This is a genomic window from Clostridium lundense DSM 17049 (genome assembly GCF_000619945.1).
Classification (GTDB): domain Bacteria; phylum Bacillota; class Clostridia; order Clostridiales; family Clostridiaceae; genus Clostridium_AO; species Clostridium_AO lundense.
In genome coordinates this window covers 173,014-230,684 of sequence record NZ_JHVC01000008.1, presented here as the reverse complement: position 1 = coordinate 230,684, position 57,671 = coordinate 173,014, and the positions used below count along the sequence as shown (strand labels likewise).

The 57,671-nt window shown below is 27.5% G+C and carries 56 protein-coding genes, 1 pseudogene and 1 riboswitch (1 of these 58 running past the window's edge); of the genes and pseudogenes, 54 read left to right on the top strand and 3 right to left on the bottom strand.

Annotated features, from left to right (window positions below):
- The first annotated feature begins 60 nt into the window (after window positions 1-60).
- From T514_RS0111355 to T514_RS0111165, 38 genes and pseudogenes are all read left to right on the top strand, one after another.
- The gene (locus T514_RS0111355; RefSeq protein WP_027624884.1) at window positions 61-1,131 is read left to right on the top strand and encodes a nucleotidyltransferase family protein; all 1,071 of its coding nucleotides are present in this window, start codon (window positions 61-63) and stop codon (window positions 1,129-1,131) included.
- 1 nt (window position 1,132) lies between these two features.
- Entirely contained in the window at window positions 1,133-1,819 is a 687-nt protein-coding gene (locus tag T514_RS0111350; protein WP_027624883.1) for an acylneuraminate cytidylyltransferase family protein, read from the top strand.
- A 28-nt stretch (window positions 1,820-1,847) separates the two neighbouring features.
- Window positions 1,848-2,534, top strand: coding sequence for a class I SAM-dependent methyltransferase (locus T514_RS0111345; protein ID WP_051542012.1), 687 nt, complete (start codon window positions 1,848-1,850; stop codon window positions 2,532-2,534).
- A 20-nt stretch (window positions 2,535-2,554) separates the two neighbouring features.
- Window positions 2,555-3,259, top strand: coding sequence for a class I SAM-dependent methyltransferase (locus T514_RS25760; RefSeq protein ID WP_051542011.1), 705 nt, complete (start codon window positions 2,555-2,557; stop codon window positions 3,257-3,259).
- Window positions 3,260-3,285: 26 nt separating this feature from the next.
- Window positions 3,286-4,293, top strand: a complete 1,008-nt coding sequence (neuB, locus tag T514_RS0111335) for an N-acetylneuraminate synthase (protein ID WP_156939888.1) — start codon at window positions 3,286-3,288, stop codon at window positions 4,291-4,293.
- Window positions 4,294-4,301: 8 nt separating this feature from the next.
- Window positions 4,302-5,453: a UDP-N-acetylglucosamine 2-epimerase gene (gene neuC / locus T514_RS0111330; protein WP_027624880.1), complete on the top strand. Its 1,152-nt coding sequence runs from the start codon at window positions 4,302-4,304 to the stop codon at window positions 5,451-5,453.
- Window positions 5,454-5,465: 12 nt separating this feature from the next.
- Window positions 5,466-6,386 carry a methionyl-tRNA formyltransferase gene (locus tag T514_RS0111325; RefSeq protein ID WP_027624879.1) on the top strand — a complete coding sequence of 307 codons (921 nt, stop codon included), beginning with the start codon at window positions 5,466-5,468 and terminating at the stop codon, window positions 6,384-6,386.
- Window positions 6,387-6,398: 12 nt separating this feature from the next.
- On the top strand, window positions 6,399-7,064 hold the full coding sequence (locus T514_RS0111320; RefSeq protein WP_027624878.1) for a PIG-L deacetylase family protein: 666 nt from the start codon (window positions 6,399-6,401) through the stop codon (window positions 7,062-7,064).
- Between the two features lie 17 nt (window positions 7,065-7,081).
- Complete coding sequence (locus T514_RS0111315) at window positions 7,082-7,720, top strand: acetyltransferase (RefSeq protein WP_027624877.1); 639 nt, start codon at window positions 7,082-7,084, stop codon at window positions 7,718-7,720.
- 15 nt (window positions 7,721-7,735) lie between these two features.
- Window positions 7,736-8,911, top strand: a complete 1,176-nt coding sequence (locus T514_RS24455; RefSeq protein WP_084284507.1) for an N-acetyl sugar amidotransferase — start codon at window positions 7,736-7,738, stop codon at window positions 8,909-8,911.
- Window positions 8,912-8,926: 15 nt separating this feature from the next.
- Window positions 8,927-9,919, top strand: a complete 993-nt coding sequence (locus T514_RS0111305) for an NAD-dependent 4,6-dehydratase LegB (protein ID WP_027624876.1) — start codon at window positions 8,927-8,929, stop codon at window positions 9,917-9,919.
- A 109-nt stretch (window positions 9,920-10,028) separates the two neighbouring features.
- Window positions 10,029-11,123 (top strand): LegC family aminotransferase, encoded by a 1,095-nt coding sequence (locus T514_RS0111300; protein ID WP_027624875.1) that lies wholly within the window; start codon window positions 10,029-10,031, stop codon window positions 11,121-11,123.
- Between the two features lie 66 nt (window positions 11,124-11,189).
- Window positions 11,190-12,311 carry a DUF2920 family protein gene (locus tag T514_RS0111295; protein ID WP_027624874.1) on the top strand — a complete coding sequence of 374 codons (1,122 nt, stop codon included), beginning with the start codon at window positions 11,190-11,192 and terminating at the stop codon, window positions 12,309-12,311.
- A gap of 255 nt (window positions 12,312-12,566) precedes the next feature.
- Window positions 12,567-15,821 carry a methyltransferase domain-containing protein gene (locus T514_RS0111290; protein ID WP_242850593.1) on the top strand — a complete coding sequence of 1,085 codons (3,255 nt, stop codon included), beginning with the start codon at window positions 12,567-12,569 and terminating at the stop codon, window positions 15,819-15,821.
- 538 nt (window positions 15,822-16,359) lie between these two features.
- A complete protein-coding gene (locus T514_RS0111285) occupies window positions 16,360-16,530 on the top strand; it encodes a carbon storage regulator (RefSeq protein WP_027624872.1) in 171 nt (56 codons plus the stop codon).
- A 311-nt stretch (window positions 16,531-16,841) separates the two neighbouring features.
- Window positions 16,842-17,210, top strand: coding sequence for a four helix bundle protein (locus T514_RS0111275; protein ID WP_027624871.1), 369 nt, complete (start codon window positions 16,842-16,844; stop codon window positions 17,208-17,210).
- Between the two features lie 273 nt (window positions 17,211-17,483).
- Complete coding sequence (locus T514_RS0111270; RefSeq protein WP_027624870.1) at window positions 17,484-18,716, top strand: flagellin N-terminal helical domain-containing protein; 1,233 nt, start codon at window positions 17,484-17,486, stop codon at window positions 18,714-18,716.
- Window positions 18,717-19,259: 543 nt separating this feature from the next.
- Window positions 19,260-21,305, top strand: a complete 2,046-nt coding sequence (locus T514_RS0111265) for a sulfatase-like hydrolase/transferase (protein WP_027624869.1) — start codon at window positions 19,260-19,262, stop codon at window positions 21,303-21,305.
- A 202-nt stretch (window positions 21,306-21,507) separates the two neighbouring features.
- On the top strand, window positions 21,508-22,452 hold the full coding sequence (locus T514_RS0111260; protein WP_084284503.1) for an NTP transferase domain-containing protein: 945 nt from the start codon (window positions 21,508-21,510) through the stop codon (window positions 22,450-22,452).
- Window positions 22,453-22,465: 13 nt separating this feature from the next.
- Entirely contained in the window at window positions 22,466-23,488 is a 1,023-nt protein-coding gene (locus T514_RS0111255) for a putative 2-aminoethylphosphonate ABC transporter substrate-binding protein (RefSeq protein WP_027624867.1), read from the top strand.
- Between the two features lie 24 nt (window positions 23,489-23,512).
- Complete coding sequence (locus T514_RS0111250; RefSeq protein WP_027624866.1) at window positions 23,513-24,496, top strand: ATP-binding cassette domain-containing protein; 984 nt, start codon at window positions 23,513-23,515, stop codon at window positions 24,494-24,496.
- 26 nt (window positions 24,497-24,522) lie between these two features.
- Window positions 24,523-26,202, top strand: a complete 1,680-nt coding sequence (locus T514_RS0111245; protein ID WP_027624865.1) for a putative 2-aminoethylphosphonate ABC transporter permease subunit — start codon at window positions 24,523-24,525, stop codon at window positions 26,200-26,202.
- 18 nt (window positions 26,203-26,220) lie between these two features.
- On the top strand, window positions 26,221-26,733 hold the full coding sequence (locus tag T514_RS0111240; protein ID WP_027624864.1) for a DUF8042 domain-containing protein: 513 nt from the start codon (window positions 26,221-26,223) through the stop codon (window positions 26,731-26,733).
- 192 nt (window positions 26,734-26,925) lie between these two features.
- Entirely contained in the window at window positions 26,926-29,007 is a 2,082-nt protein-coding gene (locus tag T514_RS0111235; protein WP_027624863.1) for a methyl-accepting chemotaxis protein, read from the top strand.
- Window positions 29,008-29,363: 356 nt separating this feature from the next.
- A complete protein-coding gene (locus T514_RS0111230) occupies window positions 29,364-29,804 on the top strand; it encodes a MaoC family dehydratase (protein ID WP_027624862.1) in 441 nt (146 codons plus the stop codon).
- A 15-nt stretch (window positions 29,805-29,819) separates the two neighbouring features.
- Window positions 29,820-30,887: a poly(R)-hydroxyalkanoic acid synthase subunit PhaE gene (locus tag T514_RS0111225; RefSeq protein WP_027624861.1), complete on the top strand. Its 1,068-nt coding sequence runs from the start codon at window positions 29,820-29,822 to the stop codon at window positions 30,885-30,887.
- Between the two features lie 54 nt (window positions 30,888-30,941).
- Window positions 30,942-32,015, top strand: a complete 1,074-nt coding sequence (gene phaC, locus T514_RS0111220; protein WP_027624860.1) for a class III poly(R)-hydroxyalkanoic acid synthase subunit PhaC — start codon at window positions 30,942-30,944, stop codon at window positions 32,013-32,015.
- Between the two features lie 151 nt (window positions 32,016-32,166).
- Window positions 32,167-32,934, top strand: a complete 768-nt coding sequence (locus T514_RS0111215; RefSeq protein WP_027624859.1) for a response regulator — start codon at window positions 32,167-32,169, stop codon at window positions 32,932-32,934.
- 27 nt (window positions 32,935-32,961) lie between these two features.
- Complete coding sequence (locus T514_RS0111210) at window positions 32,962-33,747, top strand: response regulator (protein WP_027624858.1); 786 nt, start codon at window positions 32,962-32,964, stop codon at window positions 33,745-33,747.
- Between the two features lie 259 nt (window positions 33,748-34,006).
- Window positions 34,007-35,707, top strand: coding sequence for a methyl-accepting chemotaxis protein (locus T514_RS0111205; RefSeq protein WP_027624857.1), 1,701 nt, complete (start codon window positions 34,007-34,009; stop codon window positions 35,705-35,707).
- A gap of 52 nt (window positions 35,708-35,759) precedes the next feature.
- Window positions 35,760-35,936 (top strand): YjfB family protein, encoded by a 177-nt coding sequence (locus tag T514_RS26140; protein ID WP_084284495.1) that lies wholly within the window; start codon window positions 35,760-35,762, stop codon window positions 35,934-35,936.
- A gap of 220 nt (window positions 35,937-36,156) precedes the next feature.
- Window positions 36,157-37,398, top strand: a complete 1,242-nt coding sequence (locus T514_RS0111195; RefSeq protein ID WP_027624856.1) for an Nramp family divalent metal transporter — start codon at window positions 36,157-36,159, stop codon at window positions 37,396-37,398.
- 164 nt (window positions 37,399-37,562) lie between these two features.
- Window positions 37,563-39,608, top strand: coding sequence for a putative bifunctional diguanylate cyclase/phosphodiesterase (locus T514_RS24450; RefSeq protein ID WP_051542009.1), 2,046 nt, complete (start codon window positions 37,563-37,565; stop codon window positions 39,606-39,608).
- Window positions 39,609-39,635: 27 nt separating this feature from the next.
- Complete coding sequence (locus T514_RS0111185) at window positions 39,636-40,598, top strand: response regulator (RefSeq protein WP_027624855.1); 963 nt, start codon at window positions 39,636-39,638, stop codon at window positions 40,596-40,598.
- 299 nt (window positions 40,599-40,897) lie between these two features.
- Window positions 40,898-41,917 carry a LacI family DNA-binding transcriptional regulator gene (locus tag T514_RS0111180; RefSeq protein ID WP_027624854.1) on the top strand — a complete coding sequence of 340 codons (1,020 nt, stop codon included), beginning with the start codon at window positions 40,898-40,900 and terminating at the stop codon, window positions 41,915-41,917.
- A gap of 104 nt (window positions 41,918-42,021) precedes the next feature.
- Window positions 42,022-43,248: pseudogene (locus T514_RS24445) on the top strand (NupC/NupG family nucleoside CNT transporter).
- Between the two features lie 91 nt (window positions 43,249-43,339).
- Window positions 43,340-43,528, top strand: coding sequence for a DUF896 domain-containing protein (locus tag T514_RS0111170; protein WP_027624853.1), 189 nt, complete (start codon window positions 43,340-43,342; stop codon window positions 43,526-43,528).
- Window positions 43,529-43,707: 179 nt separating this feature from the next.
- Window positions 43,708-44,040: a hypothetical protein gene (locus tag T514_RS0111165; RefSeq protein ID WP_027624852.1), complete on the top strand. Its 333-nt coding sequence runs from the start codon at window positions 43,708-43,710 to the stop codon at window positions 44,038-44,040.
- Window positions 44,041-44,108: 68 nt separating this feature from the next.
- On the opposite strand, the gene greA is transcribed toward T514_RS0111165, so the two are convergent.
- A complete protein-coding gene (gene greA / locus T514_RS0111160; protein ID WP_027624851.1) occupies window positions 44,109-44,573 on the bottom strand; it encodes a transcription elongation factor GreA in 465 nt (154 codons plus the stop codon).
- 426 nt (window positions 44,574-44,999) lie between these two features.
- Window positions 45,000-45,111: riboswitch (THF riboswitch) on the top strand.
- 61 nt (window positions 45,112-45,172) lie between these two features.
- On the opposite strand from greA, the gene T514_RS0111155 reads away from it, so the two are divergent.
- From T514_RS0111155 to T514_RS27555, 9 genes are all read left to right on the top strand, one after another.
- A complete protein-coding gene (locus T514_RS0111155) occupies window positions 45,173-45,688 on the top strand; it encodes a folate family ECF transporter S component (RefSeq protein WP_027624850.1) in 516 nt (171 codons plus the stop codon).
- Between the two features lie 133 nt (window positions 45,689-45,821).
- Window positions 45,822-46,493 (top strand): hypothetical protein, encoded by a 672-nt coding sequence (locus tag T514_RS0111150; protein WP_027624849.1) that lies wholly within the window; start codon window positions 45,822-45,824, stop codon window positions 46,491-46,493.
- 51 nt (window positions 46,494-46,544) lie between these two features.
- Window positions 46,545-47,336, top strand: coding sequence for a TraX family protein (locus T514_RS0111145; RefSeq protein ID WP_027624848.1), 792 nt, complete (start codon window positions 46,545-46,547; stop codon window positions 47,334-47,336).
- 69 nt (window positions 47,337-47,405) lie between these two features.
- A complete protein-coding gene (locus T514_RS0111140) occupies window positions 47,406-48,110 on the top strand; it encodes a hypothetical protein (protein ID WP_027624847.1) in 705 nt (234 codons plus the stop codon).
- An 89-nt stretch (window positions 48,111-48,199) separates the two neighbouring features.
- Window positions 48,200-48,577, top strand: coding sequence for a GntR family transcriptional regulator (locus T514_RS0111135; RefSeq protein ID WP_027624846.1), 378 nt, complete (start codon window positions 48,200-48,202; stop codon window positions 48,575-48,577).
- Window positions 48,570-49,157 carry a hypothetical protein gene (locus T514_RS0111130; RefSeq protein ID WP_027624845.1) on the top strand — a complete coding sequence of 196 codons (588 nt, stop codon included), beginning with the start codon at window positions 48,570-48,572 and terminating at the stop codon, window positions 49,155-49,157. Before T514_RS0111135 ends, T514_RS0111130 begins: the two co-directional genes overlap by 8 nt.
- Before the next feature lie 17 nt (window positions 49,158-49,174).
- Entirely contained in the window at window positions 49,175-50,041 is an 867-nt protein-coding gene (locus T514_RS0111125; RefSeq protein WP_027624844.1) for an ABC transporter ATP-binding protein, read from the top strand.
- A gap of 36 nt (window positions 50,042-50,077) precedes the next feature.
- A complete protein-coding gene (locus T514_RS0111120; RefSeq protein ID WP_027624843.1) occupies window positions 50,078-50,761 on the top strand; it encodes a hypothetical protein in 684 nt (227 codons plus the stop codon).
- Between the two features lie 174 nt (window positions 50,762-50,935).
- Window positions 50,936-51,070: a hypothetical protein gene (locus T514_RS27555; protein ID WP_278246525.1), complete on the top strand. Its 135-nt coding sequence runs from the start codon at window positions 50,936-50,938 to the stop codon at window positions 51,068-51,070.
- A 151-nt stretch (window positions 51,071-51,221) separates the two neighbouring features.
- On the opposite strand, the gene T514_RS0111110 is transcribed toward T514_RS27555, so the two are convergent.
- Window positions 51,222-52,091 carry a formate/nitrite transporter family protein gene (locus tag T514_RS0111110; protein WP_027624842.1) on the bottom strand — a complete coding sequence of 290 codons (870 nt, stop codon included), beginning with the start codon at window positions 52,089-52,091 and terminating at the stop codon, window positions 51,222-51,224.
- 215 nt (window positions 52,092-52,306) lie between these two features.
- On the opposite strand from T514_RS0111110, the gene T514_RS0111105 reads away from it, so the two are divergent.
- Together T514_RS0111105 and T514_RS0111100 are read left to right on the top strand one after the other, a co-directional pair.
- On the top strand, window positions 52,307-52,810 hold the full coding sequence (locus T514_RS0111105; RefSeq protein WP_027624841.1) for a gamma carbonic anhydrase family protein: 504 nt from the start codon (window positions 52,307-52,309) through the stop codon (window positions 52,808-52,810).
- A 68-nt stretch (window positions 52,811-52,878) separates the two neighbouring features.
- Window positions 52,879-53,220: a single-stranded DNA-binding protein gene (locus tag T514_RS0111100; protein WP_027624840.1), complete on the top strand. Its 342-nt coding sequence runs from the start codon at window positions 52,879-52,881 to the stop codon at window positions 53,218-53,220.
- 195 nt (window positions 53,221-53,415) lie between these two features.
- Here the strand turns inward: T514_RS0111100 and T514_RS0111095 are convergent, their stop codons facing one another.
- A complete protein-coding gene (locus T514_RS0111095) occupies window positions 53,416-54,282 on the bottom strand; it encodes a DegV family protein (protein WP_027624839.1) in 867 nt (288 codons plus the stop codon).
- Between the two features lie 259 nt (window positions 54,283-54,541).
- Here T514_RS0111095 and T514_RS0111090 point away from each other — a divergent pair, with 259 nt between their 5' ends.
- The 5 genes from T514_RS0111090 to fliF all read left to right on the top strand — a co-directional run.
- Window positions 54,542-55,417 carry a flagellin N-terminal helical domain-containing protein gene (locus T514_RS0111090; protein ID WP_027624838.1) on the top strand — a complete coding sequence of 292 codons (876 nt, stop codon included), beginning with the start codon at window positions 54,542-54,544 and terminating at the stop codon, window positions 55,415-55,417.
- A 526-nt stretch (window positions 55,418-55,943) separates the two neighbouring features.
- Window positions 55,944-56,345, top strand: a complete 402-nt coding sequence (flgB, locus tag T514_RS0111085) for a flagellar basal body rod protein FlgB (RefSeq protein ID WP_027624837.1) — start codon at window positions 55,944-55,946, stop codon at window positions 56,343-56,345.
- A 37-nt stretch (window positions 56,346-56,382) separates the two neighbouring features.
- Window positions 56,383-56,817, top strand: coding sequence for a flagellar basal body rod protein FlgC (flgC, locus tag T514_RS0111080; protein WP_027624836.1), 435 nt, complete (start codon window positions 56,383-56,385; stop codon window positions 56,815-56,817).
- 12 nt (window positions 56,818-56,829) lie between these two features.
- Entirely contained in the window at window positions 56,830-57,141 is a 312-nt protein-coding gene (fliE, locus tag T514_RS0111075) for a flagellar hook-basal body complex protein FliE (protein WP_027624835.1), read from the top strand.
- Between the two features lie 15 nt (window positions 57,142-57,156).
- Window positions 57,157-57,671: the 5' portion of a flagellar basal-body MS-ring/collar protein FliF gene (fliF, locus tag T514_RS0111070; RefSeq protein WP_027624834.1), read on the top strand. 1,048 nt of this gene lie beyond the right edge of the window; the window shows 515 of its 1,563 coding nt (coding positions 1-515); its start codon is at window positions 57,157-57,159; its stop codon lies beyond the right edge, outside the window.

Sequence of the window (57,671 nt, the reverse complement as noted above, 5' to 3'; positions counted from 1 at the left end):
TTTATATTTTACGATAATAATAATAGTAAATTTTATATTAGTAAGGATAAGGTTGATAATATGTTTAAAGATATAGAAGAATTATTTGTATATAGAAATTATTCCATAAAACAGGTATTGGAGAAAATAGATTTGGGAGCCAAAGGCATAGTAATAGTTGTAGATGAGGTGAAAAAATTAATAGGAACTATAACTGATGGTGATATTAGAAGAGCTATATTAAAAGGATATAATCTTGAAAGTGTTATAGAAAATATAATTAATTATAGCCCTATATATGCTACATTAGATATGACTAAGGAAGAAGTAAAGGACTTGTTTATAAAAAAAGCAGTTAAAGAAATCCCGTTAGTAAATAGTAATGGACAAATAATAGATTTAATAAGTATAAGTGATATTTTACTTCCAGATGGCAAAGAAAATTCAGTAGTTATTATGGCAGGTGGGTTAGGAACCAGACTTGAGCATTTAACTAAAGAAATACCTAAACCAATGCTTAGAGTTGGACAAGATCCTATGCTCCAACATATAATAAGTAATTTTAAGCAATATGGATATAATAATATTTTAATATCCGTAAATTATAAAGCAGAGATAATTGAAAATTATTTTCAAGATGGTTTTGCGTATGGAGTAAAGATAAATTATATAAAAGAAAATAAAAGGTTAGGAACAGCTGGAGGCATAAAATTAGCAGAGGATTATTTGGACAAACCTTTTTTTGTGATCAATGGAGATATATTTACTAACTTAAATGTACAGAATATGATGGAATTTCATAAAAACAGTGAGTTTGATATAACAGTAGGAGTTAGGAAGCATACATTTCACATACCTTATGGAGTAATAGATGCAGAAAATAATCTTATAAATTCAGTAAAGGAAAAGCCTAGTATAGATTATTTAATAAATGCAGGAGTATATTGTATAAATCCTGATTTAATTAAATATATTCCCAAAGATACATATTTTGAAATAACAGATTTAATCAATATTTGTATAAAAAATGGATTTAAGATTGGAAGCTATGAAATAAAAGAATATTGGATGGATATCGGTAAAATAGAAGATTATAACAAGGTTAATGAGGATATATATGATTTAGTATGTTGTGATAAGAAAGGTGAATAAAATGATAAATAATAAAAAAGTATTGGCTATTATCCCAGCTAGGGGAGGATCAAAAGGAGTACCTAGAAAGAACATAAAGGATTTAAATGGCAAACCGCTGATAGCTTATACTATAGAAGAAGGACTAAAGAGTAAATATATAGATAAACTAATTGTATCTACAGAGGATGATGAAATTTCAAAGATTAGTATGAATTATGGAGCTGAAGTACCTTATTTAAGACCTAAGGAACTTTCAAAAGATGAAACTCCAGGTATTGATCCTATAATTCATGGAATAGAGTATTTTGATAAAAACAATAATAACTTTGATTATGTAATTTGTTTACAATGTACTTCACCGTTTAGAAGAGCTTATCAAATAGATGAAGCTATAGAAAAATTAATAGAACAAGATGCAGATTCAGTAGTAAGTGTATGTGAAAGTGAAGTAAGTCCCTATTGGATGAAAAAAATAGTAAATGGGAAAATGACCAACTTTTTAGAAGATAGTACATTTTATGCAAGGAGACAAGAAATTCCTAAAGTATATAGATTAAATGGAGCTATATATATTGCTAAAAAAGATGTTTTGAAAAAATTTAATACTTGGTATACTGAAAATACTATTCCTTATATAATGGATAGAAAAACATCTTTAGATATTGATGATGAATTGGATTTTGAAATGGCAACAATTTTAATTTAAAATAAGAGTATAAGGAGGAAACTAAATTATGGAAAGCATGGAGATTAATAAAGAAGTTTATGAAAAAAAGTATAAAGGTGGATATGGCATAGTTTATCCAGAGGGACATGTTATAAGAATATATGAGCATTATATAAAAAATCTTTTGAATAATGGTAAAAAGAATAAAATGTTAGATTTTGGATGTGGCAATGGTACTCATTCCTTATATTTTAAGGATAAAGGATTTGAAGTTTATGGTGTAGATATATCTCAGGAAGCTATAGATATTTGTAAGAGTAGATTTCATACAGGAAAAGAAAAGTTTTTTGTAATTGACAAGGAAACAGATTTGAATAAATCGTTGAATACAAAATTTGATGTAATATTTGCAAATCAAGTATTATATTATTTATCTGATATTGAGCTTAATAGAAAGTTAAATGAATTTTATGAATTGTTAAATGATAATGGCATAGTGATATTTACAATGATGGCATCTAAAAATTATTATTATAATTTAGCACAGAAATGTGATAATGAAACTGGATTATATAAAGTTGAGTTGAAAGGAAGATTAAATGAGACTTCTTATATTAATTTCGTCAAAGATGAAGAAGATATGAAGAATAAATTTGGTGTTTTTCAAAGCTTATATACAGGGTGTTATGATTTTTCTATGAAGGAAGGTTCATCCTTACATTATTTCTTTATTGGAAGAAAGTCTATAAGTTAACATAGAAGGGAGCAAAAAATATGGAAAAAGTAAGAGATCATGATGAGTTTTATTTGAAGGAAGATAGAAAAAATAATCCGAAGGAATATTTTAAATTTATTTATAATATTTCTAGAAAATATGTAGATTCCCTTGAAAGCTGCAACATACTAGATGTAGGATGTGCAACAGGTGATTTTTTGTATTTTCTAAATTCTGTATTTAAAAATTCAAAGTTTACTGGAATTGACGTAATGGATAAACTTTTAGATAAGGCTAAAGATGAAGTAGAAGATGTTGAGTTTATTAACGCAGATATATATACAGGAAGAAATTTACCTGATGATAAGTATGATGTTATTTATATGAGTGGAGTTCATAGTATATTTGATGAATATGAACCATGGATAGATAATTTAATGAATTTTAAAAAAGATACTGGGAGAATTTATATATTTGGTATTTTTAATCCTGAAGAAATAGATGTTCTTATTAGAAGCAGAAAATCTTCTGACAGTGGACCATGGCAAGTGGGTTGGAATATATTTTCAAAGAAAACGATAGCAAATTATATAAATAAAAAAGGAAATCAATGTAAGTTTTATTCCTTTAATATAGATATAGATATAGACAAAAAAGAAGATGATCCATTAAGATCATGGACATTTAAAATAGAAAATGAACAAAGAGAAGTAATTAATGGATTGCAAATATTACATAAATTTTATTTGTTGGAAATAATATGAAAATATTTAAATAAAGGGGAACTATGATGAATAAAGCTTTTATAATAGCAGAAGCAGGAGTAAATCATAATGGTGATATAAATATAGCTAAACAACTTGTAGATAAAGCGGTTGAAGCGGGAGTAGATGCTATAAAATTTCAGACATTTAAAACCGAAAGTTTAGTAGTTAAAAATGCTCCTAAGGCAGAATATCAAAAAGAAACTACGGGTAGTGGAAATCAATATGATATGTTAAAAAAATTAGAGTTATCTTATGAAAAGCATATTATTTTAAAAAAATATTGTGAAGAAAAGGGATTAATGTTTATATCAACACCATTTGATTTTGAAAGTGTAGATTTACTTGAAAAACTTGATATTCCATTATATAAAATAAGTTCAGGAGATTTAACTAATATTCCGCTTCTTAAATATATATCAAAGCTAAATAAACCTATTATACTATCTACAGGTATGGGCAATTTGGGGGAAGTAGAGATAGCAGTTAATGTTATAAAAGAAAGTGGAAATGAAAATATAACATTATTACATTGTACATCAAATTATCCTACGGATTATGAAGATGTTAATTTAAATGCTATGATTACGCTAAAAAATGCATTTAAACTTCCTATAGGATATTCTGATCATACAGTTGGAATAGAAATACCCATTGCAGCAGTAACTATGGGAGCCAAAGTTATAGAAAAACATTTTACATTAGATAAAAAAATGGAAGGACCTGATCATAGAGCATCTTTAGATCCACAAGAACTCAAACATATGGTGGCAGGTATTAGAAATATTGAAAAAGCATTTGGAGATGGTATTAAAAAATGTAATTCAAATGAAAAAAATACTAGAAAGGTTGCAAGAAAAAGTATAGTAGCATCTAAGTTTATTAAGCTAGGGGACGAGTTATCTTATAACAATATTACTTTTAAAAGGCCAGGAGTCGGATTAAGTCCTATTTATGTTGATGAAATAATAGGTAAAAAAGCATTAAATAATATAGAAGAGGATTCATTTATAACTCTTAATAATGTTAGGTAGGTGGTTGTTTGAGAAAAATTTTAGTTGTTACAGGAACTAGAGCTGAATATGGATTGCTTTATTGGACAATGAAAGCAATAGAAGAAGATAAAGATTTAGAACTTCAATTAATAGCTACAGGAAATCATCTTGTACCAGAGTATGGATTAACTATAGAGCAAATAAAAAAAGATGGTTTTAATATAGATGAAGAAATTGATATGATGATAAGTTCTAATAATAAAAGTGCTGTCTTAAAATCTATGGGGATTGAAATGATACAATTAGCATCAGCTTTTGATAGATTAAAACCAGATATTTTGCTTATATTAGGAGATAGATATGAAACTTTTGTAGCAGCGACATGTGCTATGATGATGAATATACCTATAGCCCATATGAATGGTGGAGAATCTACAGAAGGATTGATAGACGAACAAATTAGACATGCTATAACTAAAATGGCCCACATACATTTAGCTGGGGCAGAATATTATAAAGAGAGAATTATAAAAATGGGCGAAGAAAGTTGGAGAGTACATAATGTAGGACAATCAGGCGTAGAGAGTATAAAAAGGATAAATTTTATGTCAAAAGAAGAATTAGAAAAGCAATTAAATATTAAATTTAATAGGGAGGTTTTTCTAGTAACATATCATCCTGTAACTTTAGATTTAGATAATACTGAATATCAAATAGATCAATTAATAAAAGCATTGAAAAAGTATGATGCACAAATTATATTTACATATCCAAATGCAGATTTTGGAAGCAAGATTATAATAGATAAAATAAAAAAATATGAAAGTTTAAATGAAAATGTTAATATTATATATTCATTAGGTCAATTAAAATATTTAAGTTTATTAAAATATTCAGATATTATCATTGGAAATTCTTCTAGTGGAATAATAGAAGCGCCTGTGTTCAATATTCCAGTAGTGAATATTGGAGACAGACAAAAAGGAAGGATAAGAAATAAAAATATAATAGATTGTGGATATAATGAAAATGATATAATTAAAGCTATTGATATAGCATTGAATGATAATTCTTTTAGGAGTCAGCTAAATTATATTGAAAATGTCTATGGAGACGGTAATACCAGTAAAAGAATAGTGCACATTTTGAAAGATGTATATATAAATAAGAATCTTATTAACAAAAAATTAACTTATTAGAGGGAAAATAAAATGAAAGTAGTTATTATAGGTGGATTAAATAGTGGAAGAAGGATAACTGAGTATTTGAATAATGATAATAATACAGAATTATTAAAAGTATATGTTTTAAAAGATGATATAGGGAATCAATATTCTGATTTTGTTACCTTTGATGATATAGTTAGTCCTGAACAATTAGTTAAAGTAGATAATATTAATAAATATTCAGAGGAAATAAATCAGCTACAACCAGATATAATTTTTGTTGTTGGTTGGTCTCAGCTTATAAATGATAAAATAATAAATTCAGCTAAAATAGGTGTTATAGGATTTCATCCTTCTAAATTGCCTAAAGATAGAGGAAGAAGTGTATTAGCATGGCAAATAGCAGAAGGATATAAAGTTGGCTGTGTTTCAATGTTTTGGATAGATTCAGGAGTAGATTCAGGTAATATTATAGCTCAAAAAGAATTCAAAATTGATTACGAATACACAATAAGAGAAGTATTGGATAAGGTCTATGACATATGTGTTGAACTTGTTAGAATTTATTATCCAGTTATAATGAATGGAAATATTATTTCAATATCTCAAGATACTAAATTAGCTACATATAGAACGAAAAGGGGAAAAAAGGATGGCATTATAAATTGGAAAGACAGTTCTACAAATATATACAATTTAATAAGAGCTATAACCTTCCCATATCCTGGAGCTAGTACTTTTTATAAAGGAAATGAGCTAATTGTTTTGGAAGCTAAAGAAAAAAAATGTCATGATATTTATAAAAACGCTATTCCAGGAACAATATTGTTTATTGAACATAATAAAGGAATAGGTATTAAAACAAAGGATAATATTATATTAATTAAGAAAATTATGTATAAAGAAAATGGAATTATGTTAGAGAAAGTAGAAAATAGTTTAAAAATAGGTGATGTTTTAGAATAAGGAGATTGACATATGAAAGTACTTGTAATATCAGTTCATCCTGATGATGAAACACTAGGATGTGGAGGAACTCTTTTAAAACACAAGAACATTGGCGATGAAATATATTGGGCAATAATAACTAAAGCGGATGAACTTTTGGGATATAGTAGAGAATTTATGTATAAAAGAGAAAAACAAATAGAGGATGTATCAAAAATATATGGATTTAAAAAGGTATATAAATTAGGCTTTACTACAACAAAGTTACATAGTATAGATTTTTCACAAATTATAAGTTCTATATCTGAATTAATAAATGATGTAAAACCAGAAATAGTTTATATGAATAATAGATCCGATATACATACAGATCATCAGATAGCAGCAAGAGCTATATTTAGTTGTACTAAGAGCTTTAGATATCCTTTTATTAATAAAATTCTGATGTATGAGTGTATTTCGGAAACGGAAATAGCACCTGCTTTGTCAGAAAATTTATTTATTCCTAATGTATATTCTGATATAACAGAGTTTATTGATAAAAAATTAGAGATAATGAATATATATGAATCAGAATTACAAAATCCTCCCCTACCAAGAAGTTTAGATAATATGAAAGCCTTAGCAAGGTATAGAGGAGCTTCATGTGGGGTAAATTATGCTGAGGCTTTTATGTTAATACGAGAAAAGTTTTAGTGTTATAGGTGATTTTTATGGAAAAAATAGTTCTTATAGGAGCAGGAGGGCATTGTAAAGTTATTATAGATATAATTAAAAGTACTAATAAATATGAAATTATAGGAATAACAGATAATGAGAAGAAGGGCTATTTGCTAGATATACCTATAATTGGAAATGATGATGTTTTAAGTGATATATATTCAAAGGGAGTAAAAAATGCTTTTATATGTATAGGGGCATTAAACGATATGAAAATTAGAGAGAAGATTTTTAATAATTTAAAAAGTATTGGATTTAAATTACCTATTTTGAAACATAAAAATTCTATAGTTTCGCTATATGCCGAAATAGGAGAAGGAAACTGTATTATGGCTGGAGCAATAATAAATGCAGGTGCACGTATAGAATCTAATTGCATTATAAATACAGCGTCTATAATTGAGCATGATTGTAAAATAGGATTTAATTGTCATATCTCTCCAAATGCGTCTATAGGGGGAAATGTGACAATTGGACATAATTCTCATATTGGTATTGGAAGTATTATAATTCAGAATGTAAATATAGGCAGTAATGTTACAATAGGAGCAGGGTCAGTTGTAATTAACAACATAGATAATGATAAATTAGTTGTAGGAATTCCGGGAAAAGTTAAGAAATATAAAAAGTAGTAAAGGGGACTATATATGAATAAAGTTAGATATTGTAAAAATTGTTTTATGCCAAATACAAAACCAGGACTTATTTTAGATGAGGAAGGAATTTGTCAAGCCTGTAGACACGCTGAAGAAAAGAAAAGTATAGATTACAATAAAAGATTTGAAGAATTAAAGAAATTATGCAATAAATATAGAAGTAATAATGGAAGTTACGATTGTATAATAGCTGTAAGTGGAGGTAAGGATAGCCATTATCAGACTTATGTTATGAAGGAACTAATGGGGATGAACCCTTTGCTAGTTTCAGTTAGTGACCCATTTACTCATACAAAAACTGGTAGACATAATTTTCAAAATATAGCTGATGCCTTTAGTTGTGATATAATAACTCTTAATCAAAATCCAGATTTGGTAAGAAGAATGATGAAAATTGCTTTTGAAGAGTTTGGAAGTCCAACATGGGCTATAGATAGAGCTATATATGTATTTCCTATAAAAATGGCTATAAAGCTTGGGATAAAGTTAGTGGTATATGGGGAAAATGTGAGTTACGAATATGGTGGAGTATTAGAAAATAAGGAAACCTATAGTGCAAAAGATCAAATTAATAATGATGTAGCTAAAAAAATAGATTTTGATTTTTGGCTAAATAAAGGTATAAGGCAAGAAGAAATTAATATGTTGGTATATCCAACAGATAAAGAGATAGAAAAAGCTGAGCTTGAGCCTATTTATCTGGGATATTTTGTAAAATGGGATGGGTATAAAAATTATCAAATAGCTAAAAAATATGGATTTAGATCCCTTGGAAATGAATGGATAAGGGAAGGATTTATAGAAGACTATGATCAAGTTGATTCATATGCATATCTTGTGCACCCATGGCTTAAATATCCTAAGTTTGGATTTGGAAGAGCTACAGATGTAGTAGGTTACTGGATAAGAGGAGGTAAAATAACTAGAAAAGAAGGATTAGAATTATTAAAAAAACATGAAAACTCTTTAGTAGATACTAAAGCATTAGAAGACTTCTTAAATTTTACAGGATATACTGTAAAAGAATTTTGGAATATAGCTGATAAATTTTGGAACACAGATATTTTTGAAAAAACAGATGGGCTATGGTATAAGAAAATAAATAATCCATGGGAAGAAGATTATATAATAAATAGTATAGAAGAAAAAGCTATCACAAATCTATAATTGGGAGAGTTTTAAATGAATTTAAAAGGGAAAAGGATATTAGTTACAGGTTCAGAAGGGTTTATAGGAAGTCATTTAACAGAAAGATTAGTGAATTTAGGAGCAGAAGTTACAGCACTTGTTCAATATAATTCTTTTAATAATTGGGGATGGATAGATACATTTGATAAAAATATTAAGGATAATATTAATGTTATTACAGGTGACATAAGAGAATACGATAATATGAAAAGAGTTGTTAAAGGACAAAATGTTGTATTCCATTTAGCAGCACTTATAGCTATTCCATATTCATATTTATCACCTATGGCATATGTAAGAACAAATGTAGAAGGAACTACTAATGTGCTTGAAGCTTGTAGAGAATATGATGTGCAAAAAATAATACATACATCTACATCAGAAACTTATGGCACAGCATTATATGTACCTATAGATGAAAAACATCCGTTGCAAGGTCAATCTCCATATTCTGCATCTAAAATAGGTGCGGATAAAATAGCAGAAAGCTTTTATAAAAGCTTTAATTTGCCAGTGACTACTATAAGACCATTTAATACTTATGGGCCAAGGCAATCTGCAAGAGCAGTAATACCAACTATAATATCACAAATTCTATCAGGAAAAACTGAAATAAAACTTGGAAGTTTAAAGCCAACAAGAGATTTTAATTATGTAAAAGATACAGCAGAGGCTTTTGTTAAAATTGCGGAAAGTGATAAAACAGTGGGTGAAGTAATAAATGCAGGTTCTAACTATGAAATTTCTATAGGTGATACAGTAAAAAAGATTGCTAATATTATAGGGAAAAATATTAATATACATTGTGATGATGAAAGAATTAGACCAGTAAATAGCGAAGTAAATAGATTATTGGCTGATAATAGAAAGATTAAAGAATTAACTGAATGGAGACCGCAGTATAGTCTAGATGATGGATTAAAAGAAACTATTGGATGGATAAAGAATAATATGAAGTATTATAAAGCAGATATATACAATGTTTAAGATATAAGGACTTGTTATCATTAGCAAGTCTTTTTCTAAATTAATAATATTCATTTTATAATAATGATAACTACATAATTTAAATAAATTATAGAATGGGGTTGAATATATGATACCATTATGCATACCTGAAATTCATGGTAATGAGTGGAAATATGTTAAGGAATGTTTAGATACAAACTGGGTGTCTTCTGTTGGAAGCTATGTGGATAAATTTGAAAAAGATTTTGCAAATTTTTTAAATATTAATAAGTCAGTAGTTACAATGAACGGAACTGCAGCACTTGCATTAGCATTAAGAACTTTAGGTATAGGTGAGGGGGATGAGGTTATAGTGCCATCATTAACTTTTATTTCCCCAGTAAACACTATAAAATATGTAGGAGCAGAACCAGTTTTTATAGATGTATGTAGAGATACTTTTGTTATGGATGCTGAAAAGATAGAAGAACTTATAACAAAAAAAACTAAAGCTATTATGCCAGTACATATATATGGTCACCCTGTAGATATGGATAAGTTAATGGACATAGCTAATAAATATCAGCTTTATGTAATTGAAGACGCTACAGAGGCTTTAGGAAGTTATTATAAGAATAAAGCAGTAGGTACTATAGGTCATATAGGTTGTTTTAGTTTTAATGGTAATAAACTTATAACTACAGGTGCAGGAGGAATGCTTGTAACTGATAGTGAAAAATTAGCTGATAGAGCAAAGTTTTTATCTACTCAAACTAAAGTTGTAACTGAAAATAAAGCCTTTTATCATCCAGAAATAGGATATAATTATAGAATGCCTAATTTACTTGCAGCTATGGGATGTGCCCAGCTTGAAAATATACAAGAATATATAAAGGCTAAAAGAGAAAATGCTGAGTTATATAATAAATTATTATGTAATGTTAAAGGTATAACTTTGTCAGTAGAAAAAGAATGGGTCTCAAATGTTCAATGGCTTTATTCAATAGTAGTTGAAGATGAATACTCTATAACTAGAGATGAATTAATAAAGAGATTAGCTGAAAATGGAATAGAATCAAGACCGTTTTTTATGGCAGTTCATAATATGCCACCGTTCAAGGGCTCAAAGCATGGAAGTATGAAAGTAACAGAAGAATTGGAAGAAAGAGGACTTAATTTGCCAAGTTCTGTTTCATTAAGTAAAGATGATATTATGAAAATATGCACTATAATTAATAAATAAGCCTGTAGTTATTTGAATAACAAATATTTTTTTAGAAAATAAATTTGTTAAGCTGGGGAGAAAATAATGAGCAAAGAATATGAATTTGAAATAGATGCACATCCAAGCATATATTCACATGAAAAATCACCACGAAAGCTTAAAATATATTTTAACGAACCTGAACATGAAATCAATAAAGATACTGGAATATTATTGATGATACCAGGTTTTGGAGGAAATGCAAGCTCAAATGTTTATAAAAAAATGAGGGGTAAATTTTCTGATGAGCATAATTTAGTAACTGTTCAATGTGATTACTTTGGATGGGAATTTATGCAAAAACCTGATAATGTAAATTTTCAATTGAATCAAGATTATATAAAAAGAATAGTTACAGCTGATGAATATAAATGTATATATGATAATGATAAGATAAATGTAAGGGAATTTTTAAAGATAATAAGTAATTATGATGTTCATTTAGATCTAAAAGAGGATTTAAATGAACACATATTTAATTTTAATGATATGGGGATCATGCAGGCTATAGATAATATAACAGCAGTATTAGTAATTAAAGCTATTATAAATGATAATAAATTTAACATTAATGAAGGAAAAATAATGATATATGGGGATTCACATGGAGCGTATCTGGCATATTTATGTAATGCCTTTGCACCAGAGTTATTTAGTTTGATAATAGATAATTCAGCATGGTTATTTCCTCAATATTTAATAAATAATAGGGAAATTTTACAGTGTTATAACAAATTCAGTATTTCTATACAATTTGAATATCTAGCTAAAATATATAAAAAATATGATAGAGAGATATTAGATTTAACGTCCATATATAATAAGTTTGAAAACAAATGTAAAATAATATCATATCATGGAGTAAATGATGGATTGATAACTTGTAATGAAAAGAAGAAATTTTGCCTAGGTATAGATGGATGTATTTTTAATGAAATAAATGAGAATAAAATTGATGGTGAAATATTTAAATCAACAAGCCATGGACTAGATTTAGATTTTATAAAATTTTTTAATTTAATTATGAAAAATGAAATCATATTCAATAATAAAGAAATAAAGTTATCTAATATTAAATATAGTACAAATGCGAATATATATGAATTTGATTATAAACAAGGAATACCTATTTTAAATTTATATAAAAAGTTTAACTCTAAAAATTAAAATTATATAGCACATGTATTTTAAAATTTCTGATACAGAATTAATTTGTAAAAAATATTATATTACAGCATTAATATTAATAAAAATGAAGTTAGTTTTTATGTTTATATATTTAGTTAAAAAGTATGATTAAAAAATGATATAAGATATATAAGGTATATATGTGTAATAAGAAATTGATTAAATATATGGAGGAAATATTAGCCTCTATTAATAAAGGTGAGTGCGATGAGTGACATAACTATCAATAATAGAATGAATAAAATAAAAAAAATGATTGAAAGTTTTATAGATAAGGGTGAGTTAGAGGAAGCCAAAAAAAGTATTAATGAATATGAAAAAGTAGTGAAAGATGATGTTGATATTTATTCTATGAAAGCAGTTATTGCTATTATGGAAAAAGAACAAGCTTATGCTTTAGATATACTCTTATCAGCTATGGAGATTGACGGAAATAACTTTGATATTTTGTACAATTTAGCTTATGTAAATGAAATATTGTGTAATTACAATGAAGCTATAAGGTATTATAAAGAAGCAGAAAAAAATATACAAGATGAAAATTTAAAACAACAAATAAAAGAAGCCATGGATAATATAAAGTTACAGCATAAAGATAAAATAAAAGATAATAGAGAAAAGTTGGTATTTTTTGTTAAAGAAGGTATGGATGCTTTTTTAAAAGATATTATACAAGAATTATCAGAAGAATATTTAGTAAGAAAAATAGTTGTTAATAATTATAGTCAAATAGATAAAGGTATGCAATGGGCAAGTATTTGTTGGTTTGAATGGTGCGATGAACTAATAGCCTATGGAAGTAAATTAGATTTGGCTATAGAGAAAAAAGTAATATGTAGATTACACAGCTATGAGGCATTTACTGATCAACCTTCAAAAGTAAACTGGGATAAAGTAAACAAACTTATTTTTGTGTCTGAACATATAAGGGATTTTGTTATAGATAAATTTAAAATTGATATAGAAAAAACGGAGGTTATTCCTAATGGCATAGATTTATCAAAATATACATTTAAAGAAAGAAATTATGGGTTTAATATAGCTTATGTAGGATATATAAATTACAAAAAAGGACCAATGCTTTTGTTACAAACATTTAAAGCTATATATGATAAAAATTCTAAATATAAGTTATTTATTGCAGGAGAATTTCAGGATAATAGGGATGTTCTATATTTTCAACAAATGATAAAAGAATTTGGAATTGAAAAAAATGTATTTTATCAAGGATGGCAAAATGATTTAAATACATGGTTAGAAGATAAAAATTATATTTTATGTACAAGTATATTGGAATCTCAAAATATCAGTGTAATGCAAGCTATGTCAAAAGGTATAAAGCCTATTATACATAACTTTGTAGGGGCAAAGAATATATATAAGAACGAAAATGTGTGGAATGCTATAGATGAAGCTGTAGAAATGATAACATCTCGAAAATATAATTCAATACAATATAGGCAATTTATTGAGGAAAATTATTCTTTAGATAAACAAATAAAAATGATTAAGGAAAGTGTAAATACTATTACAAAAAATAATAAGCCTGAATTTGATCATGCAAAATATTGGAATGATAGGTTAATTAAAATGTTTGATGTTGTAGGGGTGGGATATACTGGTGTTGCAAAAAATTATAATAAGTATGTTTATGAAAATAGAATTTATATGTTGGACAATATAATAAAAAGTGTATTTAAAAATTTAAAAAATATAAGTATGTTAGAATTAGGTCCAGGCACGGGGGTATTTACTGAGTATTATAAAAATAAAGGAATTAAGAACTATACAGCTATAGACATATCAGAAAAATCAGTTAGTGAATTAAAAAGAACTTTTAAAAATTATACATTTATAAATGGAGATATATCAAATGAAGAATACTATAACAATAAGAAATATGACTTTATATATGCAGCGGACGTACTAGCGCATATAACTAATGAAAGTAAGTATGAATCAACTATTAAGAATATAGCCAATGCTTTGAATAAGAATGGAATTTGTATATTAATAGATTCAGTTAGTGCTATTAATACAAAAAGTGAGTCAGAACATGTTGTTATAAGAGATGAAAATTATGTTAGTAAAATTTTAAATAAAAATAAATTAAGATTGGTAGAAATACTTCCTATAGCGTTTTTTATGAATTATCCTTTTGATAGGGAAGTTTTAGGTGATAATAAGGAATTAGTGCTAAAATTATTTAATGAAATATCTTCTATGTTTTCAAGAGATGACATTTCAGAACAAAATAAAGAACTAATGTGTAAATATTTATTGAATAGTGAAAGACAATTGCTGCTGGAAAATAAGTTTGGGTTATCTGAGAAAATCATAATTATTACAAAAGAAAATAGCAGTGTTAATTTTAAAAAAATAACAATTGATGATTTGTGGGATGAGTATAAATTATTAGATGAAGAAAGTACTATATTAACAGAATTAAGAGCAAATAATATGTTAGATAATAAATATTATTTAATTACTAATAAAATATTAAAACAGTTACATACTCAGAATTTAACATTAGATTATATTAGAAATTCATTTAATAAGTTATTACCTTATGATAAAAACTACTATAATGAATATGATTTTACAACATCACAAATTATGCTTGGAAGAAGGGAAAAAATTAACGATAATTTTGAAATTATTGAATTTGTTATAAAAAATGATTATGATAAAATTTTGCTGATAGGAAATATATGGTACAATATAAAAAATAATAATTTCATTATACCAGATGAAATTTTACAAAGTAATAAATCTAATTATATATATAAATTCTTAAATGAAATAATTCATTATAAGTTGGAGTATAGTAACAATATTGCAGGATTTATCTTTGATGAAAATATAAAAAAAGATGTTGAAATAAATTATTTAACATATAATTGGGAAAGAGCTATACCATGTTCACAGTTCATGCCGGCTTTTGGATATTTAAGAATAGCTGAAAGATATTTATTTGCAAGTTCTTTTATAAAATCTCATTATAAAGTTTTAGAAGCACCTTGTGGATTTGGCTATGGTGCGGCATATTTTTCCAAATTGTGTTTTAAAGTTGAAACATTAGATTTGGCCAATACAAATATCGAATTTGGTAAAAAAACATATAATTACAGTAATATTAATTGGACAAATGGAGATGTAACAATATTACCTTATAAAGATAGCGAATTTGATATTTATGTATCCTATGAAGTATTTGAACATTTACCATTAGAATTAGTGGGAAAATATTTATCAGAGGCTAAAAGAGTTATAAAAAGCAATGGAAAACTAATAATATCAACACCTAATAGGGATATGAGAAAACATATTAATAATCCTTTTCATATTAAAGAGTATACTTTTAATGAATTCAATGATTTACTAAATGAATATTTTGGTAAAATTCAATATTATTCTGTAACCAATTTTAAAGTTGAGAGAGAGATGAAAGAAACTGCTTTAAATATTATTGCTGTTTGTGAAAAATAGCGGTGGATTAAAACTCAGTATTCTTCCTTCCCTAAATAGTAATTTTGGTTTAGAAAAAATTATATATTATCTAACATAAATGTGTCATGCAGTAATTACAGAGAGTTTTAGAAATAAACATCAGTAACTAATAGAAAAGGTGCTGGTGTTTTTTATTCTTTAAATTACTTGAATATATAGAAATTGTTTCATAAAACTTGCGAAATTTTCCGTAAAGTTATATAATAACAAAAGATATAAAAAATAATATTTTTTGAAATAAGTGTAAAGTTAGAAAAAAAGCTATCGATATTATAAATGTAATGATTAAAAACATAATATTCAATATGAAATTGTATATATAAACCCCAAATGTAGAAAATAAAAGATTTAAAAAACTATTAAGTTGTAAACAGGTTTTACGATATTAATAGTGTAAGAATTGAATAAGCTAAATATCATGGACGATTAATAAAACTATCTAACTTTGCAGGAGGCAAATGAGTGATAGGTTTATTAATCGTCCATTTTTTATATTCAGATTCAAGGAGGAAGAGGTATGTTAGTATTAGGCAGGAAGCCGGGAGAATATGTAGTGATTGGAAATGATATTAAGGTTAAGGTGGTAAAAAGTGATGCAGGTGATTTAAGGCTTGCCATAGATGCACCACGCAATGTTAAAATCACTAGAGGTGAGGTTTGGGAAGAACAGTTAGTGTCTATAAAATAGACAAGTTGTTTCAAATATAATTTTATATTTAAAACTCAGGAGGAGTCAATTGTTCTCGTTAATTCAGCAGGAGGCTGGAAAGACGGGGGAATTGGCTCCTTTTTTGTTAAGTAAAATCAAACTTTTAAGCAGGCTAGGAAATTGAGAGTTGAAAGTTGAGAATGGAGAGTTAAGGATGTTTTTCCTCACTCCGTTCAGAAAAACTGATAATTCAATTTTAAATTTAAGCTCTTAATAATTCTCAATTGAATAGATTCATACAAATAAGTCTAAAGTATTAGATGAGTTTATGAATTTAGGAGGTTGAAAAGTTGAAGAAAAGTTTGGTTTACAATAAAGCATTTAAGTTTGCTATTAGAATAGTTAACTTATATAAGAATTTATGTAAAGAAAAAAATGAGTATACTATTTCAAAACAAGTACTAAGATCAGGAACTAGCATAGGTGCAAATATTAAAGAAGCCGTGCAGGCATCTAGTAAGCGAGATTTTCTAATGAAAATGAATATAGCCTTGAAAGAAGCCTCAGAAACTGACTATTGGTTAGAGCTTCTTAAAGCAACTGATTATTTAGATGCTAAGGTATCAGAGTCAATGATAAGTGATTGTACTGAATTAAATAATATGCTTGCATCTATAGTAAAAACAACTAAGGAGAATTTGAAAGTGGTAGGAAAATAAGAAAACTCTCAACTTTCCACTCTCAATTCTCAACTAAAATCGTAGAGGAATGATTAACATATGGATACAGCCTAACGGCTTGCGACATAGTGGCTTATTGAGGAGATATAATTAAAGATTTTCCGTAGCATAGCGGAGGAAAATCAACCTTCATTGTCCTCTGTCCTTTGTCAATTGTCCTCTGAAAAAAGCGTTAGTAAGACACAAAGTCTTAACTATAAATAAATAACAGTGCGCAAGGAAGTGCACTTAAAAATCAAGGAGGAATTTATTATGATAATTAATCACAATATGAATGCAATGAATGCTCACAGACAAATGATAGGTAATACAGCTACGGCTGGAAAGTCAATGGAAAAATTAAGTTCAGGTTTAAGAATCAACAGAGCTGGAGATGATGCTGCAGGATTAGCAATTTCAGAAAAAATGAGAGGACAAATAAGAGGATTAGATCAAGCTTCAAGAAATGCTCAAGATGGTATTTCATTAATTCAAACAGCAGAAGGAGCACTACAAGAAACTCATTCAATTCTTCAAAGAATGAAAGAACTTGCTACTCAATCTTCTACTGGTACTTTAGACGATAATGTTGACAGAAAAGCTATTCAATCAGAAATAGATAAGTTAAATGAAGAAGTAGACAGAATCGCTTCTACAACTAACTTTAATGGAATTAAACTTTTAGATGGGTCAATTGGTGCAGGAAGCACTAAAGCTACTGGATATAATGATGGAACTCTTGATTTAACTACAAATGCTAAAGTAACAACAACCTCTGTAACAGGTGTAGATATTAAAGATGGTGATACTGTTACAGCAACAACTGTAGCAGGTAGTAAAGTAACTTTTGAAGTTAAAGATACTGATGGCAATGCAACTACTAAAGTTCTTGATATAAAAGATTTAATTACAGATAAGAATACAGGTAAAGCATTTGCTGCTGGTGCAGGTAAACAAGGAGTTATAGATCTTACATCTGTTGGATTAGGTAGAATAGAGTTTACAGCTCAAGATGGAACAAGCTCAACAGCTGCTAATTTAGCTACAGACTTACAAGGTCAATTACAAGGAGGACTTAAATTTGCAGCTGGTGCTGGTTCAACTGGTGGGTCATTAGAACTTCAGGTTGGTGACACTACTGAAACAGCACAAAAAGTCTCTGTAGATATATCAAGCATGAGCTCAGCGTCATTAGGAATAGGTGGTCTTGATGTTGGTAGTCAAAGTAATGCTAAAGCAGCTATAGACAAGGTTAAGGATTCTATAAATAAGGTTTCTACTCAAAGAGCTAAATTAGGTGCAACTCAAAATAGATTAGAGCATACAATTAATAACCTAGGAACAACAAGTGAAAATTTAACAGCAGCAGAATCAAGAATTAGAGACGTAGACATGGCTAAAGAAATGATGACATTCTCAAAGAACAATATTCTTAGCCAAGCTGCTCAGGCTATGCTTGCTCAAGCTAACCAACAACCACAAGGAGTTCTTCAGTTATTAAGATAAGTAGCGAACCAATTTTAGTGTTTTTTCTAAAGTTGTGTGAGGCCCTTACCTTTAAAACTATAAGAGTAGGGGTTTCCGTATAAATATAAAATCTATAATAATAGGTTGGGGAGAAATCCCCGACTTTTTATTTTAGTTGACATAGTACAAAGATATGGATAGATTTTTAATATGAAAGTCATATGGTATTTTTTAATTCTCTGCTGATAAATATATTTCAACTGTTATAGAGGGGGAAAATAAAATAAAAGAGTATTTATAAATGAGTTTAATATACATTTAAATGTATATTAAACTCATTTTTGCATTTCAATAATTTTGAATTATATTTTTCTAAATTAGTTCATTTAATGAAATAGTAAAATAAAATGTCAAAAGTTTTTTAAAATTGTACGATAATAATTTTAGAGGTGGTTATTATGAATAGAACTAAAGTTATGTAATGATAAAGATTATTGTAAAGAATGGTAATTATTTTTATATAGAACAATAGGTAAAAAATTAAGTTTTAAAAAATAATGGAAAGAGAAGGAAAAGAAGCATATGACATTAGAGAAATTTGGAATAAAAATATCTGGATTAAAAAAAATAAAATTAGCTATTGAAGAAAGTATTTTAAAAGGTGAATATGATGAAGCAAAAAATACGATAAAAGAATATGAAGAACAGTTCCCATTTGATATGACTATTTCTACTATAAAGGCAGCATTATATGTTTATGAAAATAATTTAGATGAAGGGGAAAGAGTGCTATTAGAAGCATTAAAAGAATTACCTTTTAATTATGAAATTAATTATAATTTAGGAATGATATATGGATTTAAACTAGATTTTATAAAAAGTCTAATTTTTTATTTTAAGGCATTAAAGTATTCAAAAGAGGATGCAGAAAGGGAAATGGTTGTAAATTCTATAGATGAGCTTTCTAAAATTGTTATAAATAATTATCCTAATAAAATAAATGAATTTAAAAATAAAGTTACAGAACTTAATGCATGGGTAAATGAAGTAGATGCAAGATCTTTTCCTGTAAATGGCAAAGGAGAGAGCTTAATAGGAAAATTTCTTAATGAAAAAAATAAGGATAATGGTTACTATGTAAATTTATATAAAGTAGAAAGCCTTGTAGATTTGGTTCCTCAGATTAGAACCTTGTATAAAACTGAAATGCTTCATGGAAAAATTGTAGATAGAACTATAGATGTTGAAGTTAAAGAAGATGTAGTTGTGCCAATATCTACAACAAAGCTATCAGAGTTTATTTTTAAAATAAATGATAAAAAGTTTGTTTTAAATAATTTATTACCTAATTCATTTCATTATATGCCTGTAAGGGAGAGTGGGAAATTAACTATAGAAAGTAATAATGAGTTTTTTCTAGGGAATATTATAAAACTTAAGGATGAAATTAAGGAAAATAAACCTAAGCTTATTATGTATTTATTTATAGATGGATTATCACAGGAAACAATAGCAAGAGATAAATTAAAAAAATTAATGCCAAAAACTTATGAGTTTTTTAATGATGGAATAAGATTTAATAACTGTTATTGTAATGGTGAGTGGACTCTACCGGGATTAGCAACTTTTTTTACTGGAGAGTATACTACAAATCATAAATTATTTCATTCAGAATTTACATATAAACTTGGGAGTAAAGAAAAATTAATGAGCGAAATATTTAAGGAAGATGGGTATTTCACAACACAAATATGCAATGATTGGAGGAAAACTCCATTATATGGATATAATAAAGGATTCGATAGAAGTATATATCAGCCGGCTGTAGATGGAATGGGATGCGAAGAAGTAGTTATGGAAACTATTGAACATTTACAAGCTTTTGATGAAAAAAATAATTTTATGTGGTTGTCTTTTGGTGATTTACATAAGGTTGCGGATAATATAGAACCTAAAATAAGTAGCCAAATAAAAGGAAGCCTTTATTCAAGAACAGTAGAAAATGATAGTAATGAAACAGTATTTAAAGATTATGACGAAAAGAAAATAGAAAGATATGAAATGGAGATCAACAGATTAGACTTCTATTTAGGTATTTTATATGATTATATAAACTCTATATATTCTAAAGAAGAAGTGTTAATATTACTGATTTCAGATCATGGACAGACATTTTTAAAAAAGGATACAGGATTCTTCCATGAAGGAAGAACAAGGGTTCCGCTTCTTATTAAAGGTATAGATCTTCAAAGCAAATCCGTAGATGATATAATTGAGAATGTAGATGTACTGCCTACAGTATTAAAACTTTTAAATATTAATTATAATTTAAATATAGATGGAAAATTACCAGTTTGTTTAGGTGGAGAGAGTAAAAGAGAGTTTGCCTATACGGAATCTATTTTTCCAGGACAAACCTATAAAGCTGTTATAAATGATTATACTCATAGATTTGTTTTTGAATCTGAAAATTTTGTAGAAAATGATGGTAGAGTGGAAGTTGGGAATTTTAAAGTTAACTTAATAAATAAAAAGACAGGGCATGATGAAAAAGACAAATTTAAAGAAATAGTAGAAAGATATTTAGAAGTTGTTTTTAATCATATAAAGAAAAATATTAAAATATAGTAAAGTTAATTTGTGGTTATAAATGGGTTTTAATATATTTAAGGGCAACTTAAAGTATGTATTAAAACTCATTTTTTATAATTTTTTACATTGTTTGATAATTTTCGTTGATTTTTATTAATTTAAATTATATAATTAAATCGTTCAATTTAACAATTTAATTTATAAAATTTGAACAATAATATTTGTGAGGGTAATAATTATGAATTTAAAAGAATTAAAAGTACTAAAAATTTTAAATCTAGAGAATAAGTTAAGCCAGAGGAAAATTGCTGAAAAGGCTGAGGTATCGCTTGGAACAGTTAATAATATAATAAATTTTTTGATTGAAAATGATTATTTAATGGCTAATAAAATAGCTTACAGGAATACAGAATATATATTGACAAGTAAAGGAAGTGAAAAAATTAACGAAACAATTACTAAAACTGCAGTTATACTTGCTGCTGGGATGGGAACAAGGCTTATAAATATTACAAAAGATGAAGTGCCTAAAGGGTGTTTAAAAATAGAGGGTAAGACTTTAGTTGAAAGAAGTATAGAAAAGTTACTGAAAAATGGTATAGAAAAAGTAATAATAGTAACAGGACATTTAAATCAATTTTATGATGAGCTAACATTTAAATATAGAAATATTTATACTATAAAAAATAATAACTATGCTAATACAGGAAGCATGGCATCTCTTGCAGCAGCTAAAGATTTTATAGAGGAAGATTTTATTTTGTTAGAAAGTGATCTTATATATGAAGAAAGGGCATTGCAAGAAATACAAAATACTGATTTAAAAGATTGTGTATTACTTTCAGAGGCAACGTATAGTGGAGATGAAGTGTTTGTAGAAATCAGAAATGACAATATATATAAAATGTCGAAGGACAAGCATGGACTAAATAGTATTTATGGAGAATTAGTAGGAATAAATAAGATATCAAAAAAACTATTTGATAGAATGATGCTAGAATATTCGAAAAATACCAATTCTCAATATCATTATGAATATGCAATAGAAGATTCTGCCAAGGAATATTTAGTTGGATTTAAAAAAATTGAAGATTTAATATGGGCAGAAATTGATGATGATAATCATTTGAAAAGAGTTTTAAATAAGATAGTTCCCAAATTAGAAGAAAAAAATGAAATATAAGGGGTATTTTTATATGAAAAAGTTAATCTCTATAATATTAAGTTCTTTTATGATTGGTTTGATTTTATCTGGTTGTAGTAATAAAGGTAATGATACCGAAATAACAGTATATACAGCAGTGGAAGATAATTTAATTCAAGATTATATTGAAGGTTTTAATAAAAAGTATTCAAATATTAAGGTAAATATAGTAAGGGGTTCTACAGGGGAAGTAACTTCAAAGTTGCTGGCCGAAAAGGATAGACCTGCTGCGGATGTAGTTTGGGGATTAGCGGCTAGTAGCTTAATAGTTTTAGATGAGGAAGGAATATTAAAGCCTTGTAAAGCTGAAGGAATAGATAGAATTAATCCTAAGTTTATAGATAATAAAAATAAGGAACCACACTGGATAGGTTTAAGCTTATGGACAAATGCTATAACTATAAATTTAGAAGAGGCTAAAGAAAGAAATGCTACAACACCTAATTCCTATGAAGAATTATTAAAACCTGAGTACAAAAATCAGATATCTATGCCTAATCCAGCATCATCAGGTACAGGATTTATGTTTGTATCTTGTATAATTCAAAGCTTAGGTGAGAAAAATGGATGGGAGTACTTGGATAAACTAAATGGGAATATTAGAGTATACGAACATTCTGGAATGGGACCAATTAAATCTACAGAGATGGGAGAACAGCTTATAGGTCTAGGAATGGGAGGAGAAAGTCTAGTAGAAGAAAAAAAACATAAGCAGATAAAGACATATTTCCCTAAGGAAGGTTTAGCTTGGGATATAGATGGAATTGCAGTTATAAACAAAGAGTATATAAATGAGGGTGTAAAAAAATTTGTAGAATATATACTTTCAGATGAGACTATGACTATAGAAGCTAAATCTAGAAATAGAATTGTTACATTAAAGCAACCAATTAGTATAGATGGATATCCTAAAAATGTTGCAGATATGTTATTAAAAAATGATTTAAATTGGGCATCAAAAAATAAATCTAGGATTATAGATGAATGGAATAAAAGGTATTCCTCAGGAAAGTAATAATATTTTGGAGAGGATATTGCTATGGGATATTTGGTTATAGACAATATAAATAAAAATATAAATAATAATGGTATATTAAAAGGTATTAATTTTAGCATAAATAAGGGAGAATTTATAAGTATATTAGGGCCAAGCGGGTGTGGAAAAACTACTTTGCTTAGGATAATTAGTGGACTTGAAAATCCTACCTGTGGAGATATATATTTGGATAATAATAAGATAACAGAGATACCACCAGGAAAAAGAGAGTTCGGATTTGTATTTCAAAATTATGTATTATTCCCCAATATGACTGTAGAGAAAAACGTAAGTTATGGTTTATATAATAAACGTCTTAGCAAAGAAGAAATTAAGTGTAAAGTATATAATATGTTGGAACTAATAGGTATAAAAGACATTAAGAATAAATATCCTAGTGAATTAAGTGGAGGTCAGCAGCAAAGGGTAGCATTAGCAAGGGCATTAGTGCTATCACCAAAAGTGCTATTGCTAGATGAACCACTAAGTGCGTTAGATGCTAAAATAAGGGAAAGTTTAAGAGAAGAAATAAAAAGAATACAAAAAAAACTTAATATAACTACTATAATGGTTACTCATGATCAAGAAGAAGCTTTAACTTTAAGTGATAGAATTATAGTTATGAAGAATTGTGAAATTTGTCAAATAGGTATACCAGAAGAAATATATAATAATCCTAAAAATAAATTTGTAGCTGATTTTATAGGTAAGACTAATATATTAAAAGCATCTGATAACTTATTTAGAATTATCAGACCAGAAAATATAAAATACTCAATATGTAAGAAAGAAGGATTTGTTAGCTGCTATATAAAAAATATGGAGTTTAAAGGGGCGTTCTATAGAGTAACATTAGAGTTGGAGAATGACTCTAAATTCCCTAACATATTGTTAGATATTATGTCAAATGAAAAAGAAAAACTGGACTTAGAAGAAAAAATGAATTTATATATTGATATATCTAATAGTATGTTGCTAGATTGTTAACTATTAGAAATGATAGGATGTTGCAGATGAAGAAATGGAATAAAAGAAAAATTTTAAGGAATAGCTTTTTACTAAGTATAATTTTATTTTTAGCTATAAGCATGTTGTTACCGATGCTTGCATTATTTAAAAAATCATTTTATATGAAAAGAAAATTTGTGGGAATTAATAATTTTAAAAGAGTTATTAATGATACTGGATTTTTACAAGCATTAAGTAATAGTTTTAATATATCGTTAGTTGTTGCAATAATAACATTGATTCTTGCTTTTTTGTTTGCTTATGGAATTGCAAGAACTAATATAAAAGGTAAAAAGTTTTTTAAAACAGTTGCTATTTTACCATTATTTGCACCAACCATGGTTTATGGTATAGCTTTAATTTATATATTTGGAAGTAAAGGGATATTGACAACAGGTTTTTTAGGTTTAAGTAGTAATTTGAAAGTTTTTATAAATATATATGGAAGATTAGGAATAGTAACAGCAGAAACATTGTACATTTTTCCATCAGTATATTTAATTATTTTAGCTGGATTTAATAATATAGATTATTCTCTGTATGAGGCTGCTGAGGTTGTAGGTACTAGTGGACTTAGGCAATGGTATACTATAAAATTGCAACAAATGAAAAATTCTATAATAAATGCTTTTTTTACAGCATTTATTATGTGTTTTACTGATTTTGGTATTCCTAAAGTAATAGGTGGAAGTTATGATACGATAGCTTTGAGATTTTATCAGCAAGTGGTAGGGCAGAATCAAATTGGCAAAGGAGCAGTTATAGCTATATTATTTTTAATACCTTCTTGTATATATTTTATAATATATACTTATATAAAAAGGAATACATACAATAATAAACAAATACGTCCATACATAATTAAAAAAAATATATTTAGAGATATGTTTTTTACTATATACAATGTAATTATGTCATTTAATATAATTATAGTATTTATTATATTATTTTTATCATCCATGATAAAAAATTGGCCCTATGATTTATCTATAACTTTTAAATATTATAATATTAAAACTATAGGGACAAGTCTTTTAGATATATATAGAAATACCATATTTGTTTCTTTTATGGTAGCTTTTATTGGAACAGCCATAGTATTTACTACGGCATATATCGTAGAAAGATATAAAGAATTTTCACAAGCAAGAGCTTTTCTACATTTTGTATCCTCGTTACCTCTAGCAATACCAGGAATGGTAATAGGACTATCTTATCTTTTATTTTTTAATAAAAGATGGAATATATTTAATTGTTTATATGGAACATTAGCTATTTTAATAGTAGCTAATATAATACATTTCTTTTCAGTTCCTTTTTTTACAATATCAGATAACTTAAAAAAAATTGATAAGGGATTTGAAGAAGTTTCTGAATGTATGGGAATACCTTGGTATATAACTTTGATTAAAGTTATTTTACCTAATAGTATTTTTTCAATTTTAAAAAGTTTTGAGTATTATTTTATAAATTCTATGGTAACAATATCTGCGGTTAGCTTTTTATATACAAGTAAAACTAAATTGGCATCTATAGAAATATTGAATAAGAGTGATTCAGGAGATATAGCAATTGCATCGGCCATTGCTGTGACCATAGTAATTATTAATTTGGTGCTGAAATTTATTTTTAATAGGATTGAAAGTAAGCTTTATAGTTATTTGCAATTTGAGAATAAATATTAAGTGCTACTGGAGTATAATATGAAGAAACCACAAACAAAACAAAAGATCCTATTTTCCCTAAGTATCATATTTCTTATAACATCGGCATCTATAAGCGTTTATAAAACTGCAGCTAATTTTAAAAGTATATCTTTTAATAAGAATAACAATGATGTTACTGAGGGAATAGATGTTGAAAATTTACAGAATGAAAGAGAAATTAAAAATAAGATATTACCACTTGTAGAGACTTTGGGTGAAGCTGTAGATTATATAAAAAATAACTTGAGTGAGAAAAAGTTAGCTGAAGTTATTATAATTACAGATGATTGTATAAATGCATTATATAGTATAGAAAATGGTATAAATAAGTTAAGCAATAAGGAAGAAATAAATGATTTAATCAAGCAAACTAAGATTTTAAGAAGTTATTTTCATGATTTGAAACTAGCTTTAGAAAAAGGAGATATAGAAAAAAGTTCAAATATAATTTCTTCTATAAAGAAGGAATATATATGTTTGAAAACTCAAATTAATTATAAATCTGAATAGTATTAATTAGTGCGAAAGCTACCATATAATTTGGTAGCTTAATTTTATTATGTCTTAAATTCTATAATACATAATATTATGATATTAAAAAATAATATAAAATGATGTGGGAAAGTGTTGGAAGTTATGATATTATTGGTTATATTAAGCTGTTTTATAAATAATTAAGACTTGAGAAGGGAATGATTTGGTTTGAAACTAAAGATAAATAAAAGTATTAAAAATAAACTTATAGTATCTTTTGTATCTTTAATACTAATATGTTTAATTTTAATGGGAACTGTAATTTATTTAAAAGTATACAAGCAAACAGAAGTAGATTATATACATGCTGTTCAGTCACAAATTGCGGAAGTAGATAATGGGTTTAATAACTATATTGGCGCATTTGAGGAAAATATAAATATGTTTAGTAAAGAATTTAATAATTTAAATAGTCAAATTACATCTTATATAAATAAAAATTCACTTACAGAAGAAATACAAATGACTCCCCTTAAAAATGGACAATATGAAGCTAGTCTTTATAAAATATTTGAAAATTTTAGTAAGACTCATCTAGGTGTGGAAGCTGTATTGATAGCTACAGAAGAAAATGGGGGATATTTGCAATATCCAGCTATAGCTAGGAAAAAGGGATATGATCCAAGAAAAAGAGAATGGTATACTGCTGCTAAAAATAATAAAGATAAAATTAATTTTACTGATGTCTATAAAACAAGTTTGGGAAACATAGCCATGTCTGCTGTAACCGCTGTTAAAGATAACAATTCTAATTTTAAAGGAGTTGTAGGAATTGATGTGAACTTAAGTCAACTTACTAAGTTAGCTCAAAATATAAAGATAGGCAATACAGGATATTTAATTTTAACAGATAGAAAAGGTACTATAATAGCAAATGCCAAAGATGAAAGTTTAATATCCAAAAATATAAAGGAGCTTAAAATAGATAAATTAAATGACTTATCTAAGCTTCAAGAGGAATCTTTTACAACAAAGTTAGAGAATGGTAAGGAGTATTTAGTATCTATTAAAAAATCTTCTAATACTAATTTAGGATGGTATTATATATCCTTTATAGAGAAAAGTGAACTAACTAAAAGTGCAAATAGCATAGGTATGATAATTTTATTATTTACAGTTATTTTTGCATTTATAAGCGTTGCTCTTTCTATATTTATATCTGGAAAGATTTCAAAACCTATTAAATATATCGCAGAGCATTTAAAAAGAATAGGATCAGGAGACTTTACTGAAAATGTATCCCAAAAATATTTAGGTTTTGAAGATGAAATAGGTGAAATTACAAAATCCGTTAAAAATATGCAAGAGGATATAAAAGAAATATTATTACATATGAAGGATAATTCTATAATTATAGAAAATGAAGCTGAAAGACTTTTAGCTTCATCAGAAGAGATGACAAGTTCTTCAGATGAAGTTGCTAATGCAATACATGATGTGGCACAGGGAATATCTAACCAAGCTACAGAGCTAACACAGGTTGCATCTATTGTAGGTAATTTTGGAGAAAAAATTGACTCCACAGTAAGAGAATTAGATAAAGTTAATAAAAATTCTACCCAAATAAATTCTAATGCAAATTTCAGTAATGAAAAAATGCAAGAAATGGATAACTCTATGAATAATATGAAAGAGTTTTTTAATAAGTTTGTTAATATGATTTCAAAACTAGGAGATAATGTTGGAGCCATTAATGAAATGTCTAATCTAATAAATAGTATATCAGAACAAACTAATTTATTAGCTTTAAATGCTGCTATTGAAGCAGCAAGAGCTGGAGAAAGCGGAAAAGGATTTGCTGTAGTAGCAGATGAGATCAGAAAGTTAGCAGAACAAAGTAAATGTTCATCAGAAAGTATAAATAGGCTAATAGAAAATATATCCAAAGATACAGATATTATTAAAGATAATACAGAAAATATGAATAATGATCTAAATAATCAAGTTATTATAATAGAAGATACTATTAATGCATTCAGAAGCATTATAGGCTCTATTGAAGAAATAGTACTTAAAATACAAAGTGTCTCACAAGCCGCTGAGGATATAGATAGAGAAAAGGACAAAGTACTTAGTATGGTAGAAGGAAGTTCAGCTATTTCAGAACAAATCTCTGCTTCATCAGAGGAAATAAGTGCATCAGCACAGGAGATGAACGGTTGTACTAAAGAAGTTTGTCTAACTGCTGAAAAGTTAAGTAATATAACAAAACTGATGAATGAGCAGGTAAATAAATTTAAGTTGGAATAATTAGTAATATGAAGATAGTAAGAGAAAAAGTCATAAAATATGAAATTAAATTTAAATTTTGACTGTATTAAAATTAGCAAAAAAATTGACAAAAAAATAATTATAATGTATTATTTTATCATAATATATAAATATTATAAGCCAATAAGACTAATAGAGAATAACTATTTATTTTGCTATAGGTATGTTGGTGATTTTAACTAATAAAAAAATATATGTTACTGGTAGGATTGATAGAAAATAAGTATTTATTTTGCTAGATATAAGCCAGCATAGTCAGTTTTAACTTATGTTAAAAACTGATTATGCTGGCTTTTGTATTTTTAACATTCTATAAAATATAAGGAGGAGTTAATATGGTTTCTAATTATAAGGCTTTGGACAGATCTTATGAAGAAATCCTAGTTGGTGAGAAGGCATCCTTAAGTAAAGTTATTTCAGAGGAAGACATAGTATGTTTTTCTAAAATATCTGGTGATATAAATCCAATACATTTGGATGAAGATTTTGCAAAGAAGAGTCTTTTCAAGAAAAAGATTGCTCATGGTATTTTAACTAGTTCTCTAATTTCAGCAGTTTTAGGAACAAAACTCCCAGGAATTAATACTTTATATCTATCTCAAACATTAAAATTTTTAGCTCCAGTATTTATTGGAGATGAGTTAACATCAGTAGTTCAGGTAATGAGTAAAAATGATGATAAAAGAATAATACAATTAAAAACTAGTATATTTAACCAAGAAAATGTTGAAGTAGTTACAGGAGAAGCTGTAGTAAAGAAATTAAAGGAAAATTAAGAGGAGGTTTTATACATGAATTTTGATAATAATATGATGAATCAATTCTTTGACATTCAGAAAAATATGATAGGTGCTTGGCAAGAGATATTTTTGCCTAAAACTGATAGTAAAAATGAGACAAAGACTGAAAATAGTAAAAATGAATCTTCTCGCAATCCTATGGATTTTTTAAATAATATGATGGAATTTAACAATAAAATATTTTATTCCTTTAATAGTGGTGATCCTTATGAGGTATTAAAAAAGATCACATCTAGTGCTAATGTGTACTTTAATGTTTATAAATTGTGGGAGGAGTTAAATAATAAATCTTTTAAACCAACTATTGAAGAATATAATAAAATTTATGATAATTGGAAAGATAAATACATGGAATTTTTAAGCAATAGTTTTGCGCCATATTTACCAAAACAAATGCAGTGTTTTGTAAAAGAACCAATGGAGATATTTAATAGTTATACAAATTTAATTAATCAGTCTTTCAAACCTTGGATTGAAACGAGCAATGAACTTAAAGAATATATGGCAGAAGGAATCTTTAAAAGTCCTGCTGATTATTTAAACTTTATTAAACTTTGGAAAGATAATTATGATAAAACTTTTAGTAAGTTTTTAAATAGTCCAGCACTTGGTATAAATAGAGAATTGCTTGAAAAACAATTTGAAGGATTAGACACATTTATTAAATATACAACTATATTAGGGGAATTTTCAGCTACTATATTATCTGTTGCTAAAGAAACTGCAGAGCAGATATTTAAAAATTATATGGAAATGATGAAAAATGGAACTCAACCTAAGACTTTTAAAGAATTTTATGAATATTGGTCCAAAGAAAATGAAAATGCCTATGAGAAGTTGTTTAATACTGATGACTTTAGTAAGCTTATTGCAGAAGTTGTGGATTCATCCATGAAATTTAAAATGAAATGCGATAATCTTATGGAAGAATATATAGGTCTTATGCCTATACCAACTAAAAGTGAAATGAATAGTTTATATAAAACTGTATACGAATTAAAAAGAGAATTGAAAAATGTAAAGAAAGAGTTAAATGAAATAAAAAGTGTGAAAAAATAGATAGGTATAAAAGTTGAAAAATCATTAAATCCAAAGGAAAAAGGAGGATAAATTATGAATTCAATTTATGGAATAGATATGGAAAAGTCTTTTAATGAAATGATTTCAGCACAAAAGAAACTATTAAAGGGTATGGAAGTTATGATGAATGTAAGTGAAGAGGGTTCTGATTGCACTCCTAAAGAACTTATTTATAAAGAAGATAAAATGAAGTTATATCATTATACACCTTTAGTGAAAAGTCCTTGTAAAGTTCCTACTTTAATTGTTTATGCTTTAGTAAATAGACAATATATGATGGATATACAACAGGATAGAAGTGTAATAAAAAATCTATTAGAATTAGGATTAGATGTATATATAATTGACTGGGGATATCCAACTGCTGAAGATAGATATCTTACTATGGAGGATTATATAGAAGGATATATAAATAATGCAGTGGATGTAATATGTAAGAATAATAATGTAGATAAGGTGAACCTTATAGGGGTATGTCAGGGAGGAACTTTTTCAACTATATATTCAGCACTTCATCCAAGTAAAATAAAAAATTTAGTTACTATGGTCACTCCTATAGATTTTAATATAGATGAAGGTCTTTTATTTAAGTGGGGTAAATATCTTAATATAGATAATATGGTAGATGCCTATGGAGTTGTTCCAGGTAGTGTAATGAATTCAGGATTTATAATATTAAAACCCTTTCAACTTATGGTAGATAAATATGTAGGGCTAATTGACAATATTGATAATGCAGATGTAATGGGTAATTTTATGAGAATGGAAAAATGGATATTTGATAGTCCTGGACAAGCTGGTGAAACGCTAAGACAATTTGTAAAAGACTTATATAGAGATAATAAGTTGGTAAAAGGGGAATTGGTTATTGGTGATAAAAAAGTAGATTTAAAAAATATTAATATGCCACTTTTAAATATATATGCTGAATATGACCATCTTGTTCCACCATCAGCAAGTAAACCGTTAAATGATTTTGTAAGCAGTACGGATAAAGAAATGTGTTCTTTCCCTGTGGGACATATAGGAATGTATGTTAGTTCCAAGTCACAAAAAGAAATAGCTCCTAAAATGGCAAAATGGCTTATGGATAGAAGTAAAAAATAATATTTTAATATTATAAGAAAGTTTAGAAATAATGGAATAAAACTATGTATTGTTTCTAAAACAAAAAAGCTGCCATATAATTTGGCAGCTTAATTTTATTATTAATAACTTAGTAAAAATTATTACGGGCTATAAATAGAGGGGGAATTTTATGTGTACAGTACTTCACATTGAAAAAAGTGAACGGATATGTAATTTAGTAGAAGATGCAGTAAGAAGAAAAGGATATCAATATATGTGTATTGATAATTTTTATCAAGCACACCAGATACTCCAAAAACTTTATGTGGATTTAATAATAATTTCTCAATCTGAAAAAGATGAGCAAATAGAGAATTTTTTAAAGAAGATAAATAAAAACATTAAAGATAATATTCCAATACTCATATTAGCAGGAGATGATACTAATGACAAAAAGAAGAATTTAATTGATTTAGGAGTAAGTCATTATATATCAAAGGGTAATATGGAAAAAGAAATATATAAGAGTATTCAGTATATATTAGAAGAACATACGGATATGAAATTGTTAAAAGAAGTTGAGATGGTTATTATAGATGATAATATTTTTGAAACAGCAGTTGAAGAAAGACTTTTAAATAAATATGATATTTATAATTTTGATTATTATCAGTCTGGAAAAGAACTAATTGAAAGTAAAAGTAAATATGATGTATATCTTGTAGATATAGTTCTTAAAAATGAAATAGGTACGGACATAATAAGAAACATTAGGAAAACTGATAAAAATGCAGTTATTATAGCTGTAACTTCTCTTAGTAATCCTAGGACTTTGGCTAGTATTTTAAATGCAGGAGCAGATGATTATATATCTAAGCCTATTAATGAAGATTTATTTATGGCAAAACTAAAGTCTAATATAAGACACTATAATTTAGATGAAAAAGTACAATGTTAGTGTAAAAAATAATAAGGAGGATTTTTTATGTATACAGTATTACACATTGAGCCTAGTGAATTTTGTTCCAATATTGTAAAGAATATATTACAAGAAAAAGGATACGACTACATATGGACAGATAGCTTCAAAGAAGCAAATGCAATTTTGTATGAATGTGAAGTAGATCTTATAATAACTTCATTATTAGGTCGTGAAGGAGAAATTGAAAGTTTTGTATCTAATTTTAATACCAGCAATAAAGGAGAAATTCCTATATTTGTAGTTACAGGAGATAATATTGATGAAAAAAAGAAAAAGTTATTTAATTTAGGAATAAGTGATTATATATTAAAGGAGAATTTACAGGAAGAAATATCAAAGCATATAGAGGCTGTTTTTCAAGAAGATCAGTATATGGTGGAATTAAGAGAAGCAAGAATTGCTATAGTTGATGATAGTTCTTTTGAATCAGCTATTGAAGAAGATTTGTTAAAAAAATATGGTGTTAATAACTATGATTATTATAAATCAGGAAGGGATCTTATAGAAAGCGGAAAAAAATATGATATATACTTAATTGATATGCTACTTAAAAATGAATTTGGAAAAAATATTATAAGATATATCAGAAGAAACAATAAGAAGGCCACCATTATAGCTGTAACAGTTCTGAATAATCCCAAAACCCTAGCAGGTATTATAAATGCAGGTGCAGATGATTTTATAAACAAACCTATAGATGAAAATTTGTTTATAACTAAATTAAAGTCTAATATAAGAATTTATAGTTTAAATAAAAAAATAAATTCTTTTGTAAAAAATATGAAATAATTAGATAAGTATAATAGAGTATAAAAAATTGGAGGTAAATGTTACCTCCTTTATTTTTAGAGAAAGTTTATAAATATAACTCAATGTATTAAATAATATATCGATATAATAGAATGCAAAATTTTATATTATTAAATTTAATTCTACAGAATAGCTAAAATACTGTGTTAATGAGATGTGAACAAAATTTGGAATTATAATGAAAATATTTAAAATGTTCAAAATAACAAGACGAGTAATAAGGAGGTATAGCAAAATTATGAAAGGAACTAAAAATTTTAAAGTAGTACATGGGATTATACTACTAAGCATTATATCTTTAATAGCCACATTGATGATAGGTTCAATTGGGTATAATAACATGAAAAAGATTAATAATTCCATAGGAATAATGTATAATAATGCTTTTGCTAAGGTAGATACAATATCTAATGTAAATGCCGAAATTGGAGTTTTAAGAAATGCCTTAACTAAAGTTATAGACAGACCATATGATGAAAGTATAGTAAATATAGTAAGGGAAAATGACAAGCTTATAAAAAATAATATTGAAAGCTTAGGTAAGTTAGATAAAAATAGTGAAGAGGAAAAAATAATAACTGACCTTACAAGCATTTATGAACAATATATGAAAGGTGCAGAAGAGATAATACAAAAAAGAAAAAGTAGTGGAAAGATAACTGATAGCTTCGCAAAAGAATATGGTAATTTGGGAAATAATGTATCTGCAAAACTAAAGCAATTATCCGAAATCAGTAAAGAATATGGAAACTCTATGTATCAAGATTCTGGGAAAATTTATTCAAAGAGTTCAAAAATCATTTTTATTATTACATTAGTGCTTGTTATATTGTTAGGAGTTATATCCTTTAGTATATTCAGTCTAATTAAAAACAGTTTACAAAATTTTTTGAAGGATTTAAAAACAATAGGTTCAGGAGATTTTTCCCTAAATATTGATACAAATTTTGATAATGAATTTGGAGTTATGAATAAGGAGTTAAGTAAGACTGTAGACTCTATAAAAAATATTTTGGGAGATATAAAAACTGATACAATTAAAATAAATGACGAAGCATTGTCATTATCAGCAGCTTCAGAAGAGATGACTTCATCCATGCATGAAATATCTAGTTCTGTAGCAGGGGTAGCCCAAGGTTCCACTTCACAAGCAGGTGAATTAATAGAGGTAGTTAATATACTAGAAAAGTTTTCAGATATAGTAGAAGATATAGTAACATCTACAGAAGATGTATATAATAATGCATCAAATATAGATTCTATGGCTGGACAAAGCAATGAAAAGTTAGAGAAGTTATTTAAATCAGTAGAAGATTTAAGAGAGTTATTTAAAACTGTAATAAATAGTATATCATCATTAGAGGTTAGTGTTAATAGAATAAATGAAATAACTGGTTTGATTAACAGTATAGCAGATCAAACTAATTTATTAGCATTAAATGCAGCTATAGAAGCTGCTAGAGCTGGAGAATCAGGAAAAGGATTTGCAGTAGTAGCTGATGAAATAAGAAAGTTGGCTGAACAAAGTAAGAATTCTTCAGGAGAAATAAATGAATTGTTAGTTTCTATATCAACAGAGACTAAGGTTACTGTTGATAGAACTTTAAAAGTGGACAATGAACTAGGAAACCAAATAAGTGTGGTTAATGATTCATTAGATTCATTTAAGAACATAATAAATGCTATAAATGAAGTAATTCCGTTAGTAAATAAAGTGAAGGATGAGGCAGAAATAATAAAAGATGAAAAGGACAATATTGTAGGAAAAGTAGAGTCTATATCTGCAGTGGCTGAAGAAAACTCAGCATCTTCAGAGGAGATTTCAGCTTCAACAACTCAGATAGATTTAACATCAGAGGGAATAGCTAAGACTTCAGAAGAACTTTCATTTATATCTTCCAAGACTTTAGAAGGAATAAGTAAATTCAAATTAGAGTAATTGCTTAAGATTTCCAAAAGTTTCACGATAACCGAATAAAAGAGGTGATTTTATGGATATAGCAGGAATGTCAGTAGTAATGAACCAAAACAAGTTAATGGAAGACACGGGCTTAGCAGTAATGAAAATGGCTATGAATACTGGAAAAGAGACCGCTCAAGCCATGACAGAAATGATAGAGAAATCCGTAAATCCAAATTTAGGTCAACATTTAGATATAAGGGTATAGTTCATAAGAATAAAGGCTGTTCATATTTGGACAGCCTTTATTCTTATAAATTTCTCACCAATCAGTTTTTTAAAAGAGATAACATAACTAATATGTTGGAACAGCTAATTCTTTTGAATGTTTTTAAACCTTAACAACAAATGAAATTATGTATTGACTAAAAAAAGCAGTTTGATATACTAGTAAGGTGAAATTGACCTAGAAAATGGAGGACTTAATTATGAAAAAGCCTAAAAATAAATTTCTTTTTATATTAAGTATTATAGGACCGGGACTTATAACTGTAAATGCAGGTAATGATGCTGGTGGAATTGCTACATATGCTTCAATTGGAGCAAGCTATGGTTACAGTATGCTTTGGGGACTATTTATAATTACATTAAGCCTTGCAGTAATACAGGAAATGAATGCTAGAATGGCTGTAGTTACTGGGAGGGGACTAGCAGATTTAATAAGAGAGTGGTATGGTGTTAAGCCAGCTTTTTTTGCTATGCTAGTACTTTTTATTGCAAACTTAGGAGTTTGTATTGGAGATTTTGCAGGTATAGCAGCAAGTTTAGAGCTGTTTGGAATAAATAAATATATATCTGTACCCTTAATGGGGATTTTTATATGGTTTATTATAACTAAAGGTTCTTATAGAAAAACAGAAAAAATATTTTTAGGTTTTACATTTGTGTTTTTCTTATATATAATAAGTTGTTTTATAGTAAAACCTGATTGGAATTTAGTACTTAGAGAAATGGTATCTCCTAAAGTCCAATTTAGTAAGGCATATATTTTAACTTTTATTGGTATGATAGGAACTACCATAACTCCATATATGCAGTTTTATCTTCAATCTTCTGTAGTAGACAAGGGATTGAGTGTTGAAGAATATAAATATGAAAAGGCAGATGTGTATTTGGGAGCAATTTGGGGGAATTTGGTTTCGTTTTTTATAATTGTGTGCACTGCAGCTACCTTGTATAAAGCTGGAATTTCTATTAATAGTGCAGAAGAAGCTGCCCTTGCCCTAAAACCTTTAGCAGGAAATTATGCTTCTGCACTTTTTGGTATAGGACTTTTTGGAGCCTCAGTTTTAGCTTCTGCTGTAATACCCTTATCAACTACTTATGCTATTTGTGAATCTTTTGGTTTTGAAAGAGGAGTGGATCATTCCTATAAGGAAGCCCCTATATTTTATGGAATATTTACTTTTATGATTGTTATAAGTGCAGTATTAGTATTAATACCTAATCTTTCTTTGGTAAAGGTTATGCTTATTACTCAACAATTAGCTGGCATTCTTTCTCCTATAATATTAATTTATATGGTTAAGATTATTAATGATAAAGAGATAATGGGCAAGTATGTAAATACTTCCATCCAAAATATAATTATATGGTTTACGGTGATTTTTATAATTGTATTATCAGTAATATTATTTATTTACCCCTTATTACGGCTTATCGTTGGATAAATAGTTTAAGCAGGTACATTTGTGTACCTGCTATTATTTTGAACAAATTTGTAAAAAATATACAAACAAAGTGGAATAATATAGATAATATAAAATATTTTGGAACATATTGTAAAAACAAATTACAAAATATATAATTATAGAGTAGATTAGAGGTGAGGAAGATGAGAAAAAGAGATATAAAACAAAAATTGCAAATATATGTATTATTTCAAAGTATAGTATTTCCTTTGATGCTTTTATTATTTCAAATTGGTAAAAAAAGTATTTTTATCCACGTGTCTTATATAAGCATAGTTCTAATTTTAGTCATATTAATAATATTTTATTTATCAATAAAGATATTAGGAAAAAATGAAAGAATTGATGAGCTAACTACATTAAAAAATGAGTTAACAAATGAAGAAAATAAATTGCAAAAAAGTTATGAAGAACTTTCGTCTGTTTATGAAGAACTAGCTGCAACTGAGGAGGAACTTAGATCTCAATTTGAAGAGTTACAAAAAAGTGAGGAAGCCTTAAGAGTTAGTGAAGAAAGATATAAATTAGCTGTGGAAGCTGCAAATGATGTTATTTGGGAATTAAATATGAAAAACGGAAGCTTTTTTATATCTGAAAGATGGAAAAGTATTACTGAATATTCTATGAATGAAGATTTGAATTTAAAAGAAATATTAAAATATATAATTCACCCTGAAGATAGAAAGATGTTTTTACAGGATTTAAAGAGATATTTAAATAAAGAAACAATATTATATCAGAGTACATTCAGAATAAAATGTAAATCGGGTCAGTATAAATGGATATATAATAGGGGAAAAGCACAGAGAAACTATGAAGGAAAGGCAATAATGCTATCGGGATCTTTAACAGATATAACAGAAAGAAAAATAATAGAAGAAAAAATGATGCATTTAGCGTCTTATGATCAATTAACTAATCTTCCTAATAAGGGGCTATTATTAAAGGAATTACAAGAATCTATAGATAATATTTTAGAAAGTGGCATAGATAAAAACATTGCAGTGATGTTTTTAGATTTAGATAATTTTAAAAAAATAAATGATATTTTAGGACATAATTATGGAGATCAATTATTAAAAGTTGTTGCTGGAATAATCGAACTTTGTGTAGGAGAAACCAATTATACATCTAGAATAGGTGGAGATGAGTTTTTAGTGTTTTTACCTTGTGACGAGGATTGCAGTAACATAATTAATTTATGCGAAACTATGAGAAGAATGTTTAATAATCCTCTAGAAATAGGAAATAAACATGTATATACTTCTGCAAGTATAGGAATTAGTATATTTCCTAAGGATGGTATGGATGTGAACACGCTTCTTAAAAATGCAGATACTGCTATGTATAGGGCTAAAAATTCAGGTAAAAACAAGTATTGTTTTTTTACTAATGATATGAGAGAAGAGGTTATGAGAAGATCTGAAATAGAGAAAGGCTTAAGAACTGCTCTAGAAAACAATGAATTACAGGTATATTATCAACCTCAAATTAATGTCAACGGTAGAAAATTAGTAGGTTTCGAAGCGCTTTTAAGATGGAATAGCAAAGAGCTTGGCTGGGTATCACCAGCAGAATTTATACCAATAGCAGAAGAAACATGGCTTATAATTCCTATTGGGGAATGGCTTATTAAAACTGTATTTACTCAGTATGGGGAGTGGATGAAAAAGGGATATTCTCCTTTTACTATTGCAATCAATCTATCGGTTATACAAATACAAAATAAAGATTTCGGTGAATTTGTGAGAAAAATTATTTTAGAAACTAATATGGTATCTAAATATATTGAGTTTGAAATCACAGAAACAATACTTATGGAATCCTTGGAGTGTAGTATAGAGTTATTAAATAAATTTAGAGAGTTAGATATAAAAGTTGCTTTAGATGATTTTGGGACAGGATATTCATCATTCAATTATTTAAAGAATTTGCCCATAAATACCATAAAAATTGATAAATCTTTCATTGATAATATTAATTTAAATTCTAGCGATAAAGATATCACACATGGAATAATTACACTTGCGCATAAAATAAATAAGGAAGTAATAGCTGAAGGAGTAGAAGAAGAAGGTCAAGTATCTTTATTAGAAAATATGCAATGTGATAGAATTCAAGGTTATTATTTTAGCAAACCTGTTAGTTTAGAAGCCGCAGAAGAGATGTTGAAATACAGTAATATTTAAAATATCAAATAAAATGGGGGTATTCCTTTGGATAAAAATACTGATCTTTATGGTTGTTTGTTTAAAAATGCTGATAATATAATTTTAGTTGTATCTATTGATGGAAAAATAATAGATGCTAATGATATTGCAGTGAATTCTTATGGATATAGCCATGAAGAGCTAATAAACATGAAAATATTTAAATTAAGAAATAATCAAATTAAAAGTATTGTAGATGCACAAATAATGAAAGCTCTCAAAGAAGAAGTGGTATATTTTCAAACTTATCACTTCAGGAAAGATGGAACTAAATTTCCCGTAAAGGTAAAGATAAAAGCTATAGAGGTTGAAAATGAAAAATATCTTTTAAGCACAATAAAAGATATAAGCCAAAAAAAGCATAAAGAAGAGAATTTTAAACAAAAATATGAAGAGTTAAGGGAAGCTAATAGAACAATATTTCTACTTAAAAAAGAGTTATACATAAAAAATAATGAAATTCAAAGATTAAAAGAAATTTTGGAAGAGTATAAAAAAAGGGAAGAAAGTTCTAAGGACAATAAAACTGATGTAAATTCAGCTGTAAGTGAAGAAAGAATATCAGGTAGATGGTTAGCGGCTAAGAATAAAAATTTAAATATTACAGTGCTTATAGTAGAAGATAATGAAATAAGTAAACAAATAGCTATTTCATTTTTAAGCAAGAAAGGATATAAAGTTATATGTGCAGGAGATGGAAGAGTTGCATTAGAAATATTGGAGAACAATGAAATAGATATAATTTTAATGGATTTAGAAATGCCAGTATTAGATGGGTATGAAACAATAAAGATAATAAGAAAAAGAAATTTTAATAATAAATATATTCCTATTATTGTTATGACTGCTTATTTAGAAAATAAGCATAAGGAAATGTGCTTAAGTATGGGGGTAGAAGATTATATTTCCAAGCCTTTTTCTTCTATAGAGCTTTGTTCTAAAATAGAAAAATATTTTCCAGTAAAATAAGATATATTGGAGAAAATAACTAGTCAAATACAATTATGATGACTAGTTATTTTTATGAGGTAAGGGGTGTGGTAATTTAAGTAAAGTAGTAATTTCTTATTGAAATGTGTATTGGAATATTATATAGTAAGTGTGTAAGCGGTAACATATTAAAAGTAATATTTCTTTATTTTAACCTCTTTGACAGTGTAGGAAAACATTGTATAAGTGCGAATTAAGTTTTAATTTTTATAATTATGTTTTATAATAGTTGTAAAATATAAGGAGTTAATTCCTAAAGTGCGTAAGGGGGATCTTATATGTCAGTCACAATAAATGATATTGCAAAGGAATCAGGTGTGTCTTGTGCAACTGTATCTAGAGTATTGAATGATTCTGGGTATGTGAAAGAGGAAACAAAACAAAAGATATTGAAAGTAATAGAAGAATTAAACTATACTCCTAGTGCTATTGCTAGGAGCTTATCTACAAATAAAACTAATACAGTAGGTGTTATAGTTCCACAAATAAATAATCCGTTTTTTGGAGAAATAATAAAGGGAATTAGTAAAATAGCTGATGAGAATGATTTAAATATAATTCTTTGTGATACAGATGATAGTATGGAAAAAGAACTTAAGGCTTTAAAATTATTAAAAGAACAAAGAATTGAAGGCATACTTATAACTCCAACTTCTGTAGAGGATGAATTTAATAGTGAGTATTTAAAAACTATCGATTCTTTTGGAATACCAATTGTTTTAATAGATGGTAATGTTAAATACTCAACTTTTAATGGAGTATTTGTGGATAATATAAAAGGAGCTTATGATGGTACTGAGGCTTTAATAAAAGCAGGTCACAAAAAAATTGCTATAATTACAGGAAGAATGAATTCTAAACCAGCTCAAGACAGATTTATTGGATACAAAAAAGCTCTAGCTAGGAATAACATTTTGTTCAACAAAGAATACATATTTCATGGAGATTATAATCAGGAAAAGGCATATGAATATACAAAAAAAATTCTATCAATGAAGGATAGACCAACGGCAATTTTTGTGTGTAGTAACATGATGACTTTGGGATGCTTGCAAGCTCTTTATGAGGAAAATATAAGAATACCGGAAGATATGGCTGTAATAGCTTTTGATAGAATAGATGTTTTAAATATAGTGGGTATGAATATCAGTTTTATAAATGGACCTACTATTGAAATGGGCAAAATAGGTATGAAAATTCTTATAGACAATCTAAATAATAAAGAAAATAAAGCGATAAAAAGGATAACACTTTTACCAGAACTTATTTTAAAGGGCTCGGAAAAATATATAAAATAAAAAAATGTGAATTTATTATTCGCATTTTTTATTGAAACGATATGTAACCGCTTTCACATTTTGGCAATAAAGTAAAATATATTAATAATGAATACAAAGGAGAAATTAAGGCGGACAAATTAATAGGTATAATTGGTTTATTTGTATTAATAGGAATAGCCTATTTAATATCAGATAATAAAAAGAAAATCGATTTTAAACTTGTAGGAATTGGTATAACTATGTAATTTGCATTTGCTCTTTTAATATTAAAATTTCCCCCAGGAAGAAAAGCATTTGAGGCAGCTAGTAGTTTAATTACTAAATTATTAGATTTTACCAAGGCAGGTACTTCATTTTTATTTGGAGATTTAGTTAGTTCTGATAAATTTGGTGTTATTTTTGCGTTGCAGGTATTACCAACAATCATATTTTTTTCAGCATTAATGAGCATTTTGTACTATCTTGGTATTATGCAAAAAATCATCTCTGTTTTAGCAAAGTGCATTTTAAAACTTTTAGGAACTAGTGGAGCTGAAACATTATCAGCGGTAGCAAATATATTTGTTGGACAAACTGAAGCGCCATTAGTAGTAAAACCTTTTGTGAAGACAATGACTAAGTCAGAATTATTAACTGTTATGACTGGAGGAATGGCAACTGTTGCAGGAGGAGTTATGGCAGGATATGTGGCCATGGGAGTAGATGCGGGAAATTTGATGGCAGCAAGTATTATGGCTGCACCAGCAAGTTTAATTATATCAAAAATTATAGTGCCTGAAACCGAAACACCAGTAACTAAGGGCAAATTATGTATGGAACTTGAGGGAAATAGTACAGGTGTCATAGATGCAGCAGCTAGTGGTGCCAGTGAAGGATTATCACTTGCTTTAAATGTAGCAGCTATGCTTCTTGCCTTCGTAGCTTTAATAGCATTGATTAATTCAATAATAGGATGGATTGGTGGACTAGTTGGAATGAACTATTTAAGTTTAGGTTGGATTATGGGAAGAGTATTTGCTCCTTTAGCATTTATTATGGGAGTACCTGTTAAAGATATTATAACAGCAGGAGATCTTTTAGGACAAAAGATAGTTTTAAATGAATTTGTAGCTTATGCAAATTTATCACCTATGATTAAAAGTGGAGCAATAAGTCAAAAGACAATAGTAATACTTACATACGCTCTTTGTGGTTTTGCAAATATTAGTTCCATTGCAGTACAAATTGGGGGTATAGGCGGACTTGCTCCAGAAAGACGTCAAGAAATTGCAAAGCTAGGAGTTAGAGCTTTAATTGGAGGATCTTTATCTGCTTTTATGACTGCAACTATAGCAGGAATATTGATATAAGATAAACCGCATAACCTTTTCAGATATTGAGAATATTAATTGTTTATGATATAATGTTAAAATATTTGTGCTGCTAAAGGGAGGTTTTTTTATGACTATGGAAGAATTGATAGCTAAAATTAATTTTTTATATAAGAAAAGTCGAGAAGAAGGTTTGACAGAAGAAGAACAAATAGAGCAAAAAGCATTGAAAGAACAATATTTGGAAAAATTCAGGAATAATTTTAGAGCTCAGTTAGAAGGAATGGGAAGAGTATCGAATAAGAAACCTAAGCAATAAAGATATGGTTGAGTTAAACCATATCTTTTTTTAGTATATGTATCATATTATGGATACATTTTCACATTTTTTTTACATTTGTTTATATATATAAATCTAAGTATGATATAATGTAATTAGATTATTAATCATATGGTTTTATATAAAATTATTATTTATTATTTGTGGAGGTATTTGTGATGGAAGATAAAATATTAATAAGTAAAGATATATTAAAAAAAATTCAATCAAGAGCTATAACTATAAAGCTTGTTTCTACAGATAGGCAGATTACAAAAGAAGCTGAGGAAATATTAGAAATAATAAATGTGCAACTTAAGGAAAATTCTTTAAGTTTATTAGAGAGAATAGATAAAAAGATGAAAGAAACAAAATTAAGTGATCCTGAGCTAAATGCTAATTTGTACATACTATATAGAAATTTATCCGGTGGGAAAATAAGTGAACAGGATGCGGATGCTTTATTTGAACTATATATAAAATCTGAACCTTTTAATAAAACTATATATTAGTGTATTTTTAAATTACGTTGAATTTATAATAATAGGACTAGTTTTAAATATCTAGTCCTATTTAATGATTATAATATTTTAATTACTTCAACGTCGTAGTCACCGTCTGGAGATTCTACAGTTACTTTGTTGCCTATATGTAATTTATATAGAGCTTTTCCTAAAGGAGATTCTATACTTATTTTCATATTTTTCACATCAGATTCTACAGAACTTACTAATGTTACTTCCTCATCTTCATCTAAATCATAAAATCTTACTACTGCAGTTTTATTTAAATCAAAGACATTTTCATCAGTAGAACTTTCTACTACTATAGAATTTTTTAATTGAGCTTCTAATTCTAATATTCTAGTTTCATTTAATGATTGATCATCTTTTGCAGCACTATAATCTGCATTTTCGCTTAAATCTCCTTGAGCACGAGCAAGCTTTAAAGCAGTTTTTATTTCTACTCTTTTTACTGTTTTTAAGTATTCTAACTCATCTTCTATTTTCTTTTTAGCTGATTTAGTAAGAATTATTTCTCCCATTATAACTTTCACCATCCTATAATATTTTTATTTATCCCATAACTACCCACTCTAATATTCTCATATTCTTCAAAGAGGGCTTAAAGAGCCGTTATGTCCTTGGATAACGATTTCTAAGTTTTAGAGGGAGTAAAAAACTCCCTCTTAAGCTTAGGACTCTGTTTATATATTAGATTTAACTATATTTTAAATAATAAGTTTTACCTAAGATATGACCCATATCTAATAATTTTATCACTAATGATATGTTTTAATCAAGGACTTTAAGGTAAGTAGATAATTATCCACTAAAAAAATAAGAGATATTCTCATAATTTTATAATTTATAATGATAAAACTGTAAATTATAACAATTTTGGAAATTGTCAAAAAACGCCTTGCTTTTTTTCTATATTTTGTTATATAATGAATACGAGGTTGTTGCTGGTTAGAGTAGGTGGTTGCGCGTTAAGTGCTAGTTGGATTGGAAGTTGCCACTAGACGAAAAAAGTTTTATTATAATGAAACTTTTGCGATGCAATTACCGCATTCCACTAACGTCGTGGGGCCACTTTTCTCTATTAGTAAAACTTATTATAAAAGAAGGGGGGAGTGGCACTATGAGAGACACTAAAAAAATTGTTTTTATTGGGCTTCTAGTTGCATTACAGGTTATACTTACTAGATTTTTAGGTATAGAAACGCCTATAGTTAGAGTAAGTTTTGGATTTTTGCCATTAGCTTTAGCAGGGATGCTTTTTGGACCATTAGTAGGTGGAATAACAGGAGCTTCAGCAGATATTCTTGGAATGTTAATATTCCCAAAAGGAGCATATTTTCCAGGATTTACAGTAAGCACAGCATTATCTGGAGCTATTTATGGAATGTTTCTTCATAAAAAATCTAAAAGTATAGTTAACATTTCAATAGCAGCAATTAGTATAACACTATTTATAAATTTAGGATTAAATACATTATGGCTTTCTATGTTAACAGGAAAGGGTGTATATGCGATAATTACACCTAGAATAATTAAAAACTTAATAGAACTACCAATAAGAGTTATTGTTATTTATACAGCATGGAAAGCTGTAGGATCATGTTTAAATAAAAATAATGAAAAAATGGCAGTTTAAATAATAAAAAACACCAAGAGGATTTATCTTGGTGTTTTTGTTTTTTTAATGCATAGGATTACATTATTGACAAATATATGAAGAGGTGATATAGTTAGTTGCATAAGTAACTAACTGATTAAGGGGGGATTATATGAATTCGCTACAAACGTTAAAGATACAAAGATTTAAGTATATGCTGAGCTTGATTTTTGCTAGTCAACGAAGAGTTTTATCTGCTCTTCTCATTATTTTTGAGGTTTTATTGTTATCTTTAAGTTTAATATTATCAGAAAGCTATGATGGTCTCTTTTTTGTAATGTTATATTTTTATATTGGCAGTATAAGTTATATAGTTGAGTCTATTTGTAATGATTTAAATTGTTTTGTTAGTTTGGGGTATAGGAGAAAAGAAATTTATGATAATATTTTTAAGATTTTTTTAGGAATTTCAAGTATAGCTTCTATACTAGTGATTTTATTTCAATATAGTATAAATTCAGGGAAAGAAGGAGTTGTTTTTTTAGGAATAATATTTTCTGAATTAAATGTTTTTTCTAGTATAGGTATATTTTTATTATCATTTGTTTTCTTCATGACAATATCGGCACTTGCTAATAGCTTTGGAATGATAGAATTTGAAAATCCTAGGTATTTGTTTCCAGTTTTCTTAGTTTTATGGATTATAGTAAGAAATATTTGTAAGTTTAAATTTCTTATTTTAAAATTATCAATTCCATTATTTATAATGGCAATAGTAATTATATATTTAGCCTATAAATATGGATTGAAAGCTTTTAAAAATAAGGATATTAAAAGTGAATAGGGATAAATTCTATTTTGGATATATTATTTTAGAGGAGTGGTAAAAGTGAATATGTCTGTAACTGAAAAAAGAGAACTGGCAGGAAAAAGGGGAATGTCAGGTAGTACATTAAAAATTATGGCGGTTATTTCTATGTTAATTGATCACATTGGGGGAGTATTAATTTTAATGGGTATATATTATAAGTTAATACCCTATCATGGGAATATGAACATGGATTATAGTTCTAAATTATATATTGTTTTTATGATGATGAGGGCTATAGGTCGTATAGCTTTTCCTATATTTTGTTTTTTGCTTGTTGAAGGATATGTTCATACAAGCAATAAAAAGAAATATGCATTAAGAATTTTTATATTTGCACTGATTTCTGAAATACCATTCAATTTGGCATTTGGTAATAAAGTATTTATACCAGTCTCACGATTAAACAATGTATTTTTTACATTATTTTTAGGAATATGTGTAATGTATCTAATTGAATTTATTCAAAATAAAAAAATGAACAAAGTAGCAACTGTACTTGCTATTGTAGGGACTATAGTAGTATTTGGAGCAATAGCCAAGTTTATAAAATGTGATTTTAAATATTTCGGTATACTCTGCATAGCTCTTTTTTATATATTTAGGGAAAAAAGGATATTACAAATATTATCAGGAGTTATTGTATTTTTATATGAGGTACCAGCAAGTTTTGGTATTGTGTATCTTTCGCTAATTCCAATTTATTTTTATAACGGAAAAAGGGGATTAGATATAAAATACTTCTTTTATATTTTTTATCCAGCACATTTACTTATTTTGTACTTTATAAGAGTGTACTTGGCAACAAAGGGTATTTAAAAAGTTGAAAAAATCAATACTTACTAATTTTGTAAGTTTTTAATTAAAAATTTTCAGGAGGGAAATTTTATGTATAAGGAAGTTTGGGATAAGTATATGAAAGGATTTAAATTGATACTGCCATTTATTTTGGTGTATGTACTGTTTCAAAATACTAGCTTTAATTTCAAGTTCGTTGAATATGGTTTTTTTGAAGGAAAATTTTCAACTTTTAAGCAAGCGGTAGAAAATAACTTAATATCAATTCTATTTATTTTATTTGTAGGTTCATTATTTTACTCATTTTTAACTGTAGTTATAAAGAAATTAATAAATGGTGAAATTATAAATTATATAGAAAGTTTTAAAGAAAGTTTAGGTATTTATTTAAAATATTTAGGATTAAATATAATTCTATCTGGTGTCATGTTAGGAGTAATGCTACTAGGTTTCTTCCATATAATAATGCCAATTGCATTTATTTTAATGATATATCTTAGTGTGATATTTACACCATGTGAGGCATATTTGGTGTATAACAATTCAAGTCCAGTTGAAGCTTTTAAAAAAGGAATATCAGTTGGTAAAAAATATTCTGGAGAAATAATATTATTATCCATTATGATATGTATTATACTAGGTATAGCTTCAGTAATAACTATAAGTATGAAAACTAGTCCTATAGGCGAGATATTTGTTGATTTTATAAACACATGTGCATTGTTTTATGTATATGCTTTTGCTATGACAATTTGCAAAAAAGAAGGGAAAGAAGAACAAGCTTTAGAATATTAAATTTGTTAAAACTGTGGGATGGATGGTATATCCATCCTATTACCCCTGAGGTATAAAGTTTTAAGGATACATAAAGAGGTGAAAAAAACTTGAAATTAATACTAGATGACTCTAAGCCTATATATTTACAAGTAGCTCAAGGTATTGAGGATGATATATTAAATGGGTTTTTAAAGGAGGAGGAGCAGGTCATGTCTACAAATCAATTTTCTGAGGTATATGGTATTAATCCTGCTACCTCCAGAAAAGGTATAAACATTTTAGCAGAGGAAGATATATTGTATAAAAAAAGAGGAATAGGTATGTTTGTTAAATCAGGGGCTAAGGAATATATAAAAGAAAAGAGAAGAAAAAGTTTTTTTAAGGAATTTGTTTTGAAAACTATTAAAGAAGGAGAGAAAGTTGATATAACAAAAGAAGAAATTATAGACATGATTAAAAACCATAGGGGGGATGGTAGTGAATAGAAGCGTTTTAAAAGTGTATTTGAGGGGAGATAGATTTTTCTTTTTATGGTTAGTAGTTGCAGCAATTATTTTGCCAATAACAGGTTTTTTTAGTGCCAAATTAATTATGGCTATGGCAACTTTAAAAGTTCTTGATAGATTTGGAAGTAAGAATTTTAAAATGTTTATTTCTCTGGGGTGTACAAGAAAAAAATATTATATAAATACAATAAAAACCTCTCTTACTAATTCTTTATTTCTTTCTATAGTATGTACTATATTGAATTTGATTGGAGAAGGAATTAGTAGCAGTAAAAATATTATTATAATATTTTTATTCTATTTTGTTTTCTATATTTTATTTAGTAGTATAGAAATATTTATTGAAGTCTTATCTATAAGCCAATATGTAGCTATAGAATTTGGGGTGCTATTTTTTTATTTTGTACTATATCTTAGATTTATTTTATTAGGACCTATTATGTTTTGGAATACGGAGTGGATTGTAAAAGAGTTTGTTCCATATTTTTGGGGATGCTTAGCTTCTACTTGTTTTAATATGTTTATGGCCACTGTTGCTTTAAAAACTACAGAAATATAATTATTGGAGGAAAATTTATGGATTTAGCAGTAAGTATAAAAGAGTTATATAAAGTATTTAATAATAAAAAAGTATTGAATGATTTATCTTTAGATATAGAAGATAATAAAATCTATGGCTTAGCAGGAAGAAATGGAGCGGGAAAGACAACTTTATTAAAGATAATAGCTTGTCATTATATAAAAAGTTCAGGAACAGTAGAAGTTTTTGGAGAAGATCCTTTTGAAAATGAAAAAATTTTATCAAAAATTTGTTTTGTAAGTGATGGAAATAATTTCATGCCTAATATGAATTGTAAGGAAATCTTTGATATAGCAAAAATATTTTATCCAAATTGGGATGAGGGATTTAAAGAACAGCTCATAGAAAAATTTAATTTAGATGTGGACAAAAGTTACGGAGATCTTTCCAAGGGAATGAAGTCTATGGTAAATATAATAGTAGGACTTGCTAGTCGGGCTCCTTTAACAATGTTTGATGAACCATATTCAGGACTTGACCCAGTGGGAAGAGAAATATTTTACAGGGCACTTTTAGAAGACTATGATAGATATCCTAGATGTATAATATTTTCTACTCACTATTTAGAAGAGGTAAGCAGGCTTTTTGAAAGTATAATTATCATACATAAAGGCAAATTGCTTTTATGCGATGACGTCGATAATTTGAAAGAAAAAGCTTTTTACATAAGAGGAGAAAAAGGAAAGCTGCAGGGTATTGAAGAAAAATTCAATGTTTTAAACAAAGAATTTCATGGAGAGATAGGAAACCTTGAAATATTTCAATACTTATCTGATGAAGAAAAAGAAGCGTTAGAAGAATTGAATTTTCAAGTAGAAACTATGCCTATTCAGAAATTATTTGTAAGTTTAACTATCAAGTAATTATTAGCTTCAAGTGAAGGATTAGGTGGGATGTAAATGAAATTAATAAATAGGAAAAGACTTAATGTTCAATTTAATAGATATTTTTCAGAAGGTTTTTTAGTAGCAGTTTTTTTATTTAGTATTTTAACAGGAGTAATTGTATCTTTATGGTTGCCTTACGATATTAGCAAGTCATATAAAGGCATGAATATTGGGGGTTTTTTAGTGCTTTTGTGCATTTTGGTACCTAGATCCTATGATACAGAAGGATTAAAAAGAGAATTAAGCTGTTTTATAAATTTAAGCTATCCTAGAAAGGAGTATTTTAGAAATAAGGTATTAATAGTTAATTTAATGATAGGTATTTCTGTTGCCGTATCTACAATTATAATGTTCACTCTAATAGATTATGAAGTATTTGGATATTTAGGACTTGTTATGGAAAGAAATTTTATTTCTTTTTTAAAAGTAAACTTTATAAATAGCATTATTTACAATTTATTTTATACTTGTATTGTTATGGTGCAAATTTTATTTATTAAGGTTATACCAAGTGAAATAGGAAAGTTAATATTTAAGGTTATGTGGACTATAGCATTTTTTGTATTTTGGCGTGGATTAATAGGGGATGTTTATGTAAAAATAAATGCACCTAACATTGCTTTAACATGTTCTATAATATTCATCCTTATAGCATATTATATTCATTATAAGTTTATTATGAGTCTAGATGTTTAGCGGGAAATCACATTGTTTTCTATATGTAATTTAGTGTTTATAATTTGAAAAAGTTACTTTCAATCTTTTTACATTGAATAATAATTTAAGTCTATGGAAAAATAATAATATGATTTTAGCATAGCTTTAGTGCAATAAATCATAAATTATTTTTATAAAGGCAGGGGAATTTAGATGAAATCATTTAGAGGAGATAAACATCAAAAGGCAGGGAAAAATGATGGAGTTAGACCTGAAGAAAGAAGACCTAAAAGCAGTAAAAAGAATCCTCCGAGTTATGAAAACTTTAAGGGAGAACCAATAGAGTAAAAAGTGAAATATAAATTTAGTTAACAAATAGAAAATAATTTTTATTGTAGATGTATATTTTTAAAAAAATATGTCAATAATTCGAATGTAAGTGACTCTTGATAAAAGCCCCTATTATAATTGTTAACATAAAAGAGGACTAGTATAATTACTAGCCCTCTTTTATGTTAACAACTGTTTTGTTATAAGATATATTATTAGTTGTATTTTTCCTGTATACCATCCAATAAGCTGCGCCAACAAATAATGCTCCTCCAACTATATTGCCTAAAGTTACCCAGGTTAGATTATGTAATATATTTGACATATTTATTTTTGAGAGTTCTTCATAAGATAACATAGAGGCTTTTGAGAAAATTGAATTAGTTTTTGAAAATAGTCCTATAAATAAAAAATACATATTAGCAACGCTGTGTTCAAAACCAGCAACAACAAATGCCATTATTGGAAACCAAATTATTGATATCTTTCCTACTACATCTTTTGCAGCATAGGATCCCCAAACTGCTAAGCATACAATTATATTGCATAATATACCACTGCAAAAGGCTTTTGATGCAGTAAGGGTACATTTGGCGTATGCAGTTTTAATAACAGCTCCTCCAAGTTTTCCAGAGTTTAATCCTATTGATCCACTAAAATATAATAATAAAACAATTAGCATTGCACCTAAGAAGTTTGAAAAATAAACAAGTATCCAATTTTTTATCATATCATTAGTTTTTAGTTTTTTATCTAAAACTCCTGTAATCATCAAACAATTTCCGGTGAATAATTCTGCACCACAAATAATAACTAACATTAATCCTACAGGAAACACTGCTCCAGCTACAAACTTAGATAGAGAAAAATTTGAGATGGCATGAGACGCTACAGTGGATGAAAAGCCACCTAATGCAATAAAAGCTCCGGCCAGGATTCCAAGTAGAATTACTTGAGTTGATGTTAATTTAGCTTTACCTATAGCGGCATTTATTCCTACATCGCAAAGTTCGTTTGGTTTTAACATACCTTTTTCCATTTTTTACTCCCCTTTTTTACAAATTTATGATATTAATAATAGTAAGAATATAATATAGTACATATTTATTTCTATTATATTCAAATTTTAAAATTTTGTCAAAATTTTCAGTAAATTACCAAGTTAGTGTTTTAATATAATAAAGTAATATGTATTTATGATAAAATATAGGTATAACTTTTTATTAAAAAATACATAGAGAGGAGTAATATAATATGATAGATAGTTTTAATAATAAAGAGCCTAAAATACATAACAGTTGCTTTATAGCCCATAGTGCTGATGTAGTAGGAGATATAGTTATAGGAGAAAAGTCAAACGTATGGTTTGGCACTGTTATAAGAGGGGATACAAACAATGTTGTTATAGGTAAAAATACTAATATACAGGATAATTGTACTCTTCATGTAGATAGTACAGCACCATTAATTATTGGAGATAATGTAACTGTTGGCCATGGAGTAATTTTACATGGTTGCGTTATTAAGAATTCTGCTTTAATAGGAATGGGAAGTATAATACTAAATAATGCTAAAATAGGAGCAGAAAGTATAATAGGTGCTGGTAGTCTGGTTACAGAAGGAAAAGAAATACCATCAGGAGTATTATGTATGGGATCGCCTGCAAGGATTATTAGAGAACTTACAGAAGAAGAAAAAATAAATATAAGAAAAAGTGCAGAACATTACGTAGAACTCTCTGAGCAATACAAAAAATAATGAAACTTTATGTTTATAAATGGAACTTATGGGTATAATCATAGAAAAATATGTTTAGAGGTGGAAAAATGAATAAGGTTTTACTTATTGGGAGATTAACAAAGGATTGTGAATTAAAACATGTGGGTGAAGAAGGTACTCCTTTATTAATTTTTACCTTGGCAGTACAAAGACCATTTATAAACAACAAGGGAGAAAGAGAAGCTGACTTTGTTCCAGTAGCTTATTGGAGAAAATCAGCAGAGAGTATAGCTCCTTATTTAACAAAAGGAAAGCTTGTAAGCATTTCAGGAAGAATTAATGTAAGGTCCTATACTAATAATAATGGTGATAAAAGATATGCTACTCAAATAATTGCTGAAGAAATACAATTCATAGATTATGGAAAAGCAAAAGAGGAAGCAAATTAAATAAAAATAAGTAGTAAATTTTGTTTTTATTGAAAATTTACTACTTAAAAAGAGCATATATAGATTTGATTTACACAAATCTATATATGCTTCCTCACAACCTAATTAGATTTGAAATTTTTTCTAATGCTAATGAAGAAAAATTTTCATTAGCTGTGATCTATCCTCTGTACTCTAAAAATTACGTAGTAATTTTTAAGGCCTTTCCTTACCAAAAAAGCACAATGATAACATTCCTGGTCCTGTATGTGCTCCTATAACTGGACCAACATAGTTTATAATAACTTTTTTTACGTTAAACTCTTCGGTTAATAATTCTTTTAAATATAATGCATCCTCAATACAATCAGCGTGGCTTATACCTATTACATCTTCTGAATTTAAAGAATAATCTTGGAAAAGTTTAATTAAACTTTTTATAGCTTTTTTTCTTCCTCTTGAATTAATTGAATTAATTAATTCACCTTTATTGTTTATAAAAATAATTGGTTTTATATTAAGTATAGTTCCTATTGCAGCAGCGGTATAGGATAATCTTCCTCCCCTTTTTAAATGCATTAGGTTATCAACAAGGAACCAATGGTGTACTCTTAACTTGTTTTTTTCTAACCAATCTATAATTTCATCTTTAGAGCATCCACTATTAAGCATTTCTATAGCTTTGTATACTAAAAGACCTTCTCCAATAGATGCGCTTTTGCTATCAATTATTGTTATATCTGCATTAGGCATTTGATCCAAAATTGTATTTTTTGCTATGATAGCACTGTTTATACAACCACTCATGGCAGAAGACATACCTATATATATAATAGCTTTACCGTCTTTGAGATATTTTTTAAAAGTTTCTTCAAATGTATAAGTGTTTATTTGAGAAGTGGTAGGCATTTCTCCTTGTCTAACGCTATCGTAAAATTTTTTATAAGGTAGGCTTTTACCAAAATCATCAGTATAATCTCCATAACTTAAATGGCAAGTTAAACCTAGGAAAGGTATTTTATTTTCTTCAATAAACTCTAACGGTAAATCACAACTTGAATCTGTTAATATTATAGTGTCCATTCTTTCACGCTCCTTTAAATTTCCTCTATAGTATAATGTTTCATATATTGCTGTATATAAAACAAGTCATGTACGTTATAATTATTCTATAAGAAGATTTAATTTCCTCTTTTTACTAATATAATTAGGCATACGTATTGAGAGGTTAAATGTTTATTCATTTCATTATAAAGTTTTTTTGGAAAAAATACGATATATAAATATGAAATTTAATATAATTATATGATTAAATATGAAAAAATATTATGGAGTGATTGAAATGAGATTAAATCATAACTTATCCTCTCTTAATATATACAGAGAGTATAGCAAAACTTTAAAGGCTAATAGTAAAGCTTTATCTCATATATCTACAGGAGAAAAAGTGGTAAAGGCTTCAGAGGGGCCAAATACAATAGCCAAAAGCGAAAGAATGAGGCTTCAAATAAGGGGCATGCAGATGTCACAGAGAAATGTTCAGGATGGCATTAGTATGATGCAGACTGCTGATGGATCCTTAAGTTCTTTAAGTTCTATTTTAAATAGAGTTAGAGAATTAGTGGTACAGGCCGGAAGTGGATCAAATAATGATGAAGATAAGGAACAAATTAAAGGTGAAATAAATCAGATGTTAGATGGATACAATCAGATTGTAAAAGACACAGAGTTTAATGGAGTAAAATTATTAAGTGTAGAAGATGAAAAAACAATGCAATCAGGAGCTAATTCAGGGGAATCCATAAATATTACATTTAAAGATTTATCTTTGGATAAAGTTGGAGTGCTTAACCCAGATAATAGTGTTGATTCAGATAAAAGTCTTAAGAAATTAAGGGAAGAATTGGATTTAAGTAAACCTGAGGATATAAGTAAAGCTTTGGAAATAGTTGATGCAGCGTCTAACAGTATAATTGATTTAAGAAGTAAGTATGGAGCTCTTTCAAATAAATTTGAAAGTACATTTGATAATTTAGGAGAATTTGAAGCTTCAACTCAAAAGTGCGAAAGTAGAATTAGGGATGCGGATATAGCAGAAGAAATGATACAATTTACAAGAACAGGAGTACTAATAGAAGCAGGTAATGCTATGATGGTTCAATCAAATAAATTTCCACAAGATGTGCTTAGAATATTAGAAAATGTAAGAAGTAGATAGGTTGTTTAAAGAATAGAGGCGCTTTTTTACAAAATGCGCCTCTATTTTTGTTCCAATATTATTGTAATAAATTGAGTTTGCAAAATATATAAATATTTTACTATTTCAACATATATATAACAAAAATTGTTTTGCTAAAAATTATAAAATAATGTAAAATGAATTTGATAATCATATAATCCTTCAAATTGTCTACATATAAAAATAAAAATAATGACAATTTGTAAACAATATAATATAAAATTTAATATAAATATAAAATATATTAAAAATCATATAGAAAAATAAAAGAAAATATTGTATAATAATTGTGTTAATGGAAATCACAAGTTATATACTAGTTGAAAATTGAAACAAGTACATAATAATCATAACCTTTAAATGAAATATTAAATGTGATTTAAAAAAATAATAAAATAGAAAAAAATTAAGTTAATTAAATGAAAAAGATTTTATTTAGTTAAATAAAGTTTTATTGTAAGGTTATGAACAATAATCTAAATTACATAAGTTGGGGGATTCGGATATGAATAGTGTAAATTTGTCTATAGATAGGCAGAATTATGATTTGATGAAAAAATCATTAGATGCTTGTTCTACTAGAAGTGAAGTAATTGAAAATAATATAGCAAACATTAACACAGCAAATTATAAGAGGCGTTATGTAACATTTGAGGAAACGCTAAAGGAAGTTTCGGATAATTTGGGACTTAAGTCCACTAACCCAAAACACATAAGTGAAGAAAATAGGTATGGAGATATAGAAGTAAAGCAAGACAATTCATCAAGTATGAGGCAAGATGGCAACAATGTTGATATTGAAATCGAAAAGGCAAATCAGGCAGCTAATACTTTGATGTATAATGCACTTATCACTCAAGTTAATAATAGGCTTTCAACACAACGTTATATAGTAAATGGAAGATAATATACGAATATAAATATATGAATATGGAGGGGTTAATTTGATAAAGGCATTTAATAATTTAAGAATAAGTGCTAGTGGACTTTCAGCAGAAAGATTAAGAATAGATACTATAGCTTCTAATATGAGTAACGCTACTACTACCAGAGGGAAAAATGGTGAACCGTACAGAAGAAAAGTAGCTATATTTCAAGAAAATTTAACTAAAGAAGTGAATAAAAACACAGGGAAAACTGAAGAAGAATTATTAGGAGTTAAGGCTGTAGGAGTTAAGGAGGATAAATCAGAATTTAGAAGAGTATATGATCCGTCTCACCCTGATGCAGATAAGGATGGATATGTATTAATGCCAAATGTAAATATGTTAAATGAAATGGCAGATTTAATAACAGCAACTCGTTCTTATGAGGCTAATGTAGATTCTATGAATGCGGAAAAGAGTATGTTTATGAAAGCTTTAGAAATAGGAAGGTAGGTGACTTAGTAAATGAGAATAAACGATTTCATACCGAATACTGGAATCTTTAAAGAAATGAGTATGGGGAAAGAAAAAAATCAAGTTACTGAAGATAATTCAGCAAATAGTTTTTTAAGCACATTAAAAGAACAATTAGATCAAATTAATGAAAAACAAATAACAGCTGAAAAAACTTCAGAATCCTTTATAAAGGGTGACGAGGTTAACGTACATAAAGTAATGTTGGATTCAGAAGAAGCAAAAATGTCTTTAGAACTTGCAGTTCAAGTTAGAAATAAAATAGTTGAAGCATATCAGGAGTTGAATAGAATGCAGTTATAGTAAGGAGTGCTAGAAATGAACAAGCTATCCCAATGGGTAAAAGGTTTAAGAGAAAAGTTGAATGAATGGAGTATGAAGAAGAAGATAGCTTATGGTGCCATTTTAGCAGGTGTTTTAGCCACTTTAATATATTTAGGTGTTTCACTAGGTAGTACTAAATATGCAGTACTTTTCTCAAATATAGACAATAATGATATGGGCTCTGTTTATACTAAATTAAAAGAAAAGAAAGAGGATTTCAAAGTTGAAGGTAATTCTATATTGGTACCTAAAGATAAAGTGGACAGTTTAAGAATGGAGATTCTATCAGAAGTTCCTATGACTAGTGGTAGTCAAGGTTTTGAACTTCTTGATAAAAGCAAATTTGGATCAACTGATGCTGAAATGAAGATAAATTACCAAAGAGCTTTACAAGGAGAATTAGAAAGAACAATAAAAGGTTTTCCAGAGATAGACAATGCAAGAGTTCATCTGGTTTTGCCTGAAGATAGTGTTTTTATAAAAGATGCTACTCCTTCTACAGCTTCAAT

Excerpts from the sequence above, each read along its gene's own strand:
- T514_RS0111355 (WP_027624884.1), top strand. The coding sequence starts at position 61 with ATGTTTAAAGATATAGAAGAATTATTTGTATATAGAAATTATTCCATA.
- T514_RS0111350 (WP_027624883.1), top strand. The coding sequence starts at position 1,133 with ATGATAAATAATAAAAAAGTATTGGCTATTATCCCAGCTAGGGGAGGA.
- T514_RS0111345 (WP_051542012.1), top strand. The coding sequence starts at position 1,848 with ATGGAAAGCATGGAGATTAATAAAGAAGTTTATGAAAAAAAGTATAAA.
- T514_RS25760 (WP_051542011.1), top strand. The coding sequence starts at position 2,555 with ATGGAAAAAGTAAGAGATCATGATGAGTTTTATTTGAAGGAAGATAGA.
- neuB (WP_156939888.1), top strand. The coding sequence starts at position 3,286 with ATGAATAAAGCTTTTATAATAGCAGAAGCAGGAGTAAATCATAATGGT.
- T514_RS0111325 (WP_027624879.1), top strand. The coding sequence starts at position 5,466 with ATGAAAGTAGTTATTATAGGTGGATTAAATAGTGGAAGAAGGATAACT.
- T514_RS0111320 (WP_027624878.1), top strand. The coding sequence starts at position 6,399 with ATGAAAGTACTTGTAATATCAGTTCATCCTGATGATGAAACACTAGGA.
- T514_RS0111315 (WP_027624877.1), top strand. The coding sequence starts at position 7,082 with ATGGAAAAAATAGTTCTTATAGGAGCAGGAGGGCATTGTAAAGTTATT.
- T514_RS24455 (WP_084284507.1), top strand. The coding sequence starts at position 7,736 with ATGAATAAAGTTAGATATTGTAAAAATTGTTTTATGCCAAATACAAAA.
- T514_RS0111305 (WP_027624876.1), top strand. The coding sequence starts at position 8,927 with ATGAATTTAAAAGGGAAAAGGATATTAGTTACAGGTTCAGAAGGGTTT.
- T514_RS0111300 (WP_027624875.1), top strand. The coding sequence starts at position 10,029 with ATGATACCATTATGCATACCTGAAATTCATGGTAATGAGTGGAAATAT.
- T514_RS0111295 (WP_027624874.1), top strand. The coding sequence starts at position 11,190 with ATGAGCAAAGAATATGAATTTGAAATAGATGCACATCCAAGCATATAT.
- T514_RS0111290 (WP_242850593.1), top strand. The coding sequence starts at position 12,567 with ATGAATAAAATAAAAAAAATGATTGAAAGTTTTATAGATAAGGGTGAG.
- T514_RS0111285 (WP_027624872.1), top strand. The coding sequence starts at position 16,360 with ATGTTAGTATTAGGCAGGAAGCCGGGAGAATATGTAGTGATTGGAAAT.
- T514_RS0111270 (WP_027624870.1), top strand. The coding sequence starts at position 17,484 with ATGATAATTAATCACAATATGAATGCAATGAATGCTCACAGACAAATG.
- T514_RS0111265 (WP_027624869.1), top strand. The coding sequence starts at position 19,260 with ATGACATTAGAGAAATTTGGAATAAAAATATCTGGATTAAAAAAAATA.
- T514_RS0111260 (WP_084284503.1), top strand. The coding sequence starts at position 21,508 with ATGAATTTAAAAGAATTAAAAGTACTAAAAATTTTAAATCTAGAGAAT.
- T514_RS0111255 (WP_027624867.1), top strand. The coding sequence starts at position 22,466 with ATGAAAAAGTTAATCTCTATAATATTAAGTTCTTTTATGATTGGTTTG.
- T514_RS0111250 (WP_027624866.1), top strand. The coding sequence starts at position 23,513 with ATGGGATATTTGGTTATAGACAATATAAATAAAAATATAAATAATAAT.
- T514_RS0111245 (WP_027624865.1), top strand. The coding sequence starts at position 24,523 with ATGAAGAAATGGAATAAAAGAAAAATTTTAAGGAATAGCTTTTTACTA.
- T514_RS0111240 (WP_027624864.1), top strand. The coding sequence starts at position 26,221 with ATGAAGAAACCACAAACAAAACAAAAGATCCTATTTTCCCTAAGTATC.
- T514_RS0111230 (WP_027624862.1), top strand. The coding sequence starts at position 29,364 with ATGGTTTCTAATTATAAGGCTTTGGACAGATCTTATGAAGAAATCCTA.
- T514_RS0111225 (WP_027624861.1), top strand. The coding sequence starts at position 29,820 with ATGAATTTTGATAATAATATGATGAATCAATTCTTTGACATTCAGAAA.
- phaC (WP_027624860.1), top strand. The coding sequence starts at position 30,942 with ATGAATTCAATTTATGGAATAGATATGGAAAAGTCTTTTAATGAAATG.
- T514_RS0111215 (WP_027624859.1), top strand. The coding sequence starts at position 32,167 with ATGTGTACAGTACTTCACATTGAAAAAAGTGAACGGATATGTAATTTA.
- T514_RS0111210 (WP_027624858.1), top strand. The coding sequence starts at position 32,962 with ATGTATACAGTATTACACATTGAGCCTAGTGAATTTTGTTCCAATATT.
- T514_RS0111205 (WP_027624857.1), top strand. The coding sequence starts at position 34,007 with ATGAAAGGAACTAAAAATTTTAAAGTAGTACATGGGATTATACTACTA.
- T514_RS26140 (WP_084284495.1), top strand. The coding sequence starts at position 35,760 with ATGGATATAGCAGGAATGTCAGTAGTAATGAACCAAAACAAGTTAATG.
- T514_RS0111195 (WP_027624856.1), top strand. The coding sequence starts at position 36,157 with ATGAAAAAGCCTAAAAATAAATTTCTTTTTATATTAAGTATTATAGGA.
- T514_RS24450 (WP_051542009.1), top strand. The coding sequence starts at position 37,563 with ATGAGAAAAAGAGATATAAAACAAAAATTGCAAATATATGTATTATTT.
- T514_RS0111180 (WP_027624854.1), top strand. The coding sequence starts at position 40,898 with ATGTCAGTCACAATAAATGATATTGCAAAGGAATCAGGTGTGTCTTGT.
- T514_RS0111170 (WP_027624853.1), top strand. The coding sequence starts at position 43,340 with ATGACTATGGAAGAATTGATAGCTAAAATTAATTTTTTATATAAGAAA.
- T514_RS0111165 (WP_027624852.1), top strand. The coding sequence starts at position 43,708 with ATGGAAGATAAAATATTAATAAGTAAAGATATATTAAAAAAAATTCAA.
- greA (WP_027624851.1), bottom strand. The coding sequence starts at position 44,573 with ATGGGAGAAATAATTCTTACTAAATCAGCTAAAAAGAAAATAGAAGAT.
- T514_RS0111155 (WP_027624850.1), top strand. The coding sequence starts at position 45,173 with ATGAGAGACACTAAAAAAATTGTTTTTATTGGGCTTCTAGTTGCATTA.
- T514_RS0111150 (WP_027624849.1), top strand. The coding sequence starts at position 45,822 with ATGAATTCGCTACAAACGTTAAAGATACAAAGATTTAAGTATATGCTG.
- T514_RS0111145 (WP_027624848.1), top strand. The coding sequence starts at position 46,545 with ATGTCTGTAACTGAAAAAAGAGAACTGGCAGGAAAAAGGGGAATGTCA.
- T514_RS0111140 (WP_027624847.1), top strand. The coding sequence starts at position 47,406 with ATGTATAAGGAAGTTTGGGATAAGTATATGAAAGGATTTAAATTGATA.
- T514_RS0111125 (WP_027624844.1), top strand. The coding sequence starts at position 49,175 with ATGGATTTAGCAGTAAGTATAAAAGAGTTATATAAAGTATTTAATAAT.
- T514_RS0111120 (WP_027624843.1), top strand. The coding sequence starts at position 50,078 with ATGAAATTAATAAATAGGAAAAGACTTAATGTTCAATTTAATAGATAT.
- T514_RS27555 (WP_278246525.1), top strand. The coding sequence starts at position 50,936 with ATGAAATCATTTAGAGGAGATAAACATCAAAAGGCAGGGAAAAATGAT.
- T514_RS0111110 (WP_027624842.1), bottom strand. The coding sequence starts at position 52,091 with ATGGAAAAAGGTATGTTAAAACCAAACGAACTTTGCGATGTAGGAATA.
- T514_RS0111105 (WP_027624841.1), top strand. The coding sequence starts at position 52,307 with ATGATAGATAGTTTTAATAATAAAGAGCCTAAAATACATAACAGTTGC.
- T514_RS0111100 (WP_027624840.1), top strand. The coding sequence starts at position 52,879 with ATGAATAAGGTTTTACTTATTGGGAGATTAACAAAGGATTGTGAATTA.
- T514_RS0111095 (WP_027624839.1), bottom strand. The coding sequence starts at position 54,282 with ATGGACACTATAATATTAACAGATTCAAGTTGTGATTTACCGTTAGAG.
- T514_RS0111090 (WP_027624838.1), top strand. The coding sequence starts at position 54,542 with ATGAGATTAAATCATAACTTATCCTCTCTTAATATATACAGAGAGTAT.
- flgB (WP_027624837.1), top strand. The coding sequence starts at position 55,944 with ATGAATAGTGTAAATTTGTCTATAGATAGGCAGAATTATGATTTGATG.
- fliE (WP_027624835.1), top strand. The coding sequence starts at position 56,830 with ATGAGAATAAACGATTTCATACCGAATACTGGAATCTTTAAAGAAATG.